The organism is Pseudomonas sp. LAMO17WK12:I10, assembly GCF_900215185.1.
Classification (GTDB): domain Bacteria; phylum Pseudomonadota; class Gammaproteobacteria; order Pseudomonadales; family Pseudomonadaceae; genus Aquipseudomonas; species Aquipseudomonas chlororaphis.
Map to the genome: position 1 here is coordinate 112290 of NZ_OBDX01000012.1, position 54220 is coordinate 166509.

The following is a 54220-nucleotide window of genomic DNA, read 5'->3' on the forward strand; positions in this document are numbered from 1 at the left end:
GGGCCATCCCCCCTAAAATACCCGCCATTCCCCGATTCACACCCCGCATCGCCCGAGGCACCTTTTACATGTCCGCAACCGCAACCCCCGCCAGCCTCGCGCCGGATCATCACGCCCAGTTTCTCGAATTGCTGGAAACCAGCCTGGCGCAGAACGCCTTTATCAAACTGGTGCTGGCCAAGCATGTGGGGGCCGAGGCGGATTTGCAGCGGCTAATCATCAAGCAGCTGACGGTCAAGGAGCAGCCGTGCCTGTCCTTCGTCTACCGCTACAAGACCCGCGACATCACCAAGAATTTCCCCCTCGATGAAGGCGTGGCGCTGATCGCCGGGCTGCTGCCGGCGTCGTTCAAGAACGCGCACTTGCTGTCGCTCACCGATGAAGTGCAGCTCGAATACAGCAAGAAGGGCAAGAGTTCGCTGTTCAAGGGCAAGGCCCAGCAGCAGCGCGAAGTGCCGTCCGCCGAGCACAACCGCGAGAAGAATCGCTACCTGGAGCTGAGCCGGCCGTTCCTCACCGACCTGGGGGTGACCAACAAGCAGCACGAACTGATCCCGGCGATGTCGCGCAAGTGGAAGCAGATCAACAAGTTCATCGAGGTCTTCAGCCATGCGCTGAGTTCGTCGCCGATCGACCTGCAACAGCCGGTGCGGGTGGCGGACTTCGGCTCCGGCAAGGGCTACCTGACCTTCGCCATCCACGACTACCTGTGCAACACCTTGCAGGCGCAAGGGCAGGTGACCGGCGTGGAGCTGCGCGAAGACATGGTAACCCTGTGCAACGCCGCGGCGGCGCGCCTGGACCATCAGGGCCTGGAGTTCAAATGCGGCGACGTGCGCAGCGTGGCGCCGAGCGAGCTGGACGTGATGATCGCCCTGCATGCCTGCGATATCGCCACCGACTACGCGATCCATACCGGCATTCGTTCCGGCGCGGCGATCATCATGTGCTCGCCGTGCTGCCACAAGCAGATCCGCCCGCAGATGCAGAGCCCGGCGCTGCTCAAGCCGATGCTGCAATACGGCCTGCACCTGGGCCAGCAGGCGGAGATGGTCACCGACAGCCTGCGCGCGCTGTTCCTCGAAGCCTGCGGCTACGAGACCAAGGTCTTTGAGTTCATCTCCCTGGAACACACCAACAAGAACAAGATGATCCTCGCGGTCAAGCGCGCCGAGCCCCAGGACCCAACCCAACTGCTGGCGAAGATCGGCGAGCTCAAGGCGTTCTACCACATCAGCGAGCACTGCCTGGAAACCCTGCTGCGGGCTGACGGCTACCTGGGCTGATCACGCTCCTGTAGCCGCTGCCGCAGGCTGCGAACGACGGCGCAGCCGGCGCAAGGGCGGCCCCCACCCCATCGCGCAGATGCACCGCGGTGCCTGGTTTTGCGGCCCCTGCGGTGCCGATCGCAGCCTGCGGCAGCTTCTGTAGGAGCGAAGCTCGCTCGCGATGAACGATGACACGATGTACGGATACGTTGCAGGCGTAGTACCGGGTTATTACCCGGCCCCGCGGATAGGGACTACCTTGAATACTCCTGTTTTCCCTTGAAGAGGAGTCATCTCCATGGCCGCGAAAAAAATCCTCATGCTGGTCGGCGATTACGTCGAGGACTACGAAGTGATGGTGCCGTTCCAGGCGCTGCTGATGGTTGGCCACACCGTGCATGTGGTGTGCCCGGACAAAAAGGCCGGGCAGACCGTGCGCACCGCGATCCACGACTTCGAAGGCGACCAGACCTACAGCGAAAAACCGGGCCATCAGTTCGCCCTGAATTTTGACTTCGCCAAGGTCGAGGCCGCCGATTACGACGCGCTGCTGATCCCCGGCGGTCGCGCCCCGGAATACCTGCGGTTGAACGAAAAAGTCCTGCAACTGGTGCAAGCCTTCGACCAGGCCGGCAAGCCGATCGCCGCCGTCTGCCACGGCGCTCAGCTGCTGGCCGCGGCGGGCATTCTCGAAGGCCGCGAGTGCAGCGCCTACCCGGCCTGTGCCCCGGAAGTGCGCCTGGCCGGCGGTACCTACATCGATATTCCCGTGACGGACAGCCACGTCCAAGGCAATCTGGCGACGGCCCCGGCCTGGCCGGCGCACCCCAGCTGGCTGGCTGGTTTCCTCGGCCTGCTGGGCACCAAAATCACGCTGTAAACGGATAACTTGCCGGCGCTGCTTTTCTGTCAGGAAGCAGCGCCATCGTCCTACCTCCAACCGAGGAGCGCCCAGCATGTGCGAGCTCTACGTCAAAGCCGACCCGATCCTCTACGAGTCCCGCTCGCGCTCGCTGCGCATCTGCGGGGTGGTCACCACCCTGCGCCTGGAAAACCAGTTCTGGGACATCCTCAGCGAAATCGCCGAGGTCGATGGCATGACCACCAACCAGCTGATCGCCAAGCTCTACGAAGAGGTGATGGACTACCGCGGCGAAGTGGTGAATTTCGCCTCGTTCCTGCGGGTCAGCTGCACCCGCTACCTGAGCCAGCGCCGCAGCGCCACGCCGGAACTCAGCGTGGTGCGCAGCGCCACCCAATAACCCCCGCACCCTGTAGCCTGTAGCCGCTGCCGAGCCTGCGAGGCTGCGATCGCCCGCGTAGCGGGCGTCAAACCAGACAACACCCTACCCGTAGGAGCGAAGCTTGCTCGCGATGTCCCGGACAGCGCCACATGGGCCACTGAGCAGGCGGCATCGTTCCAGACATACCGCGTCGCCAGGTTTTACGGGGCTGCGCCCCGATCGCAGCCTCGCAGGCTCGGCAGCGGCTACAGGATTCGTTTCATATCAGGAGGTCGGGCGGGTGCCGTCGAGCAGGGCGTCCACCACTGCGCGGGCCATTTCCACCGAATGCACCATGGACCAGATCAGCCCGCGCTCGATACCGCTGGCGCGTTCGGTGATTTCATCGGACACCTCTTCGGCACATTTGAGCAGCAGGGACACGTGCATCAGTGCGTCTTCGGCATTGACGCCGGGCTGCACGGCGAACAGCGGATGGCCCTGGCCGTCGCGCAGGCCGAAGGGGCGGCGGCGAGTGCCTTGCAAGGTGGCGATCAGGCTGGCGTTGGCGCGATCCAGTTCCGGGTCGCGCAGTTTACGAGGAGATTGCAGGGGTGGATCGGGGACGAGCTTTTTCATGTGTGTCACTCACTCAGTAGTTCCTAGGACTGCCAAGCTCACTTCCACATGAGGGGTGGCAGTTGTGCGTGGGTGTGGAAGACCGGGACTGAGTAACCCGGCACACCCGAAGGTGTCCCGCGCACAACCGCCATAAAAGGCGCCGTCGACGAAAATACGTCGACGCCTGCTTACGAGCGCTCATGCTTACTCAGGACCGAACTTCCACATCCGGGCCGCTGATTTTGCAGCGACCCAGGCAGACTGCCTGATCGGTTTGAGGGGTACAAGGCGCTCAAAGGCGTTGAGGATTTTCTAGGAAATACCTTACAAAACAAAGCGAAACTTCTTCTCCGCCCAGCACCTCTCCCTGACCAATACCTGTAGCCGCTGCCGAGCCTGCGAGGCTGCGATAGGTCCGCAGGACCTCAGACGGTCGCAAGATCGCCGCGCCCCTTCGGGTCGATCGCAGCCTCGCAGGCTCGGCAGCGGCTACAGGGGTTACAGGGGTTACAGGGGTAGCGCCCCCGGCTCAGAAGAACCGGGTCACGCTGATCTTGGCGTTACGCCCCAGGCTTGAGGCGTTTTCGCCGCTCAGGGGCGGGCGGTAATCGCGGTTGAACATGTTGTCCAGGGTGAAGTTGACTTCCGTGCCCTTGAGGTACGGCTGCTGCGGTTTCCAGTTGGCGAACAGGCCCTGCACGTTGTAGCGGTCGTTCTCGTACTGGTCCCAGTAGGAGTCGCCCAAGGCGCTGGCCGGGCCGCTCGGGTAGACGTCGCTCGGCACGCGGTCGGTCTGGCGTACCCACTGGCCCTGCCAACCCACTTGCGCATCCCACTGCGGGATTTTCACCCCCAGGGTGGCGACCCACTTGCGCGGCGGAATGTCCCGCGCCCAGACATTCGGCCCCCAGGGGTTGGTGTAGGCGCCTTCATGCTTGCCGGTGATCCAGGAGTAGGACAGCGAGCCGAACAGGTAGGTCGAATCGTAGAAGCTCTCGACCTCGAAACCCTTGATGGTCAGGTCGCCGATATTGCGGTAGACCCCGATCGTCGGCTGGTTGCACACCTGGCCAATGCTCTTGCCGCCGCTCAGTTGCTCGGGGCAGCCGATCCCCAGGTTCTTCATGATTTCGTCTTTGATCTGGTTGCGGAACACCGTGGTGCGGATTTGCAGGCTATCGGCATCGCTGAACACATTGGCGAAGCTGGTGATATTACCGGCGCGCAACGCGGTGATGCGCTCCGGATCGAGGTCGCGGCTGGTGGCCGAGCGGGTGGTGCCCGGCGCCTGGACTTCGTACTGCTCGTCGATCACTGGCGCGCGCCAGGTCTTGCTGTAGTCGGCGAACAGGGCGAATTGCGGGGTGACCGTCCAGAACGCCGACAGCCGTGGCGACCAGCCGGTGTAGGTCTTGTCGCCATAGTCGTGGCCGACCACCGGGTCGGGGCTGTTGTAGATCGGCGCGTCGTTTTTCTGCCCACGGTTGCGCACATGGTCGTAGCGCAGGGATGGGGTCAGGGTGAAGTCGCCCAGGGTGATGGCGTCCTGGATATAGAAGGCGTTGTTATCGACCTTGCCATGGGGCATGAAGCCCGGTTGGTAATGCCCGTTGTTGTACTTGGGCACCTCATAGGTCTTGCCCGGCATCCACATGTCCACCTCGCGGGTGTGCTTGCGGATCTGGATGCCATGAGTCAGGGCATGTTCCAGCGGGCCGGTGTTGAAGCGGCTGGTGTTTTTCAGCGAGAGGATCCTGTCCTCGTAACCCACGGTGATCTTGCGGCCACCGGAGGCGGGCTGGGTGTAGGCGTTCGGGCCACGCTCGTCGGTCTGGTTGGTCTTGGAATCGGAGTACTTGGCCTCGAAGTCGATCCACGGGTTGTCCAGCGGTGTGTACTGGTACTTGGCCTGTCAGGTGGTGTCGATGGTATTGCGCTGGGCCAGGAAGCGCCGGGTGGCGCCGTCGTAGCCGTACTTGTCGATATCGTTCTGGGTCGGCGGCGTCGGGTAGCTCTTGGCCGAGAAGGGCGCCCAGATATCGCTGTTGGAACGCATATAGCTGAAGCCCAGGCGGTGTTCGTCGGTCAGCTGCATGTTCAGCTTGAACAGCTCGCCGTCCAGGTCCTGGGCGGTGTTGGGCAGGCGCTTGGGGTTGATCGGGTAGGCGTTGCGCGGGTCCGGCTGGACGCTGGCCAGTTTCATGTCGTCGCCGTCGCGCTTGGTCCAGTAGGCCAGGGCATCGAAACGCCGGTCCTCGGTGCGCCCGTACACCGCGCCGGTGTAGGCCTGCTCATGGCTGTTGCTGCTGTAGCCGTACTTGAGCATGGCGCCGCTGTCGCGGCCTTCCTGCAGCAGGTCGGGGGCGTCCTTGGTCTCCATGTGCACGGTGCCGCCGAAACCGCCGTTGCCGGTCTCGGGCGAGTGCGGACCCTTTTCCACTTCGATGCGCTTGATCAGTTCCGGCTCGATGAAGATCGAGCCCTGCTGGTAGCGTTCGAAGCCGCTCTTGGTCGCGCCGTCGACGCTCATCGGCACGTCTTCGGCGTCGCCCAGGCCCCAGATGTTGATGGTCTGGCCGCCGGGCTTGAGCGAGCCGCCGAGGCTGACGCCGGGCAGGGTGGCGATCAGGCTGGGAATGTTGGTGGCCTGGTGGCGATCGATCTCGGCCTGGTTCAGGGTCGAGCGGCCGACCGTGGCGGAGTCCACTTCCAGGCCGCTGCCGATCACGCTCATGGCCCCCAGCTGCAGCGCCGAACTGCGGGTGCTGCTGTTTTCCGCGGGGCGCACCACGTAGGTCTGGTCGACCTTGACCAGGCTGAACTCGCTGCCGCCCAGCAGTTGCCGGATCGCCGCCTCGGGGCTGAAATCGCCCTTCAGCGCCGGGGCCTTCACGTTGCGCAGCAACTCTTCGTCGAACAGCAACTGGATCTTCGCCTGCTGCGCCACCTGGCTCAGCGAGGCCGCCAGCGGTTGGGCGGGCAGGGCAAAGTTGAACGATTCGACTTGAGCCTGGGCCTGGGCCTGCAGGCTGAACGCCAGGCAGGTGGCGAGCAGGGTCGGACGCGAACAGATGAGCTGCAAGTGATAAGGCGCGCGAAACATGAAATCCCCCGGAGCGGCGACAAAGGCCAGAAAAGGTGTGCGTAAAACAACGCAGACCGGAGGAAGACGCGTCAGCAAAATAAAACCTCATATGCGAATGCAAAATATTCGCATATGGGTTTCAGCGTCGGGCTTCGATACGCACGCGGCCGTCGGCCAGGGCCACGGTTTTCACCGGGATCAGCGCCGGCAGGGCCTTGATCAGGGCGTCCGGATCCCGCACATCGAGGTTGCCCGAGACCTTGAAGTTGCCCAGCGCGCCATCGGCCAGCAACACCGGCTGGCGGCGATAGAGGTTCAGCTCGTCCACCAGGCTGGCCAGGTCGCGATTGCGAAAGGCCAGGTGGCCGCCGCGCCAGTCGGCGACCTCAGCGACGTTCACCGCCTGTTCCCGCAGGGTGCCGCTGGCGTAGTCATAGATGCCGCGCTGGCGGGCGCCGAGCAGCAGCGAATCGGGCTTCTGCGTATCGGGAACGAACGCCACCTGGCCATGGGCGACGCTGACCACCAGTTGTTTCTCGCCGCGTCGCACATCGAAGCCAGTGCCGACCACCCGCACCCGGGCGTTGCCTGCATGCACCCACAGCGGCCGTTCCTTGTCGGCGGCGACTTCCAGGTACAGCTGGCCCTGGTCCAGGTAGAGGTTGCGCTGCTGCGCGGTGAAGTCGATGCGCAGGCGAGTGTTGGCGTTGACGTACAGGGTGCTGCCATCGGGCAGGTTGAAGCTGCGCATGCCCGTGCTCTGGGCGGCGATCTGTTGCGAATGGATCGCCGGCGGGGCGCCCAGCTCGATGGCCAGCAGCGCGCAGACCAACGCGGCGGCGACCGCCAGGGCCGGGCGCCAGCGCGGCTTTTTGCGCACTGGCAGCGGCGTCGGTCGGTTCAGTGGTTCGAGTTCGGCCAGGTCGGCCCACAAGTGTTCGAACTCGGCGTAGGCCCGGGCATGGGCCGGTTCGCTGGACCAGGTCTTGAAAGCGTCGCGGGTGGCCTGGCTGTGATCGTCGCGATTGCGAGTGAACCAGCCGGCCGCCTGGGCATCGATGCTGTCGATCGGGTGCTCGTGCTCATGTTGAGGGTCGCGGGGGCGGGTCATTGGGCTTGCTCCTTGCCGTGTTCCTGTTCCAGGCGCTGCTTGCAGTGCAGCAGGGCAAAGGCGATGTGTTTTTCCACCATGCTCAGGGAGATGCCCATGCGTTCGGCGATCTGCGCCTGGCTCAGGCCTTCGAAGCGGTGCAGCATAAGGGCTTCGCGGCGGCGCGGCGAGAGTTCGGCGAGCACGCTCTTCAAGCGCTCCAGGCGTTGCAGGCGCTGGGCCGCGGGCAGTGGCTCGTGATGTTCATCGGCCAGTGGCTCGGGTTCTACTGCATGCGGTTCGTGGTGCACCTTGTGCCTGACCTTCTGCCGGCGCCAGTGATCGCGCAGCAGGTTGCGCGCCATCTGGAACAGAAAGGCGCGGGGTTGTTCGACCTTGGCCCGGTCACGGTAGTCGAGCCATTGGGTGAAGACGTCCTGGGTCATGTCCGCCGCATCGCTGGCGTTGTCCGTGCGTTTACGCAGGTAATGCAGGATGTCTGCATAGAACCCGCGGACGGGGTCCGCCGAGGTGGGGTCGGGCTTGAAGCGAGACATGAAAATCCTTCGCAAGGGCTGCCGGGCAGAAAGGTCGCGAATGATATCGAGAATTATTACTATTTGTCTGCATGAGTTTCGCGTCATGAACCGGATGCGGTTTTTCCTGTCTGATGCTGCGTGCCTCAGCAACACACCCCAAAACGCTGGTAAACCGGCAAAGACAGGCTTTAATCCGAAGTGCATTCGCATCTTTGGACACTCAGGAGCAGGACCATGGCTGGATGGTATGAATTAAGCAAAAGCAGTGACGGGCAGTTCCGCTTCGTTCTCAAGGCTGGCAATGCTGAAACCATTTTGACGAGTGAGTTGTACGCTTCCCGCGGCGCCGCCGAAAACGGCATCGCTTCGGTGCAGACCAACAGTCCCAACGAGGCCCGCTACGCCAAGGAAGTCTCCAAGGACGGCAAACCTTATTTCAACCTCAAGGCCGCGAACCACCAGATCATCGGCAATAGCCAGCGCTATTCGTCCGAGGCGGCGCGCGACGCGGGCATTGCCAGCGTGCAGACCAACGGTCCGAGCACGACCATCAAAGACAAGACCGCCTGACGTTCTGCATTGAAACAAAAAAGCCCGACAGGACAACCTGTCGGGCTTTTTGTTGGGCGCTGTCCCGTGCTGTAGGGGGGGAGGCGGGACGTTTAGCGCACTGCGTTCAACATGGCCTGCAACTGATTGCGCCCGGCTTCACCCAGCGGGAACACCGGCAGGCGCGGGTCGCCGACCTGCAGACCGGTCATGTTCAACCCGGCCTTGATGGTGGTCGGCAGGCCGCCCTTGAGGATGAAGTCGAGCACCGGCAACTGGCGGTAGAACAATTCGCGCGCGCGCTCCAGGTCGTTGTCCAGCACCGCCTGGTACAGGTCCAGGTTGAGCTGCGGGATCAGGTTCGCCGCGGCGGTGCACCAGCCCTTGGCGCCGGCGGCGAAGGCTTCCAGGGCCAGCGGGTTGCAACCGTTGTAGAACGGCACCTGGCCTTCGCCCAGCAGTTGCAGCTTGTGCATGCGCTGGATGTCGCCGGTGCTCTCCTTGACCATGGTCACGTTTTCCACCGCATGGAAGATCCGCAGGATCAGCTCCACCGACATGTCGGTGCCGCTGGTGGCCGGGTTGTTGTAGAGCATGATCGGCACGCCGACGCTGTCGCCGATGGCGCGGTAGTGGGCGAGGATCTCGGCTTCGCTGAGCTTCCAGTAGGACGTCGGCAGGACCATCACCGCATCGGCGCCCTTGGCCTCGGCAAACCGCGCGCGGCGCACGGCCTTGGCGGTGGTCAGGTCGGACACGCTGACGATGGTCGGCACGCGCCTGGCGATGTGGCGGATGCTGAATTCGGCGACCTGGTCCCACTCGGCGTCGCTCAGGTAAGCGCCTTCGCCAGTGCTGCCCAGGGGCGCGATGGCCTGCACGCCGCTGTCGATCAGGCGATCGATGGAACGGCCGAGGGTGTCCAGGTCCAGTTGCTCACCGTTGGCGGTGAACGGGGTGATGGTGTAGCCGATGATGCCGTGAATGTTGGCGTTCGACATGGCGACGCTCCTTTAATGAATGAGGGGATTTCAGTTCAGGCAATCGGCGTGTTGCTTGAGGTTCTGCCGAGCGTAGTAGTTGAAGGCGGCGGCGTGACGCTTGGGCTTGGAGATCCAGTCATGGGCCTCGCGGCCGAGCTCCGGCAGGATCGGCTTGATGGTGCCGGCGGCCATGGCCAGCAACTGCAGCTTGGCGGCGCGCTCGATCAGTTGGGCGATCACGCAGGCTTCTTCGATGCTGGCGCCGGTGGACAGCTGGCCGTGGTGCGAGAGCAGGATGGCGCGCTTGTCGCCCAGGGCCGCGGAGATGATCTCGCCTTCTTCGTTACCCACCGGCACGCCCGGCCAGGCCTCGAGAAAGGCGCAGTCGTCGTACAGCGGGCACAGGTCCATGTGGGAAACTTCCAGCGGCACTTCGATCATCGACAACGCGGCGACGTGGGTCGGGTGGGTGTGGATGATGCAATTCACGTCGGGGCGGGCGCGGTACACCCAACTGTGGAAACGGTTGGCCGGGTTGGGCATGCCGTGGCCTTCGAGCACTTCCAGGTCTTCGTTGACCAGCAGCAGGTTGCCCGCGGTGATCTCGTCGAAACCCAGGCCCAGTTGCTGGGTGTAGTAAGTGCCCGGCTGCGGGCCACGGGCGGTGATCTGCCCGGCAAGACCGGAGTCGTGACCGTTCTCGAACAGGATGCGGCAGGTCAGGGCCAGCTTTTGCCGGTCGGTCCACGTATTATCCGCCAGGGTGTTTTGCATCTGGGTCAGGGCTTGCCTGACCAGTTGCTCTTTGGGTAGTGCTAATGTCTTGGCCATGTCGGTGTCCTTGGGTCGTTGCAATGGACGTCGGATTTGCCAGCTCCCGCTGCTCGCAAGGTCGTTGGGTGAAAGCAAATGACACTAAAGAGGCTATATGACACTTTGTGTCATTGGCAAGGACAAATCGTCGCCTCCTTGATGGGTTAACCGTTCTACATGTCTATCCGTTTGAAATTATTGAGAAAAAAACTTGGCGTGACGCTGGAGGCCCTGGCCGAGAAATCCGGCATGACCAAGAGTTACCTGTCGAAAGTCGAGCGCGGCCTGAACACGCCCTCGATCGCCGCGGCGTTGAAACTGGCCAGGGCGTTGAACGTGAACGTCGAGGAGCTGTTCGCCGAAGACAAGGTCAGCCTGGACAGCTACAGCCTGGTGCGCAGCGACGAACGCCAGTCGTTGGCGGCCAACGACCAGGCGCCGGGTTATGCGGTGCTGGCGCATCAGGTCAGCGAGCGCAGCCTGCTGCCGTTCATCATCTACCCGCCCAGCGAGTTCACCGACAAGAGCTTCAAGGAACACCTGGGGGAGGAGTTCCTGTTTGTCCACGAAGGGCAGGTGGAAGTGGATTTCATGAACGAGCGGGTGATCCTCAACCGGGGCGACGCGCTGCACTTCAACGCGCAGAAACCCCACCGCCTGCGCTCGGTGGGCGAGGTGCAGGCGCAGTTGCTGGTGGTGGTGCACAGCGGCGAGGAGTGATGTGCTTGTAGCCGCTGCCGCAGGCTGCGATCGACCCCGAAGGGGGCGCAAGGCCTTGAGATCGCTGAAGGCCTTCGGCCTTATCGCAGCCTGCGGCAGCGGCTACAGGTCAGAGTAGACATCACGGCCGCGGGCCGATCTTTCAGCGTTCGACCGGCACCGACAGCGCAGGATCGCCCAGCGCATGGCTCTTCGAATCGAAGAAGCGCAGCGTCACTTCCATCCCCGCGAACAGCTTGGCGTAGCGCCGCTTCTGGTTCTGGATGAAGGCCTTGCTGCGCGGCTGGATCGAGATCGCCAGGGTCCGCACTTTGGACTGGCGGATGGCACTCACCAGGTGGCTGTCCTGGGAGCCGAGGTCGTGGCCGAAGATGCACAGCGCGTCGCTGTGATTCAGCAACTGCTGGTAGCAGAACGACAGGTAGTCGCTGCCGCGAATGGTCTTGAGCTTGTCCGCCACCGGGCCTTCGCTGACGAACAGCGGCACATCGTCGAGGGTCTTGAGGGTGTTGTTGATGGCGAAGTTGCCCAGCAGCGTGCCCTCGGTGGAACCCAGCTTGCGCGCGGTGCCGTCCTGGTTGCGCACCAGGTGCAGGCCACCGTGCAGGTACAGCACGCGGGTCTGTTCGCTGGTGGTCTGGCTGATGTCGAAGCTCGGGTCGGCGCCCTGGAACAGGTCGTCGATGCCCTGGGCATCGTGCTGGATCGCCCAGTAGTTGAGCAGGTCGTAGTTGCTGGTGAACACCGTGCGGTAGCGGCGCAGTTCCTGGTTGATCTGCGACAGCGTCGCCGGCCGCACCAGGCGCCACGGAATGTGCACCGCGTGCACGGTATTGATCAGCGCTTCCTTGATCGCGTAGTAGCGATTGCGCGGCGCCGCGGAGCTGACGGCCAGGGCTTTGTTGACCCGGCTGGTGGTCTTCAGCGCCCCCAGCACCTGCTCGAAACTGCGGGTCTGCAGGGCGTCGAACACGCTCAGTTCGGAGGGGCTCAGGGGCTTTTCCTCGACAGTACGGGCGTTCTCGAACAGCGAGTCGTAGGCGAAGTCTTCCCACACCGCGCGGCTGGCGCCGTTGCCGATCAGCAGGCCGGCGATCGGCGTGCTGGCGCGCAAGGCGTTCCAGTCTTCAAGGTCGGCATCAAATTCCTGGAAATCCATCATCGCGGTTCGTCGTCTCAAGGCAGAAGGTGTACAGGGCGCCGACTTTATCACGACCGACCCTTGAGCCAGATCAACAACGCGCGTGACCGATGGGTCGATCCTGTGCGCATTTGTCGGATCGGCACGGCTGATCCAATCCCAGCCTGGAGGACGCGCCATGAGCAGCACTTTTTTCATTCCCGCCGTGAACATCATGGGTATCGACTGTCTCGACGAGGCCATGGTCGCGATCCGCAACTACGGTTTTCGCAAGGCGCTGATCGTCACCGACGCCGGCCTGGCCAAGGCCGGGGTGGCCGGGATGATTGCCGAGAAGCTGGCGATGCAGGACATCGATTCGGTGATCTTCGACGGCGCCAAGCCCAACCCGAGCATCGGCAACGTCGAGAAGGGCCTGGCGCAATTGCAGCAGAGCGGCTGCGACTTCGTGGTCTCCCTTGGCGGCGGTTCGCCCCATGACTGCGCCAAGGGCATCGCCCTGTGCGCCACCAATGGCGGGCATATCAGCGACTACGAGGGCGTCGACCGCTCGGCCAAGCCGCAACTGCCGCTGATCGCGATCAACACCACCGCCGGCACCGCCAGTGAAATGACCCGTTTCTGCATCATCACCGACGAGCAGCGTCACGTGAAAATGGCCATCGTCGACCGTAACGTCACGCCGCTGCTGTCGGTCAACGACCCGGCGCTGATGGTCGCCATGCCCAAGGGCCTGACCGCTGCCACCGGCATGGACGCGCTGACCCACGCGATCGAAGCCTATGTGTCCACCGCGGCCAACCCGATCACCGATGCCTGCGCGCTGAAAGCCATGACCATGATCAGCCAGAACCTGCGCCAGGCGGTGCACGACGGCAGCGACCTGGTCGCCCGGGAAAACATGGCCTACGCCCAGTTCCTCGCCGGCATGGCCTTCAACAATGCGTCGCTGGGTTTCGTGCATGCCATGGCGCACCAATTGGGCGGTTTCTACGACTTGCCCCACGGTGTGTGCAACGCCGTGCTGCTGCCCCATGTGCAGAGTTTCAATGCCATGGTCTGCGCCGGACGCCTGACCGATGTGGCCCACGCCATGGGCGCGGACATTCGCGGTTTCAGCCCGGAGGAGGGCGCGCAGGCGGCCATCAGCGCCATTCGCAGCCTGGCCCAGGATGTCGAGATCCCCAGCGGCTTGCGCGACCTGGGCGCCAAGCTGACGGACATTCCGGTCCTGGCCGCCAACGCCCTGAAAGACGCCTGCGGCCTGACCAACCCACGCACCGCCGACCAGCGCCAGATCGAGGAAATCTTCCGCAACGCGTTCTGATACCTACAGATGTTCTACCGCGCGCTCGGGCCCTTGCTATCCTGGGTGCGCCAGCGCTGGTCCCAATGCACGAGCTATTAGCGGTCGTCTTGCCAACCGGCCACTGGCAGGAAAACGGACCTTCCTCTTACAAGGACTTTGCATGCTCACCGGCTTCAACCATCTGACCCTCGCCGTGACCGACCTGAATCGCAGCCTGGGGTTTTACCGCGACCTGCTGGGCCTGCGCCTGGACGCCAGCTGGGACAGCGGCGCCTATCTGTCGCTGCCGGGCCTGTGGTTGTGCCTGTCGCTGGACCCGTCGCGCCGCTCGGCCGAAGTGCCGGACTACACCCATTACGCCTTCAGCATCGAGTCCGGGCATTTCCTGGCGTTCGTCCAGCGCCTGCGGGCTGCTGGCGTGCGGGAGTGGCGCGACAACCGCAGCGAAGGCGCCTCGTTCTATTTCCTCGACCCCGACGGCCACCCGCTGGAAGCCCATGTCGGCGATCTGGCCTCGCGCTTGCGCGCCTGCCGGCAGCAGCCCTATGCCGGGATGACGATCTTTACCGACGAATGACCGCCCGCCGCCGCTTCAAGACGGCTGGTTGTCGTTATGGCGACCCTGGTGGGGTGGTGCGGGGGCGCACAAGCCGGCAGAATCCTGCGATCAAAACCGCGCCACCTTCGGCGCTTCGGAGTGAGGCATGACTTCTTCGCTGTTACTGGCCGTTCTCGCCTCGGGCTTTATCTATGGCATTACTCCCGGGCCGGGCGTGCTGGCGGTCTTCGGTATCGGCGCGGCGCGCGGGCGGCGGGCCGGGGCCGGCTTTCTCTGCGGGCATCTGCTGGGCGACGTGATCTGGTGCAGCACCGCGCTGATCGCCATCGTCGGCGCGCGGGAGATCGGCAGCACGGCCTTCGATGTGCTCGGCGTGCTCAGCGGCCTGTATCTGTTCTGGCTCGGCCTGCGGGCGATCCGCAGCCAGCGCAGCAACGGGCAGGAACCCCAGGGCCCGGCGCGCCAGCCGTTCTGGCACGGCATCCTGTTCGGCCTGACCAACCCCAAGGCGTACCCGGTGGCCGTGGCGACCTTTACCGCGCTGCTGTCCAGCCGTGCCGAGCTGCTCAACTGGTCGATGCTGCCCTGGCTGATCTTCCTCAGTTTCCTCGGCGGCATCGGCGCATACGCTATTCTGATTGGCATCGTCGGTGCGCGGCGGGTGCGGACCCTGTATCAGCGCCACGAACTGGCGATCACCCGGCTTTGCGGCGTGATGTTCATCGGGTTTGCCATCAACGCCTTGCTGCATGCCGTTCCGGGATTGCTGGCGAACAAGGCATAAAGGCTGTCCGCAAGGTTGCGACAGCCACGGACCCGCAGCGGCCCTGCGCCGCTGCCAGAACCAGGGATTGATACTCGGCGCTTTATCTTCACAGGCAGTGTCGTTCCCTGATGGCAACCAACAACTCCGCGCCCCTGGCCAGTTTCATCGACCTTCTGCTGGACGCCGTCTGTGCGGTGGATGTGGAAGGCCGTTTCGTCTTCGTCAGCGCCGCCTGCGAGCGGATTTTCGGTTACACGCCGGACGAACTGGTCGGCCGGCGCATGATCGAGCTGGTGCACCCCGCGGACCGCCTGCGCACGCTGCAGGCCGCCGAGCGGATCATGGCTGGCGAATCCATGCCCAACTTTGAGAACCGTTACCTGCGCAAGGACGGGCAGGTCGCGCATATCCTCTGGTCGGCGCGCTGGTCCGAGGTCGACCAGCTGCGCATCGCCGTGGCCCGCGACATCACCGAGCGCAAGCAGGCCGAGTCGCGGCAGGCGGCGCTGTATGCGATTTCCGAAGCGGCCCATGCCACCGAGGACCTGCTGGCGTTGTTCCGGCGCGTGCACCGGATCATCGGTGAATGGCTGCCGGCGCTGAATTTCTCCGTGGCGCTGTACGACGAGCAATGCCAGGCGCTGAGCTTTCCCTATCACGTCGACGACCGCGAGCGCTGTCCGGAGCAGCCGGGCACGCTGACCGGCAGCCTGTGCGCCGAGGTGATCCGCAGTGGCCAGCCGTTGCTGCTGACTCCCGGCAATTATGGGCCGCTGTCACCGCTGTCGGATGCCGCCGACCCGTACTCGCCCTGCTGGCTCGGGGTGCCACTCAATTCGCAGAAAGGCACCATCGGCGCGCTGATCGTCAAGAGCGCGCCGGGCGACGAGCAATACACCGAGCAGGACAAGGAACTGCTGCAATACGTCTGCGCCCAGCTCGCCACCGCCATCGAGCGCAAGCAGCTGCATGCGCGCCTGCAGTACATGGCCCAGTACGACCAGCTGACCCAGTTGCCCAACCGCGAATTGCTCCGTGAGCGCCTGCGCAGTGCCCTGGCCCGTGCCCGTCGCGAGTCCGGGCGCATGGCCTTGCTCTACGTCGATCTGGACCGGTTCAAGCAGGTCAACGACACACTTGGCCACGCCGTCGGCGACATGCTGTTGCAGGCGGTGGCCAACCGCCTCAAGGCCTGCGTGCGCGAGAGCGACACCGTGGCGCGGATCGGTGGCGATGAGTTCGTGGTGCTGCTCGGCTGTATCCAGCATGCGGAAGATGCCGGCATCGTCGCCGGAAAGATTCGCCGGGCGCTCGACGAGCCGCTGCGCCTGGATGGCCATCAACTGAGCATTCTGCCGAGCATCGGCATCGGCCTGTTCCCCGAACACGGCCATGACGAAAAGCAGCTGTTCAAGCACGCCGACGAGGCGATGTACGCGGCCAAGCGCGCCCAGCGGAGCCCGTCCCGGGCCTGAAAGAAGCGGCCGATCAGGCCGTTTTTTTGCCAACCGTTCGTCGTGGCCGATGCAACTTTTTCAAACCTTCGATGGCCTGAAAACTCTCACTCTGTGCAGGCGCCGTGCGCCGTCAACTGATCAAAGGAGGCCGACACCATGAGCTTCATGGCCACCCATCTGTCCCGCACCTGCCTCGCGCTGCTGCTCGGCCTGAGTGCCAGCGCGGCGTTCGCCCAGTCCCCCGCGGAGTTTATCGATGAGGCTTCGGCCAAGGGCATGGCAGACATCGAGGCCAGTCGCCTGGCCCACCAGAAGACCTCTTCCAAGGCGGTCAAGGACTACACCATCGTGGTCATCAACGACCGCACCACCGCCAACCAGCACCTGGCGAAAATCGCCAGGAAACTCGACCTGCCCGTAGCGCCCCGGGAAGAAGTGATCAGCAAGGCCAAGGCGCTGATCCCCGAGGTTCCGGAAGGCGAAGCCTTCGATGCCGCCTATGCCGAGAGCCAGGTCAAGGCCACCGAAGAAGCCATCGAGCAGATCCAGCAACAGGCCCAAATCACCGAGGTCCCCGAACTCAAGGCCTTCGCCGAAGAGACCTTGCCGAAACTGCAGAATCACCTGCAAATGGCCAAGGCCCTCAAGGCTGGCCGGCCCCTGGATCAGTTGGATGGTTGAGCGGCGGTGTGCCGCCTCAGATATTGACCAGCCAGCGAGCCTGGCGACTGCCGCGCCAGTTGAAGCTGCTCAGTGCCAGCAAGAGTAAGAGTATCGAGTAGATGGCGTAGGTCCCGAGCCTGTCGTAGGCCCAGCCCGCCAGCAAAATGCCCACGAGCCCGGCAAAGCGGCTGATGAAGTCTATCGAGCCATACCAGCTACCAATGATTTCCTTGGGCACGGTGAGCTGGATGGCACTGGCCGTGGTACGGAAATACAGTGTGGTACCGAACTGGAATACGAACATGCCGATGCCCGCGAGCCAGATATTGCCGCGCAGGCATAACGTGATGCAGACCCCCGAGATCATGATCAGGTGCGACAGCAATATCGTGCTCGGCACCCGGGAGGCCTGGCCACTGGCGCGCAAGGCGAGTCCGCCGGCTATGGCACCTGCCGCTCCAACGGAGAACAGGTAGCCGGTCTGCACTTCGGAAAACCCATGAAAGCCCCGAAGCAGGGGGACCCACAGGAGCGCCAGCACGCTGACCACCAGCAGGCAGGTGGCATAAGAGGCGAGGAAATACCGCCACCGTGGAGCGCGCAATAGATCGATGGTGGCTCTCGAAGCGCCGGTGACACTTTCCTGGAAACGTTGGACAAACGAGGTGCTGGCAATATCGAGGGGCGAGGTTTGCCCATTCAAGGTACTCAGGCTGATCGTCAAGGCGAGCGCGGCCAGCATGAAGGCAATGGAGGCCAGCAGTGAGATCGACAAGCCGACGTTGAAAATGACCAGGGCCCCGATGACCGGCCCCAGGGTCCTGGCGACGCCATTGAAGGTGGCGAGCAGGCCGTTGATTCTGGGGATGTCGCCAGCAGTGAAAAGGAACGGGATCAAGGCAAACAGGATCAGCCGTGAATACTGATGGATCAGGTCGACGAAGAAGGCAAAGAACCACACCCATTCCACGGAGCGGTCGTAGACCCGAAGCACAAGAACGGCCAGGGCAAACACCGCGATGTTTACCAGTTGCGTGGCAATGAACAGTTTCCATTTGTTGAAACGATCGATAAAACCCGCGCCTAGCAAGGTCACCAGTATTTCAGCGCTATAGCCGATGGCGTAGGTGGTGGTAACGGCCAGCGTCGTTCCGCTGATGGAGTAGGCAAGGTTGGCGAATACCAGGTCGTAGATGGCTTCGGAAAGTATGAGTAATACCCCCAGGGCCACAAAGGACCAGACTGACCGCGCCGTTGAATTGAAAGAGGTGTGCACAGAAATTTAATCCGTTAAATTTTTTATATGCCCGGTATCACGCAGCCTGGGCTTTGATATTGGCAGGCAAGAACGATTGGAGTTCTTCTATGCTGTTGAACTCCTGTTTGGCCGTAAGGCTATCCAGCGCAACAATTTCCATGGCTTGTATCTTGCCCAGGAGTGTACGCAGTGCTCCAGGTTCTTGCAGATAAGGAGACAGGGCTTTCTCGAACGCGGCAAGAGCCAGAGACTCTTCTGCGTTTTGAGCCGAGCCAACCAGGTCAGCCAGCTCTTCTTTCCAGGATACTGCTTCTTGAGTTGCTTTCATGTGAATCTCCATGATGTCAGTAAGTTTGCAACTTGGGTGCACACCCCAAAAACTAAGTTACTTTCAGTGTCTGCTGCTCGAACTTGGCCATCTTGTACAGCAGGATGTCCGGGCAACGCATATCAGGTAGTTTGATATTTGGATAAGGCTGGTCGACAGCGAATGGAATCAAGTCCTGGCCGAACATGGGAATGTCCGAGCGCGGCTCGTTCTGACTGACGAAGACTTCATGTTCACAACGAACCAATGTCGGTTTGCTGCAATTGAACGTGTAGGCAATACCTTGCTCAATATGAATGCTGGTGCGTGGGTCACAAATGACCTGGAGAGATTTGTGCTGGCCGTAAGTGGCGGAGTCATGCCTGAGATCAATTAGGCTCAAGTCAATTTGCAGTTCCTGATTATTGAGGAAGGTATAGGTCTTTTTCGTTCTGGCGTGCCAGTAATACTGGTGAGGAGTGCCCGGAACGGATGCTGGAAGCACCAGGACGTCGGCCACGCAGGAGGCGGTATTGGGCACCAGCGTATAGGACCTGGCGCCAGTCAGGGCATAGCGGTTGCGTTTTATCCGTACGCCGCAGAACTCCTCGTCCGTAAGCCGTTCAGCGACGCTGTGGGCATCGTCCGACCAGGTCTTGGGCTCGAACGTCACATACTGTTCGGTACCGCGGATGGTTACCGGATATCGGGCCAGATAGGACTTGGGGTTCTCCAGCAAAGACTGGGAAATCTTCGAAAGAAAACGATGGGCTTCATCGGGCAAGCGATATCGGTTGGCCTTGATTATTGGAAACTTTGCAAGTTCCGTAGTGCGCGGAACTGAAACAAGATCGTTGTCCAGGTTCCATGCTGTATTGTCTTGATCCGAGTGCCAGATTGGTTCGTCCCGGGTGACAATGTATTCCAGGTTATCGAAGGTATGAGCCACGCCTCGTGGAATGACCAAGTGTCGATGCAGGCTTGGCGAGAATCTGAGTTGGATAATTTTATGGAAGCTAGGGCTGCCTTCTCGGCAATCGACAAAATAACCTTCTATTTTCTTGCCGTTGTCCCCCATGAATGTCAGGCGATCGTCCTGGCCGACATGTATGCCATAGGTGGAATAACTGAAGTTTGGTTCATGAGTGACGAAGTCCGATATGAGCGGACCTTTGCTGGACATTAGTTTTCGACTGAACCAGCCATTTCCAGCATAGGTATTACTGACAGAGTTCTTTTCGAACCTGAGGCCTGGGATTAAAAAGTCGGCCTGATGAGTGTCGTTGTCAATTTCCTCGAACATAGATCCCTCTTTCGACAGAAAAACGTATCTGCACCAGCGTCTGTCCTGACGTCTTCGGTGTTGTTTATGTGAACGGCTGTGGTGCTGAAAAGTGCTTGTCCGGTGAAAGCTTGTCAATAACTTTTTTTGTGAGGTTTATGAGTTTTCTGGTCGCCATCTTATGGTGCGCAACGGCACAAAAATAGTGCGAATCATAAAAATCATATGGAACATTAAGTTATAGAGCTGAATGTTTCAGATCTAGTATATGTTCCTTTTGTTAAGTGCTTAGATCGAACCAAAGTGGGTCGCTCAAGAGAATGGACCGATGAGAGGAATAAACTTCTTTTTCTCAGACAATGTTTGGTTTCCATCCCAGCGTATTCCTTCATCCGATAAGACTTCAGCCCGCGGGGCGTTCTGCCGGAACTGCCGTGGGCCGAGGCCGGTCAGCACCTTGAACTGGCGGCCGGCAGGTCGAGGGAGATGCCCTTGGCGCAGCACGCGCCGGTCCTGTGCGGTAAGTCCTTGATCCCCGAGGTACCGGAACTCAAGGCCTTCGCCGAAGAGACCCTGCCGAAACTGCAAAACCACCTGCAAATGGCCAAGGCCCTCAAGGCTGGCCGGCCCCTGGATCAGTTGGACGGTTGAGTGCCGTCCCGCCGCCGATGCGCCTTCAGGCCTGGCCTGAAGGCGCGTCGCATCCGGTGTCGCCGTCTCTCCCTGGCATTTTCAGCATCGATTTCAGCTGGGTTTCTGCTGTTGCTCCGGCGGTAGCTCATCCAGCTTCAAGGGTTCGCCCTCGCCGATTTCCCTGTATTCCTGGCGCAGTTTCTCCAACTGCTCGAGATCCAGCCCATCCAGGCTCAGCAACGCATTGTGCGCATCCTTGGTGGCGCGCAGCAGTTCGTCGATCTTCAAGTGCAGGATGTCGTTATCGCGGTTCTGGGTGTTCTGGATCAGGAACACCATCAGGAAGGTGATGATGGTGGTAGAGGTATTGATGACCAGCTGCCAGGTATCGTTGAAACCAAAGACCGGCCCGCTCATGCCCCAGATCGCAATCAATGCCAGCGCGATCAGAAAGGTCACCGGACTGCCGGCCCACAGCGACAGCTTCTGCGAGAATTTGGCGAATTTCATTGTCGTTTCCCCTGTGCGGCGGCATCTGAAATTCAGACAGCGGCGGCAGGGGGAAAATTCTTTTTCTCTTCAGTCGACCTGGCTCGCTGCCTGCTGTCTGACGTTGCCCCGGTATAGATCCGCCAAAGGGGCTGCTAGGCGATATAAAAAACACTCATCAAGAACGCTTGAGCGGGATCTCGGATTAGCCTTGGGAGCCGCTGATTTCGCGCTGGAACGCCGCTTGTGCCCGGGCGCAGGTGAGGATGCGGTAGCGCGTGCTGCGTGAGACGTTTTGGTCGCGAAAGCGCTGGTACACCGGCTGGAAGACGGTGCGATCCAGGTTGGGGTGCTCCGCGTTCAGGTAGGCCTCGCAAAGCCGGTCGTAATCCTGCTGCGAGATGAAGCGCCGGAACCAGAAGCGGTAGAAGTAACCCAGCAGGAAACCCAGGCTGAAGTCGCGGTCGAGTACCGAGTGGGCGCAGCACTCGAAGTCGATCAGGCGCAGGTGGCCATCGGCGGCGACCAGAATGTTTTTCGGGTGGGGGTCCATGTGCACGAAGTCGTCGTCAAGCATCTGGCCGAACAGCCGGAAGATCGCCGGTAACAGGGTTTCAGCCTGCTCGGGATGGGCCAGCAGGCGGTCGTCGACGCTGCAATGATCTGCCCAGAAACCCAGCAGCAAGTACTCTTCGCGCAGGAACGGAAAACGCCCCTTGTAGCCAAACGCCGAGACCTGGGGCGAGAGGGCGGATTTGCCCGACACCACCGACAGGTTGATGAATTCATTGGTCAGGTCGTGCAGGCCGAAGCTGCGCTTGAGCCCGAGGAAGTTCTGCAGCTGCTTTTTCCAGTGAGTCAGGCGGTTGCGCTTGAGCACCCATTGGCGCTCACCTTCGAGCAGGAACACGCCCCGGGTGTCTTCCGGAATATCCAGCGTGGGATATTGCTCGGGCTTGGCCAGAAAACGCCGTAGCAGCGGGTCCAGTTCGTGCCGGTGGGATGGATCGAAGTGGAAGGTCACGCCATCGATCTGCTGCCGATGCAGCGTTCGGGTGAAGCTCCTGAGGTGAAGCATGCAGGGTTCCTGGCCTTGGATGGCGAACGAAGGGTGGCGCTGTGAGCCTGCGCTGAAACGCGAGCCGAAAGGGCGCGCATCATAATTCATCGCAAGTCCTGGCGTTCACGAAATTCATCCGGGTGCCTTCTGTGCCCTTGCGAGGGAAAAGGACCTCTGGCCGGCCACAGCCTGTTTTGGCCGGGGTTGGACCGAGTAGGCCGGTAGGCGGGGTCAAAGCGCGGCATTCTGCCGGAACTGCCGCAGGCCAGGATTTCGGACGACCAGTAGTCGTTGTCCACTTTCTGATAGCTGGGCACCGAAGGGTTGCTGGGGTTGGTAACCGCCATTCAGGCGGTGGCCTTGCGTGGAGTGGGGGGGCGTTGCCCTGGCCACTGATGAACTTGTAGAACACTACCGCGGTTTCGAAGCTCTGCGACAGGCTGGTTTCGCGCCGGCGGATCCGGTTGCTCTATCGACGAACACACACCTTCACACTCTAAAACAGAATTTTTCTGGAGGGCCCGGGTGCTCGGGGTTACCGTGGATTGAAGAGCGCGACACCGGGGGCGCGAGCAGACTTAGGAGTGAGCACGATGTCCAGCGTTACGCAGTCCCGTACGGTCGCTCTCTATCATCAGGCAGAGGACCTTTTTTTCTCGGCCATTTCACAAGAAAACTGGCACTTTAACGATAGTCTTGCGGCGTACTGCACGGGTGTCGTCGCCAGCAGTCTGAACCTGCTGTTCGTCAAGCGAACAGGGCCGGACCTGGCCGTGGGGGTGCTTGCAGGCATCGGGTTTCTTGAACGCGCGGGGCTGCCTTTTTGTGTGGTTGTGCACGATGACCTGGTGGCGCAGGTCCGCGACCTGCTGCTGGAGCAGCACTTGTTGGAAGGCGATAGAACCACGTCGATGTGGGTCGATCTGAGCGTCCATGAATTGCCACCGGATGTGGCGGTGAGCTTCGACATTCGTCGTACCGATGAGCAGCTCGAGGATTGGGCTGATCCCGTGGAAAGTGCCTTCGAGTCGGGTGATGCGGGAGCGGGGCAATACCTGGCCCGGCATCGGGTGGCGCTGCAAAACGGCCAGCCGTTGATGCATTTCACCCTGTATGAGCAGTCGCTGCCCGTCAGTTCGCTGACCCTGTCGTTGGGGCCGGCGGTGGCGCGTCTGGATGATATCGGCACCCGGCCCGAATACCAGGGCCGGGGCTATGCCAGCGCACTGATTCGACACGCGCTGGCGTATGCGAAAAAACAGGGGGTGAGCCTGTGTGTGCTGGAGGCCTCCCAGGAGGGGCTGTCGATCTACCGGAAGGCGGGGTTCGACACTTTGTTCGGGTACACGACCTTTTACCGCGAATGAGCAGGTGGTGGGCAAACACTTCGCTCAATGCGCGGCGTTCTGCCGGAACTGCCGTGGGCTGACGCCGGTCAGCGCCTTGAACTGGCGGCTGAAGGCGCTGTGGTCGGTGTAGCCGCATTGCAGGGCGACGTCGGTGATCGGCAGTTCGCCGAGCAGCAGGCGCGAGGCGTGTTCCAGGCGCACCTTGTGGATCATCTGCCGTGGGGTGAGGTGGAAGATGCGTTTGCAGTAGCGCTCCAGCTGGGCGATCGACAGGTCGGCGATATGGGTCAGGTCGTCGAGGCGGATGGCTTCGTTGTAGTGCTCGCGGATATGCCGGTCCACCGCGGCCAGGCGTTCGTAGGCCGGGTGCGCGTCGCGGGCGGCCTGCAGGTCGAGGGAGATGCCGGCCATGCCGATGATCCGCCCGTCGCGCCCGTGCAGCGGCAGCTTGTGGGTCAGGCACCAGCCGGGTTCGCGGCTGCCGTACAGGTGCAGTTCCAGCTGGCCCTTGATGGTGACGCCCTGGCGCAGCACGCGTTGGTCCTGCTCGGTATAGACCGGGCCGAGCACGGCGGGAAACACCTCGGCCGAGGTCTTGCCCAGCAGCGGCGCGACGTTCTTGAAGCCGCAGCGCTGGGCCAGGGTCAGGTTGGCGGTGAGGTAGCGGGCTTGCAGGTCTTTGATGAAAAACACCGCGTTGGGCAGGGTGTCGAGCAGCGGGATCACCAGGGCCATGCTGCCCAGCAGGCCGTGAATATCCTCGGGCGCCTGGCTGGCGATGGCTTCGGGCAGGCGGTGCAGCTGAGCGGTATCGATCATCAAGGGCTGCTCTTGTTGTGGGACGAGGCGCTCCCCGCGACTTTGGGTCTACGGGCTCATCCTTGAATGCCGCGGCGTCGTTGGCATGCGGCCCGCGGCAACGGTCTGCGCTTCACTTCGCGCCGGGTGTCGGCGATTCCATCAGCAAGGTTTCGATCCGCGCCGGCACCAGGGGCGCTCGTGGCGTCGGCGCGGCCCAGCCGAACAGGGCCTGTGCCGCCGTGGCGCAGACTCGCCCCTGGCAGGCGCCCATGCCGCAGCGACTGTGCAGTTTGGCCTCGCTCCAGCTCGCTTCGCCAGCTACCTCGGCGTAGGGCACATCCTCGCAGCGGCACAGCAGCGTATCAGCTCGCGCCAGGCGCAGAAGCGCCGGTTGCAGGGCGAAGGTTTCACTCACTCGCTCGGCGAACGCCTGCCAATGGGCCCGGCGCTGGATCAGCGCGATGGCCTCCCGGGTCTGCCCGCTGGCGGCCAGCCCGGCGATCTCGCCTTCGACCCTCGCCAGTTCGCTGCCGCCGACCCCGGTGCATTCGCCGGCCGCGTAGACCCGGGCGAGGCTGGTGGCCTGGTAGCGATCCACCGCGATGGCGTTGGCCTGCAGCTGGCAGCCGAGATGGCTGGCCAGGGTGGTGTTGGGCACCAGCCCGAAACCGCAGGCGAGACGTTCGCAGGGTATTTCCCGAACCTGCTCGCCCTGCTGGATACGCACCGCTTGCAGGCGATCTTCGCCCAGGGCCTCGAGCACATGGGCATTCCAGCGATAGGCCGCAGTGGCCAGCCCGGCGGCCTGGCCGAGCTTGGCCGGCCAGCGCCAGAGCCCGGCGGCGAATGTCGCCAGCGCGGCCAGCGGGGCCTGCTCCAGGACCGCCTGCACCCGGGCACCGGCCTGGCGCGCGGTGGCGGCGCTGGCCAGCAGCAATGGCCCGCTGCCGGCGATGACCACGCGCTCGCCGGCCAGCGTCAGGCCGTTTTTCAGCAGCGCTTGCAAGGCCCCGGCGCCCGTCACTCCGGGCAAGGTCCAGCCGGGGAAGGGCAGCAGCAGTTCGCGGGCGCCGCAGCACAGGATCAGGCTCTGATAGCGGAGCAGCAAAGCCTGCTCGGCATTTTCCAGCAGCAGGGCATTGGCGCCGGCGCCGGCCACCACCCGGGTGCCTGGCAGGTAACGCAACCGAGGATGCTCCAGCACCTGCAAGGCGTCGCGGGCGATGCCGGCGAGCGTGACGCCCGGCCCGTTGCGCCAGATCTGGCCGCCGGGGCGCGGGTTGTCGTCGAGCAGGACGATCGAGAGATCGCCGCGGCTCGCTGCCCGGGCCGCCGCGAGGCCGGCCGGGCCACTGCCGACGATAAGGATGTCGCAGCTCAGGCGCTGTTGACTCATGGCGTGCGCTCCACGTGCATGCCTTCGCGGCACAAGGTCTGGCAGGCCAGCTGGCGCCGGCCGTCGATGGTCATGCGGCATTCCTGGCAGATGCCCATGCCGCAGAAGGGCGCCCGGGGCTGGCCGCTGCAGGAGGTTCGGGTACGTGGGTCGCCGCTGGCGGCGACGGCGGCGGCGACGCTCAGGCCATCGCCCACGGTCAGCGCCTGACGGTCCAGGTAAATGATCATGGGGCAGTTCCAGTCAGGGAGGCGTTCAGCTCGGTGAAGCGTGCGGGGCGATAGGCCTGGGCGTCGATATCCGGTCGTTCGCCGAGCAGCAGTTGGGTCAGCAGCCGGCCGCTGCCGGGGGCGGTGGTGACGCCCAGGCCTTCATGCCCGACCGTCAGCCACAGGCCTGTGTGGCGTGGGTGTTGGCCAAGGATCGGCAGGCCGTCCGGGGTGGCGGCGCGAAAGCCGGTCCAGGCGCGGATGCCGTTCAATTGTGCGAGCCCCGGCAGATAGGCCACGGCCCGTTGCAGCATTGGGGTCAGTACTTCGGGCTCGATGGCCGGGTCGAGGCTGTCGAACTGCCGGGACGAGCCGATCAGCAATTGCCCGGTCGGCCGTGGCTGCACATTGAACGCCACCGAGGTGCCGTTGCTGGCGTGGGCGCTGGCGGCGTAGCCCAGTTCCACCAGTTGGTGGGATACCTGCCGGGGGTAACGATCGGTGATCAGCAGATGGCCTTTCTTCGGCCGCAGCGGCAACTCCGGCAGCAGGTTCTGCGCCGCCAGACCGTTGGCCAGCACCACGTACTCAGCACGCAGCACACGGCCGTCATCCAGCTCCACACGGTGGTCGGCGATGGCGCTGACCGTGGCCCGCTCGCAGCTGATCCCCGATGTGTTGTGCAACAGCCAGTGGGCGGTGGCCGGGGCGTAGAGAATGCCGTCGCCGGGGATCTTCAGGGCGCCGCCAAGCCCTTTGCGCAACAGGGGTTCGAGTGCAGCCAGGGTCGCGCTGTCGAGCAATTCGCCCGCCACTCCGTGCTGGGCCAGGTTGATTTGCTTGGCCCGGGCCAGGTCCATTTCCGCAGCGTCCGCGGCCAGCCACAGGGTGCCGCAATTGCGGTAGGCGCAGGCGGCCGGCAGGTGCACGCGCAGCTGGTTCCACAGGCCGATGGAGTAGTGACTCAGGGCCAGTTCGGCGCGGTTGTCGTCCATCGCCACCAGGTGGCCCATGCCCGCGCCGGTGGCGCCGCCGCTGGCGTTGTCGAGCACCCGTACCCGCAGGCCGCGGCGGGCCATTTCATGGGCGCAGGCGGCCCCGACTATGCCGCCGCCAATCACCAGGACGTCGGCTTCGGCCGGCTGGCTCACGAGACGATGCCCCAGCCGAAAGGGTCGCTGTCTTCGATCAGCAAGGTGGCTTCGGCGCTGATATGGGCGGTGCCGCGAAGGGTCGGGATGACCTGCTCGCCCGCCTGTTCGTAGTGGGCGCTGAACTGGCTGCCGATCACGCTGGCCTGGCGCCAGGTCGCCCCGGGCGCGAGTTTGCCGTCGGCGGCCAGGCAGGCCAGCTTGGCGCTGGTGCCGGTGCCGCAGGGGGAGCGGTCGTAAGCCTTGCCGGGGCACAGCACGAAGTTGCGGCTGTCGGCCTGCGGGTCGTCGGCGAACAGTTCGATATGGTCGATCACACCACCGTCGGCGCCGCTGATGCCGGCGGCCTCCAGGGCTTCGCGCACGGCCCAGGTGTAGTGGGTCAGGGCTTCGACGTTATCCAGGGCGATACGCTGGCCATGCTCGCTGATCAGGAAGAACCAGTTGCCGCCCCAGGCGATATCGCCACGGACGGTGCCGTGGCCGGGCAGTTGCAGTTCGACGCCGCTGCGGTATCGGTAGGCCGGCACGTTGCGCACGCTGACCGAGAGGTCGTCGTGCAGGGTGGCGCTGACGGTGCCCACCGGGGTTTCGATGCGGTGCACGCCGGGTTCGATGCGCCCCAGGTGATACAGCGAACGCACCAGGCCGATGGTGCCGTGGCCGCACATGCCCAGGTAACCGCTGTTGTTGAAGAAGATCACCCCGGCACAGGCATCGGCCGCCTGGGGTTTGCACAGCAGGGCCCCCACCAGCACGTCGCTGCCCCGCGGTTCCAGCACGCAAGCCGTGCGCCAGCGATCGTGGCGCTCTTGCAGGACGGCCAGCCGCTGGGCCATCGAACCGCCGCCCAGGTCGGGAAAGCCGTCGACAACCAGGCGAGTCGGCTCGCCCCCCGTATGTGAATCGATGACGGTTATTTTTTTCATGGCAGCACCTGACGGAAAAGGCCTACAGATTGGCTCGGGAAAGGGCTGCATCGCTTGTGGGTTTTCTCTGCGGCGGATGACGAAATCGGCACAGTGGGGTTTTCCGTCAACCCTGTAGCCGCTGCCGCAGGCTGCGCACGGACGCACAGCGTCCGCCAGATCGGACGGCGCGGTGTGACAGAAAGACCGGGGATACAGGTTCTGCGTCTGCTGCGCAGCCGATCGCAGCCTGCGGCAGCGGCTACAGGGGGCATGGTTCTGCGGGAAAAAGCGCAGGAAAGGTATGTGGGCGATTGGGCAAATGTGCCGATTTCGTCTTGCTTGAGCGGGAAAAACCTCAAGCTGCGAAGCGGTGAAAGGCGGAATCTGTTTTTCGTTTCCAACGCCTGTCGGCCCCGACCGACTCAACCTACAAGGACAAGACCATGAGCCGTAAAGCCATCCACTGGAGCGGTGTGTTCCCTGCCGTCAGCACCCAGTTCAAAGCCGACTTTTCCCTGGACCTGGACGCCACCCACAGCGTCATGCGCAACCTGGTGGCCGACGGTGTGTCGGGCCTGGTGGTGTGCGGCACCGTGGGCGAAAACACCTCGCTGAGCACCGCGGAAAAACTCTCGGTGATCGAGGTCGCCAAGGACGCCGCCGGCGGCCGCGTACCGGTGATCGCCGGGATCGCCGAGTTCACCACCGAGTTCGCCCGCAACACCGTGCGCGAAGCGGCCAAGGTCGAGGTCGACGGGGTGATGGTCATGCCGGCCCTGGTGTATTCGGCCAAGTCCCATGAAACCGCCGCGCACTTTCGCGCCATCGCCACCGGCACCGACTTGCCGGTGATGGTCTACAACAACCCGCCGATCTATAAAAACGACGTCACCCCGGACGTGCTGATCGCCCTGCAGGACTGCGAAAACATCGTCTGCTTCAAGGACTCCTCCGGCGACACCCGGCGCTTCATCGATCTGCGCAATGCCGTGGGCGACCGCTTCGTGCTGTTCGCCGGCCTGGATGACGTGGTGGTGGAAAGCATCGCCGTCGGCGCCGAAGGCTGGGTCTCCGGGATGTCCAACGCCTTCCCGAAAGAGGGCGAGACGCTGTTCCGCCTGGCCAGGGAAAAACGCTTCGAGGAAGCCCTGGCGCTGTATCGCTGGTTCATGCCGCTGCTGCACCTGGATGCGCGTCCGGACCTGGTGCAGTGCATCAAGCTTTGCGAGGAACTGGTCGGTCGCGGCTCCTCGGTCACCCGCCCACCGCGCCTGGCCCTGCAGGGCGAGACCCTGGCCGAGGTCAAGGCGATAGTCGCCAAGGCCCTGGCCGAGCGTCCGCAGTTGCCGGACGTCGGTCTGTAAACCCGCCGACAGGCCGCCCCCGCGCAGTGGCTCGCGGGGCGGCCTGGTCCACGAGAAGAACCATCAGGCACTCGCGCAGTGCCGTGTTTCACCCCGTCGGCCGCCTGCCCGCAGGAGGCCGGCGCGACATTCGATCTGCCTACTCCAATAACTCAATAAGAAGGCGCGCCTATGTCAGGCCAAGGCAAATTCAAGAAACAGCTCTCTCTGGTTGACCTCACCTTCATCGGCCTGGGGGCGATCTTCGGTTCCGGCTGGTTGTTCGCCGCCAGCCATGTCTCAGCCATCGCCGGGCCGGCGGGGATCTTCTCCTGGCTGCTCGGCGGTTTCGCCGTCCTGCTGCTGGGCATCGTCTATTGCGAACTGGGCGCGGCCCTGCCGCGAGCCGGCGGGGTGGTGCGTTATCCGGTGTTCTCCCACGGGCCGCTGCTGGGCTACCTGATGGGCTTTATCACCCTGATCGCGTTTTCCAGCCTGGTGGCCATTGAAGTGGTGGCGGCGCGGCAATACGCGGCGGCTTGGTTTCCGGGGCTGACCCATGCCGGCAACAGCAACCCGACCCTTCTCGGCTGGCTGGTGCAGTTCGCCCTGTTGTGCCTGTTCTTCTGGCTCAACTACTCCAGCGTCAAGACCTTCGCCAAGTCCAACAACCTCATCAGCCTGTTCAAGTTCGTCGTGCCGCTGCTGGTCATCGGCGTGCTGTTCACTTTCTTCAAAGCGGAGAATTTCCACGTCCAGGGCTTTGCTCCCTTTGGGCTGTCCGGCATCGAAATGGCGGTCTCCGCCGGCGGCATCATCTTCGCCTACCTGGGCCTGACGCCGATCATTTCGGTGGCCAGCGAAGTGCGCAATCCACAGCGCACCATTCCCATCGCGCTGATCCTTTCGGTCCTGCTCTCGACCCTGATCTACGGCCTGCTGCAACTGGCGTTCCTCGGCAGCATTCCCACCGATATGCTGGCCAACGGCTGGAGCAGCATCAGCAAGCAATTCTCCCTGCCGTACCGCGACATCGCCCTGACCCTGGGCGTCGGCTGGCTGGCCTACCTGGTGGTGGCGGACGCGGTGATTTCCCCCAGCGGCTGCGGCAACATCTACATGAACGCTACGCCACGGGTGGTGTACGGCTGGGCGAAGACCGGGACCTTCTTCAAGATCTTCACCCGCATCGACGAGCAGTCCGGCATCCCGCGCCCGGCGCTGTGGCTGACCTTCGGCCTGTCGGTGTTCTGGACCTTGCCGTTCCCGTCCTGGGAAGCGCTGATCAATGTGGTGTCGGCGGCCCTGGTGCTGAGTTACGCGATCGCCCCGATCAGCGTGGCGGCGCTGCGCAAGAGTGCGCCGGACCTGCCGCGGCCGTTCCGGGTCAGCGGCTTCGGCCTGTTGGGGCCGGTGTCCTTCGTCATCGCCGCGCTGATCGTCTACTGGTCCGGCTGGAGCACGGTGTCCTGGCTGCTGGGCCTGCAGATCCTGATGTTCGTCATCTACCTGGGCTGCAAACGCCTGGTGCCCACCGACCACCTGAGCCTGACCGAACAGGTGTGCTCGTCCCTGTGGCTGATCGCCTTTTATGCCCTGACCATGGTCATTTCCTACCTGGGCAGCTTCGGTGGGATCGGCGTGCTCACTCATCCCTACGACACCCTGGTCGTCACCCTCATGGCCCTGTGCATCTACTACTGGGGCGCCAACACCGGGGTGCCAGGTAGCAAGCTGTTGTTGGAAGGGGCAGACGAATGAGCACGACCCAGGCATCCATTCAGCTCACGCCATTTACTCAGAGAGGTAACCCATGCCTGTAACAGGACAACTGCTGATCGGCCAAGCCCGCGTGCGGGGTGGCCACGGCGAAGTACAGGCGCTGGCCGCCGCCACTGGCGAGGCCCTGGCGCCGGGTTTTGGCGGCGCCGGCCCGGACGACCTGGAGCGCGCCTGCGCCCTGGCCGAGGCGGCGTTCGACCGCTACCGGGAAACCGGCCTGGAGCAACGGGCGGCGTTCCTGGAGAGCATCGCCGGCAACATCCTCGCCCTCGGTGATGAGCTGATCGAGCGCTGCATGAGCGAGACCGGCTTGCCCCGTGCCCGCCTGGAAGGCGAGCGCGGGCGCACCGTAGGCCAACTGCGTTTGTTCGCGGCGGTGGTGCGTGACGGCAGCTTCCTGGAGGCACGCATCGACCCGGCCCAGCCGGAGCGCCAACCCTTGCCCAAGGTGGATTTGCGCCTGCGCCAGATCGCCATCGGGCCGGTGGCGGTGTTCGGCGCCTCGAACTTTCCCCTGGCGTTTTCCGTGGCCGGCGGCGACACCGCCTCGGCGCTGGCCGCCGGTTGCCCGGTGGTGGTCAAGGCGCATTCGGCGCACCCCGGCACCTCGGAACTGGTAGGCCAGGCAATCCAGCAGGCAGTGCATAGCCACGGGTTGCCGGAAGGGGTGTTCTCGCTGCTGTTCGATTCCGGTCGCAGCATCGGCCAGGGGCTGGTGGCGGACAGGCGGATCAAGGCCGTGGGCTTTACCGGTTCGCGCAGCGGCGGCGTGGCGCTGATGAAGATTGCCGCGGTCCGCGAGGAACCGATCCCGGTCTATGCCGAGATGAGTTCGATCAACCCGGTGCTGCTGCTGGCCAATGCGCTGGCCGAGCGCGGCGAAGCCATCGCCCAGGCCTTTGTCGGTTCCCTGACCCTGGGCGCCGGGCAGTTCTGCACCAACCCGGGGTTGATCCTCGCCGTCGACAGCCCGGCGTTGCGCGCATTCGAAGCCGCGGCGGCTGCTGCGCTCAAGCTGGCGCCGGCGCAGACCATGCTGACGCCAGGCATCCACGCCAGCTACTGCCAGGGTGTCGAGCGGCTGCTGCGGCATGCCGAGGTGGAGTCCTTGGGGCAGGGCGCCGATGGCCAGCGTTATCAGGCCCGTGCCGCGCTGTTCAGCACGTCGGCCGAGGCCTTTATGGCCCGCGCTGCGCTGCGCGAAGAAGTCTTCGGTCCGGCCTCGTTGATCGTGCGTTGCAGCGATGCCGCGCAGATGAAAGCGCTGCTGGCGACCCTGGAAGGCCAACTGACCATCGCCCTGCACCTGAGCGACAACGACCATCCGCAAGCCCGGGAGTTGTTGCCGTTGCTGGAAAGAAAAGCCGGCCGCCTGTTGGTCAACGGTTTTGGCACCGGGGTCGAAGTCGGCCACGCCATGGTCCATGGCGGGCCGTTCCCCGCCACCTCGGACACGCGCACCACTTCGGTGGGCAGCCTGGCGATCCAGCGGTTCCTGCGCCCGGTGTCGTACCAGAACTGGCCACCAGCACTGCTGCCGCAGGCTTTGCGCAACGACAACCCCTGGCAGGTTCCACAGCGTCTCAATGGCGAGCGCCCGTTGTAGCCGCTGCTGCAGGCTGCGATCAGGCCGCAGGCCTGCAGCGTTCTCACTCTCAACTCCATGGGGCCGGGTTTCCCGGCCCCCACGGTTTTTATCGGAGCACAAGCCCCATGTCCGATCTCGTCACTCTTTCCCTCGCCGAAGTCCATGACCTGTCCCTCAAGGTGCTGACCCGCCACGGCCTGTCCGATGCCCATGCCCGGGCCATTGCCGAGGTCATCACCCAGGGCCAGCGCGACGAGTGCCATTCCCACGGGGTGTACCGCTTGCTGGGGTGTGTGCGCTCCGTGCGCGAGGGCCAGGTCGATCCGCTGGCCGAGCCGAGCCTGCGGCCTATCTCTGCGGGCGTGCTGGAAGTGGATGCGCACTACGGTTATTCCCTGCTGGCGTTCCAGACCGGCTTGCCATTGCTGGCGGAAAAGGCCCGCAGCCAGGGGCTGGCGGCCATGGCGATCAAGCGTTGTTTTCACTTCTCCGCTCTGTGGCCGGAGGTCGAGGCCATCGCCGCCGAGGGACTGGTGGGCATCGCCATGAATCCCAGCCACAGCTGGGTGGCGCCGGCCGGCGGCAGCAAGCCGGTGTTTGGCACCAACCCCCTGGCGTTCGCCTGGCCACGGCCAGGGGGCCAGCCGTTCGTGTTCGACTTCGCCACCAGCGCCATCGCCCGCGGCGATATCGAACTGCACGCGCGCCAAGGCAAGGCCATCCCCGAACACTGGGCTATCGATTCCCAGGGCCAACCAACCACAGATGCCAGGGCAGCCCTGCAAGGCGCCATGCAAACCTTCGGCGGGCACAAGGGTTCAGCCCTGGCGGCGATGATCGAACTGCTGGCCGGCGCGCTGATCGGCGACCTCACCAGCGCCGAGTCCATGGCCTTCGACGCCGGCGTCGGCGCCGCGCCTTGCCATGGCGAGCTGATCCTGGCGTTCGATCCGCAGGTGTTTCTGGGGCCGGACTACGAGAAAGGTCTGGAACGCGCCGAAGGACTGTTCGCAGCCATCACGGGGCAGGGCGCGCGGCTGCCGTCGCAGCGGCGTTTCGAAGCCAGGGCCCGCAGCACGCAACACGGCGTAAAGATCCCCCGCGCGTTGTTCAACGATATCCAGGCGCTGTTGGCGCAGTAACCGCGATCTGTAGGAGCGAGCTTGCTCGCGATAGCGTCGGTGGCCTCCAAGACGAGGTAACTGCTTGGACGCAGTGGCGCCTGTGACGACTTTATCGCGAGCAAGCTTCGCTCCTATAGGTATCTGCGTGTCAGGGGGACGTTCTGCTACGGATATCCAGCGATTCCGACGCCAGCCTGCTACTTTCACTGCGGCGTTTTTTACCCTCGGCGAATACGGATATCCAGTTGATGAACCTTCACTTCGAAACCCCCAACCTGTTGCTGCGCCCGCGTACCCTCGAACACTTCGAGGCGTGCATCGCCATGGACCTCGATCCGCACGTCACCCGTTACCTTCCCGGCCCCTGGGACGGTGGCGAGGAGCACCGCGATTTCGTGCGTTCGCGTATGGAGCGCGATTTTGGTGAGCACTGCGGCTATTGGGCGATCTTTGCCAAGTCCGCGCCGGAGGAGTTTCTCGGCTGGGTGTCGTTCATTCCCTACGATGCTGTCGGCCCGGAATTGGAAATGGGCTGGCGCCTGGTGCGCCGGGCGTGGGGCAGGGGTGTTGCGTCCGAGGCGGCGGGGCGCATTGTCGAGCACGCTTTTCTCGGGGCTGGAGTCGAGCGCATCGTCGCCGATGCCCATGCCTTGAACGAGGCCTCGCTGGGGGTGGCGCGCAAGCTGGGTTTTCGTTTTGTGCGCGATGGCGAGTTCGAGGGCCTGCCGAGCAAGTTTTTCGAGATGACCCGGGCGGATTTCGACGCCCGAGGACGTTGATCCGCTGCCGCTGAATGGCCGTTTGTCGCCACCTTGCTGCCGCTATCTGCCTGCTGCTATCAGGTTCAGCTAGCAGACAGTTTCGAGCTGTTAAAACACGTCTTACGCCTGGCAGGAGCCGGGTAGTTACAGGGGGCGTTGTCAGTAAGTTCACGCGTCGGCGTCAAGCGCCGGGGAGGCAGCATGTTGTTACGTTACACGGCTCTGGTGGCGGTGGTCGTAGTGGCCTCCGGGTGTGTGCAGGAACGGGTGGTGCATGAGCGGCGGGTGGTCGAACGCGCGGCGCCGGTGGAATACGTCGAGGTGGTTGCACCACAACCACCGCCGGTGCGGGTCATCGAAGTCGAGCCTATGCATCGCCCGGGTTATGTCTGGTCCCGGGCTTACTGGCACTGGGATGGCCGGCAGTATGTGGCGGTCCATGGTCACTGGGAGGCGTTGCGTCCCGGGTACCATTATGTGCACCCGTTCTGGGAGCGTCGCGGCGATGGCTGGCACCTGCATGCAGGTGGCTGGGCCAGTTGAACGAAGGCGAACCGGCACACAGGCAAACCTATGAAAACGACCCGAACGGGTCGTTTTTTTTTTGCGCTCGCGGAACGCTGCATGGCTTGGCGTCAGGAGCGCCACCAGCCTTCGGGCAGTTCGACTTCTCGTTGCGCCTGCGCCAGGGCCGCGCGCAGCCCCGGTTTATCCAGCGGGATGCAGTAGGCCGGTTTGGCCCGTTCGAAACGCCAGCTGTCCGCCAGGCCGCCGCCATCGACCGTGTCGAAACCCAGCTCGTCGAGCAATTGCACGACCTGCGCCTTGGCCTGCGGATCGTCGCCGGCAATCGGCAGGGCGCGGCGATCAGGGACGCCACTGGGGCGGGCGTCGGTCAGCAGGTCCTGGGCGAGGATGGCATTGAACACCTTCACCACCCTGGCGCCTTCGAGGTGCTCGGCGAGCAATTGGCTGGTGGTGGTTTCGAAGCGGTCCAGGGCCTCGATATGACCGTCGCGGGACGGGTAATAGTTATTGGCGTCCAGCACCGTCTTGCCGGCCAGCAGGGCCGCGGGGAGGCTGCGGTAATGGGCCAGCGGGATGGCCACCAGCACCAGCTCGCCGAATTGCACGGCCTCTTCGACGCTGCCGATGCGGCTGCCGCGAATGCCGCTGGCCACGCTGCTCATGGTCTGTGGGCCGCGGGAGTTGCTGAGCATCACCTCATGCCCCGCCGCCAGGGCCAGTTGCGCCACGGCGCGCCCGATAAAACCTGCTCCGATAATGCCGATACGCATGTCCATTCTCCGTTGAAAGGGTCGAGCGGCTATGATGATTCGACACTAGATGGTGATAAATAAGTGTCTGGTATTTGGTCTTGTTACTGGGAGTGTTGAATGATGGATCGTCTGACCAGCATGGAGGCCTTTGTCGCGGCCGCCGAAAGCGGTTCCTATGCTCGTGCGGCGACCCGCCTGGGGCTGTCGCCGCAGATGGTCGCCAAGCATGTGGCGGCGCTGGAGCAGCGGCTGGGCGCGCGCCTGCTCAACCGCACCACGCGCCGGCAGAGCCTGACCGAGCTGGGCAGTGCCTACCTCGAGCGCTGCAAGCACATTCTCGGCGAGGCCCAGGCCGCCGATTCCCTGGCGCAGATCATGAACGCCACGCCCCGGGGCAAGTTGCGTATCAGCGCGCCGGTGACCTTCGGTTCCTACAGCCTCATGCCGTTCGTGACGGCGTTTTTGCGCGAGCATCCGCAGGTGGAAATCGACCTGCACCTCACCGATCGCTACATCGACCTGGTGGAGGAGGGCTACGAGGCAGCGTTTCGTATCGGACCACTGGCCGATTCCAGCCTCACCGCCAGGCCGCTGGCGCCCTATCGGCTGATCGCCTGCGCGGCACCTGCCTACCTCGCGGCCCGGGGCACGCCACGGGTACCGGCCGATCTCGAACAGCATGAGTGCCTGGGGTACGCCTACTGGTCGCGGCCGGCGGACAACCAATGGCAGTTCCGCCGCGATGGCCAGGTGCAGGAGGTTCAGGTGCGCAGCCGCTTGCACGTCAACGAGAGCAAGGCCTTGCTGTCGGCGGCCGTGGATGGCTTCGGCATCGTCCTGGGGCCGGCGGATTTTCTCGAACCGGCGCGGGCCGCGGGGGAGTTGGTGCAGTTGCTACCCGGCTATGAGGCGCCGAGTCGCGCCATGCATCTGCTGTACCGGCCGGACCGGCAGATGACCGCCAAGCTGCGGCACTTCATCGATGCGGCTATCGCTCGTTTTGGCGCCTGAGATCAGCGCCAAAAACCGTCGAAGCGCTCTAGCTCGAAGGTCTTGAGAACCAAACTTTTTTGTAACCAATACCGTTCGTCCGACGGATGGGTTTGGCAAGCGCCTGCCCGTCAGTCATTCTGGTGGCTGGGATGTCCTAATGCCACTATCGCTTTCATCCCCGTCGCGCCGCCCTCCAGCCTTCCTGCGAATAGGTTGTTTATTGTGATGATCGCGTTATCCCGGCCCGAGGTTGTGTATGCCCGATAAGGCGATCGCCGAGGAGCGGCGCCTGGCCGCCCTGCATGCCCTGGAGTTGCTGGACACCGCCAGTTGCGAGAATTTCGACCGGATCTGCCGCATGGCGGCCGAGTACTTCAAGGTGCCTACCGCCTTGATCAGCCTGGTGGACCGTGATCGTCAGTGGTTCAAGTCGCGGGTGGGTTTCGATGAGCCGCAGACTCCCATAAGCCAGTCGTTCTGCGCCTTCACGGTGCAAGGCCGCGAAGTGCTGGAGGTGCGCAACGCGGCGCTCGATCCGCGTTTCCAGGACAACCCGCTGGTGACCCGCGAGCAGGGTATCCGCTTTTACGCCGGGGCGCCGCTGTTGACCGCGTCCGGTTATGCCATCGGCAGCCTGTGCATCATCGACAAGGTCGAGCAGCAGTTGAGCATCGTCGAACGCCAGCAGTTGCGGGACATGGCGGCGATGGTCATGGAGCAGGTCGAGCAGCGCCAGCGCCAGCGTCGTCGCGACCCGGTCAGCGGCCTGGCCAATCGCGAGCAGTTCCAGAGCGACCTGCGTGACCTGGTCGAGCACCACATCGGCGAACAGCGCGTGCTGGTGCTGATCGATGCCTTGGACATGAAGGTGGCCCACGAACTGACCCTGGCCCTGGGGCTGGCACCTTTCGAGACCATCATCCGTTTTCTCGCGCTGCGTTTGCAGGAGTACCTGGGGCGGCATGTGCGGGTCTATCACGTGTCGGTCAAGCGCTTCGGTTTCCTGCTGCCGGCGCCGGCCGAGGGGCTCGATAGACTGCTCGATGCGCTGGTCAGTCGCCTGCGTCGCCAGCCGCCCGGGCTGGGGTTTCCCATGATTCCCACGGTCTGCGCCGGAACTGTGGAGTTCGAGATCGATATCCAGTCGGTGGACGATGCCTTGCGCAAGGCCATGTTCGCCCTGGAGCTGGCCATGGCCGGGCGCAGTTTCTGGGCGCATTACGATGCCGGGCGCGATCATGCCCAGCGCCGCGCGTTCAACCTGGCGTCGGACCTCAACGACGCCTTGCGCAGTGGCCAGATCTACCTGATGTTCCAGCCACGCTTCGCCCTGCCCGACGGAGCCCAGGTCAGTGCCGAAGCCTTGTTGCGCTGGGAACATCCGTGGCTGGGGCCGATCTCGCCCGCCGAGTTCATTCCGGTGATGGAGCGCAACGGCCTGATTCATCAGGTGACCCGCTGGGTCATCGATACGGTGTTGAGCAAGTTGCGCACCTGGGGCCTGCCCGAGAGCTGCAAGCTGTCGATCAATCTGTCGCCCAAGGATTTCGAGGACCAGGATATCGCCGAGCTGATCCGCCGCGCCTGTGAGCTGCATGGCATTGACCCACGGCGGCTCGAAGTGGAGATCACCGAGGGCGAGTGGCTGCGTTCCAACCCGAATGTCCTGGCGCAATTGACGCGCATTCGCGACCTGGGCATGGACGTGGCCATCGATGATTTCGGCACTGGCTACAGCAACTTCGCCTACCTGCACCAGATCCCGGCCAACGTGGTGAAACTCGACAAGTCGATGATCACCGACCTTGAGCGCAACACCCAGCACCAGAAGATCACCCGCTCGATCATCAGCCTGGCCCGTGAGCTGGGTTATCGCACCGTGGCCGAGGGCATCGAGAGTTTCAAATGCCTGCAGATGCTCTACACGTTCGGTTGCGATGAAGCCCAGGGTTATTTCCTCGCCAGGCCGATGCTGCAGGAGCGCTTCCTGGCCTGGAGCGGGGCGAATCGGTTCCCGTTGCAGCTTTGTGTCTAGGGCAGGCCTGCCGCTCGCCGGCGAGGCTGTGCCTTAGCGGGCCTGGCCGAGGGTCTTGGCCATGGCTTCGCCCGCCAGGGCATGGACTTTGCGGGTCGGGTGCCATTCATCCCAATAGAAATATTCGTCTGGATGGGCGCACGCTGGCTTCACCTCGGGATAGGTCGGCTGGCACGGTCGGTCGAGCTGGGCCAGGCCATGCTCGGCAGGCCGGCGGCGCAGCTGATCGCTGAAGGCGATATGGTCGAAGTAGGTGATTTGTACATTGAGCTTTTTGCTCTCGGCCACCAGCAGCGACGGCAGTTGCCGTTCAAGTATCCGTTGATAGCGCAGCGCCTGTTCGCTCTGCCCGCTGGCCACCACCGCCGGGGCATGGCGCAGGTCGGTGCTGCCGACCACCAGGAAATGCCTGGCGCCGGCCTTGGCCAGGCGACTGACGGCATTCTGGATATGGGCGCTGCTGCTGGCGGCCAGTTGGTCGATCGGTTCCTTGTGGCCGAAGTCGGCATGCTCGAAAAAGTCGTTGGCGCTGATGAAGATGAAGTACAGCGCGCCAGGGTCGGCCTGGCCTTTGGCGTTGGCCAGGTAGTCGTCGATCTGCCCGCTCACTCCTGTGTCGCGGTACGCGGTCATCCAGGCGTAGTAATTGTTCTGCCCGCTTTTCGCGCCGCCAACGGCGTGATCGGTGAGGGGCAACCGCAGGCTTTTGGCAAGCACTTCCACGGCGGTCGGGCCGTTGCTCCAGCGGCCTTGCCAATACAGCTCGCCGGGCAGTTGCTGGGCGTCCTTGAACTGGTGGGCGAGCATGTCCCGGGTCAAGCGGTCGCTGGCGCCGTTATCGGAATAGCTGTCGCCGAAGGCGTAGAGACGATCGAACGAAGGGCCGGCCAGGCAGTTGCCGGCGGCCAACGAAAGTGCGAGCAAGGGAGCGAGCAGGATCTGGCGCATGGGCGGTCTCTACGGTGAAAGTCGAGGGCTCATCGTAGAAGTTTCGAGTGTTGCCGATGCGCCGGATGCGACCTGGGCTTAGCCGTACTCGTCCGCGCGTGCCTGTGAGCGACCTGTACGACTAAATTCCACCCGGCCGGTCCAGCGTTGAGCGGCCACCAACAACCTTATTGGCCGCTCACGTTCTTCGGTCAGGGCGGCGTGTTCAGTCTTGCTGCAATACCTTCAGTGCAGCCGAAGCGAGAAAACCCGAGCGGCTCTTGGCTTCCGGGTGATGCAGCACGTATTCGTCGATGCGGTTCAGCAAGTAGCCGGGCAGGGTGATGTTGAGCTTCTGCGCCTTGCCCAGGTACTTGGTGACATCGATGTCGATCAGCGCCCAGGTGCAGCCTGCGTACCGGGGGTTGGCCGCGTGCAGGGTGACCTTGTTGGCGTGCGGGATGGGGGCACCGTCTTCAGCGAGAATCTCGAAGTGCCCTTCGATGGCTTCGCGGGCCATGGCCATGGCGTCGTCGAGGTCGTCGCCGGCCGAGAAACAGCCAGGAATATCGGGGACTTCCACCCCCCAGGCGTGTTCGTCATCGCCCATTGAAATTGCAATCGGGTAAAGCATGTGCGGAACCTCCAGGGCGCGGTGAATCGCCTTCACATGAGCAGCGCCTGTTTCAGAATACTGATGGCGGTTTTTCTCAGCAGGTCCTTTTTGGGATGGGGAACGGTCACCAGCCCCGGTTTATGGGGATGCTTGAAATGGTGGTGACTGCCCCTGACCCTGACCAGATACCAACCGTCTGCGACGATTTGGCCGATCAAATACCGACTGTCCACATCACCTCCTTGTGATGTTTGGTGGTTACTATACCTACCAAAAAAATGTGTTCAATACCTGGCCCGCCCGACGGTCGTTGGCAGGGGGAACTCCGCAGGCTGAAGTGTAGAAAGAGCGAGTTTGGAACGCGGCGGATAAGAGCGCTGGCTGTGTTGCAGGATCCTTCTCGAACCGCGATATCTGCCGAAGTACTGGCCAAGCTGATTTCGTTGAGGGTCGACAGGAATACAGATGAGCGGGCCTGGTCAGCATCTTTGAAGATGAGCGAACCCGGTCGAGGCGCTGGAGGACAGCACGGGGCTATTCGGGGCTATTGCCATTTCCGTGCTCGTTCATCGTGGCCGCAGGTTGATAAAGCGCCCATAAAAAAACCGGTCAATCGAGGACCGGTTTTTTTGTTTCTGCATCCCTCGTCGGCAGGGCCTGACGCTGGACTCGAATGAAGTGGAGCGGGTGAAGGGAATCGAACCCTCGTTATCAGCTTGGGAAGCTGGAGTAATGCCATTATACGACACCCGCTCGGAGCGGCTGACTTTGTACCAGAAGTGCGCGCGGATTTGAAGTTTTTCTTTGCCGGATCTGTGTTTGCGAAGCGGCGGGAGATGCACGCAGGCACGCTTCTACGCCGTCATCGCGGCGACGGGGCGAAGACCGGCTTGCGGTCTATCGCGGGCAAGCTCGCTTCTGGGGCAGGGGACGAGTTGCTCGCGATGACGCCACTTCAGATAGCCAGGGCATGGTGGTCCTGCAGGTAGTGATAGCGCGGACGACTGGTGTGCTGGGTCGGTTTGAGGAACCCCATCAGCGCGTTACGGCTGTCCCGGCAGGCGGCCTTGTGTTCCATGTCGAGGAAGTGCCCGGCGGCCTGGATGGTGCTGAACGTCGAGTGCCGGACATGGTTGCCGAACAGCCGGGCGTCATTGGCGGCGGTGTATTCGTCCCATTCACCGTTCATGAACAGCATCGGTACCTCGATGTTCTTCGCCGCTTTCAGGTAGCACTGGCGGTCGCTGTTGAGGATATGGCTGATGTGGAAATGCATCTGCCCGTATTCATGCTCGGCCAGGGTGCTGACATGGCGATAGTTGAAACGCTTGAACAGTGACGGCAGGTGCTTGCCGATGGTCTCGTTGACCAGGTGCCCGACACGGCCGCCGTCCCGGCTGCCGAGGTAATCGACACCGCGTTCGAGGTAGTCGCGCATCGGCTCGTTGATCACCGGCGAGAACGAGCTGATCACCGCCTTTTCAATGCGCCGCGGGCGTTGTGCCAGGGCGAGCAGCGTCGGCGCGCCACCCCAGGAAAACGACATCACGTGCTCGGCGGCGAAGTGGTCGATCAGCTCCAGCAGGATCAGCCCCTCGACTTCCTTGGTGAGCATTTTCTCGTGTTTGTTGTGGGCTTTCGAACGACCGGCGTAGGGCTGGTCGTAGAGCACTACATTGAATTGCGGATACAGGTTCTTCACGGTCTGCGCAAAAGACGCAGTGGTGGCCATTGAGCCGTTGACCAGAATGATGGTCTTTTCTGCGGCATCTGCGCGATAGAACTCCGTGTAAACCCGATACTGACCTTGTATATCCAGCACAGCGATTTCTGGCCTCATGTCATAAGACTCCTGGCAAGCGGGTATGCGCGCAACCGAGGGTGCACGAGATTTGTGACAGGTAGGCATACGCCTGGAATTTTTTAGCCCATGTCGATCCGTAACAGATGGTCGACGGGTGTTGTTATAAGCGGGCAATTTGCCGTAATGCGGGGTGAGCACAGGCGGCTCGGACGGCAAAGGATTTCTTAGAAGTATGTTCGTGACTCATCGGTCACATTTCGGCCGACGGACTGATTCAAGCAGGGAGAACGCCGTCTCGCAAGTGCCGTTGGTAAATTGTTCGACAACTTCGGCTGAATGGTCATCGCATCGTCGATGGCTTACAGCGGCTACGGAAATTGTAGACGCTCAGACCAGGCGGATTTCTTCATCGGTCAGCGGCCGGTACCCTCCGGGCACCAGTTTTTCGTCGAGGGCCAGCGGTCCCATGCGTTCGCGGTGCAGGCGCAAGACCTTGTTGTCGAAATGGCCGAACATGCGTTTGACCTGGTGGTAGCGGCCTTCGACGATGCTCAGCCGCGCGCACCGGGGGCCGAGGATCTGCAGCTCGGCGGGCAGGGTGGTGAGGTCCTCGAAAGCGAAGTACAGGCCCCGGGCGAAGGTCTCGGCGTACTCCGGGCCTATGTCCTGTTCGGTCTCGACGTAGTAGCGCTTCGGCAGTTTGGTCTGCGGCTGGGTCAGGCGCCGCGACCAGCTGCCGTCGTTGGTGAGGATCAGCAAACCGGTGGTGTTGTAGTCCAGGCGCCCGGCGATGTGCAGCTCGTGCTTGTCCGGTTCGTCCAGCAGGTCGAGCACGGTGCGGTGTTCGGGATCGCGGGTGGCGCTGACGCAGCCCATGGGTTTGTGCAGCATGAAATAACGCGGCGGCTTGCCGGCCTGCAGCACTTCGTCGTCGAGCTCGACCCGGCTGAACTCGCGCACCTCGGCATGGGGATCTCTGACCACCTGGCCGTCGATACGGATGCGCTTTGCCACCAGCAGCAGGCGCACCTGCTGGCGGTTGAAGCGGGGCAGGTTGCTGAGGAAGCGATCAACGCGCATGGCTATCGGCAGGCTGGCAAAAGGCTGCGCATCTTACGGGATCGGCCGGGCGGCCGCTTGCAGTTGCGCGTCGACCCGGGCACAGCGCGGGCACAGGCAGGCGCGATCGCGCAGCTCCGGCGGCAGGGCTTCGAGCACCGCCGGGTCGATGCTCACGCTGTAGCACCAGCAGGCCTGGTCGGCGGTACGCGGGTCGGCCAGGCTGCAGTCGTTGCGGGCGCCGCAGGCTGGGCAGAGGCTGGGGCTGTTCAGGGTCGGTTCATTCATAACGGGAGTGAGGCATTTCCACGCAGGTTCGGTTTCGGCCAGTCTGCTTGGCACGGTACATCGCGTGGTCGGCGCGTGACAGCAGGCTGTGCAGGGTATCGTCCGCCTGGAGTGTGGTCACGCCGATGCTGACGGTCAGCCGCATATTCTTGCCCTCGTAGGTATAGCGCTGTTGCTCGATCAGCAGGCGGATCTTCTCGGCGATCTTCAGCGCCGTGGCGCTGTCGGTGTCCTTGAGCAGCACGATGAACTCTTCGCCGCCCCAACGGCAAACGATATCGGACTGGCGCAGACAGCTTGCCAGGTGCCGGGCGAAGCCGCTCAACACCTGGTCGCCGGCAAGGTGGCCGTAGGTGTCGTTGAGGCGTTTGAAGTGGTCCAGGTCGAGCAGCAGGGCGGTCAGCGGCTTGGGCTCGCGCTGGGCTTCGAGCATGGCCTGGGCAGCCAGCAGGTCGAAGCCGCGGCGGTTGGGCAGGCCGGTGAGGCTGTCGAGGGTGGCCTGGGCTTCGATCTTGCGCTGGAAACGTCTGACCACGCCGTTGAGCAGGGTCAGCACGATCAGGGTGATCGCCAGGCAGATCAGCAGGTTGAGGTACAGCGAGCGGCGGATATCGCCCAGGGCGCTGTCCTCGCGCTTGTCGACGAACAGGTACCAGTTCAGCTCGGGAATGAAACGCACATTGAGGAAGTGCCGCTGGTCTGGGGCGCTGTATTCGTAGTTGCCGCTGTGGGGCTTGGGCAGCCTGGCCTGCAGGTCGTGCAGGTTTTCCAGTTCGAACAGCGACTGGCCGGCCCGAGCGCCCTGCGGGCCGCCTTCGGCCCCGGTGAGGACGATCCGGCCCTGGGTATCGACGAAATACACGCTGCGCTGATAACGCTGCTGGTAGCGGTCGATCAGCTTGATCACCGCATCGACCTTCAGGCCGACACCCGCGGCGCCGATGAAATTGTCCTGGTAGTCGTAGACCTTGTAGTTGATGAAAAACGTCAGGTTGTTCTGGTTGGCCTGGTCCGGATCGACGTTGATTTCATACGGGGTGGCCATGTCGCGGACCCGGAAATACCAGGCGTCGCGGGGGGTATCAGGAGCGATTTTCTTCAGCACGCCCTTGGCGTGGTAGTAGGTCAGGCTGCTGTTGGAGACGAAGAACGCGGTGTAGGCGCCGTAGTGGGTCATCACCTCGTTGAGATAGCGGGTCATCTGCTCGGGATCGCGTTCGCCACCCATCACCCAGTCGCGCATGAAGGTATCGCGGGACATCATCGAAGAGATCAGGATCGGTCGTACCAGGTCTTTCTGGATCTCCGAATACACGGTGTCGGAGGTCAGCGGCAGCTCGGTGTTGACGATGTTGTCGCGGATCGAGGTTCGCAAGGCGTAATAGCTGAGTAAGGAGGTGACCATAAAACCGCCGCCCAGCAGCGCGATGAGCGTGATGATCAACCAGCGTTGCGAATACAGCGGGGAGCTAAGCGGCATGGACGACTCCGTGGCCGTGACCCGATGCAAGCATTCTAGTGGCCGCGCCGACGGGTAGCTGCGCCATTTGATCGCTCGCCAGCAATGGCATACAGCCCGCGAAAACCGGCCGTTTTCGGATCCAAAATCCTTGCCTGGCGACTTGTATCAAGGTGTAACCAAAATCGCACCAGACCCGGTTTTCGCGGTCAGATATTTCGTCAGCCAGAACATCCTTGGCTGCCGCCGGCCAGCGTCGCTGGCATGGCCCATCAGCGGTCCAGGAGGCCGCCATGTATCGTCGAATTCTTCTCACTGCGTTCCTGGGTTTGGCTCTTTCTGCCTGCGTTCCCTATTACGACTACGACGGAGGTTCCACTTACTACCGCTCTGAGGTCTATACGACGCCGGCGCCGGTCTACTACGGCGGTTCCTATTATTCTTCCGGCCGCGGCTATTACGCGCCGCGTTATTACCAACCAGCGCCGCGGTACTACCAGCCCCGGTATTACCAGCCGGCACCGCGTTACTACCAGTCGGCGCCGCGGGCTGTTTATCGCGCCTACCCGAACCGTGGCTGGGATGGCCACCGCCAGGGCTGGAACAACGACTATCGGCATGACGGCCGCCGCGACCATGACGGCCGGCGGGGCGGTCGAGACTGGAGCGATCGTGGTCGCGACGATCACCGCCGTGATCGCCATCACAACCGTTGATCTGCCCACAACCAACAAGCGGCGCCTGGAGCGCCGCTTTTTTCATGGCCGGCTTTTTTAGAAGTCCGACAGATCCGCCAAGGGGTGACGGCCTTCCCAGGCCTTGTGGAAATGCGCCTCGACCACGGCGTCGGGGATGCTGTTGATGTCCGGCCAGTGCCAGCGGGGTTTGTGATCCTTGTCGATCAGGCGCGCCCGCACCCCTTCGCTGAATTCGGGATGCCGGCAGCAGTTCAGGCTCAGGGTGTATTCCATCTGGAACACCTGGGCCAGGGACAGGTGCCGGGCCTGCTGGATCTGCTCCCAGACCAGGCAGGCGGTCAACGGGCAGCCTTCGCTGAGGGTTTTCGCCGCCCGCGCCAGCAGGGCATCGGAGTGATTGTGCAACTGGCTGATGGCTCGCCAGGCACAGCGTACATCGCTGACGTCCAGCCACTCGTCGATCTGCTGGCGCCGTGGTAGCCACTGGGCTGCGGGCATTTGTTCGACGGCCTCCTGTTGCAGGGCCTTGAGCAGACTGTTGAGCTGCATCGGCGTCTGTTCCTGCCAGTTGAGCTGTAGCAGCCCGTTGATCAGCGCTTCTTGCTGGTCGTCCCGCAGGAAGCGGTCGGCCAGGTCCAGGTCGATGGCGTCGCGGCCGTTCATATGCGCGCCGGTCAGGCCGAGGAACAGCCCGAGCTTGCCCGGCAGGCGCGAGAGAAACCAACTGGCGCCGACATCCGGGTACAGGCCGATGCTGATTTCCGGCATCGCCAGGCGGCTGCTTGGCGTGACGATGCGGATGCTGGCGCCCTGCAGCAAGCCCATGCCGCCACCGAGCACATAGCCGTGGCCCCAGCAGATCAGCGGTTTCGGGTAGGTATGCAGGCGGTAGTCGAGACGGTATTCCGCGGCGAAGAACTGCGCGGCCAGCGGCGGTACTTCGCCGGGGTGGGCCAGGCAGGCCTGGACCAGGCTGCGTACTTCGCCGCCGGCGCAGAAGGCCTTGGCGCCGTTGCCGCGCAACAGCACACAGACCACTTGCGGGTCCTTGGCCCAGGATTCCAGGCGGTCGCTCAACAGATGGATCATGGGCAGGGACAAGGCGTTGAGGGAGTGTTCGGCATCCAGGCTGGCAATTGCGATGCGCGCGCCGTCGGTGCCGGTGAGTTCTTCGAAGTGCAGATTCATCGTGACCTCGATCGGGAATTTGAGCGTTCAGTATGATCGCTATAGGCGAAAGTGGCGGTTCTGCGTCAGATCAATTGACAAGCGTGGTGGGCTTTCCTAGGGTGCGCCCATTGATTTTTCCGGGTGCAACCATGACCGATGACGACCGTATCAAACTCGAACCCAGCTGGAAGCAGGCGCTGCGTGCCGAATTCGACCAGCCTTACATGGCGGAGTTGCGCGAGTTCCTGCGTCAGGAACATGCCGCTGGCAAGGAGATCTACCCGCCGGGCCCGCTGATCTTCAATGCGCTGAATTCCACGCCACTGGACAAGGTCAAGGTGGTGATCCTCGGCCAGGATCCTTACCACGGCCCCGGCCAGGCCCACGGCCTATGCTTCTCGGTGCAGCCGGGCGTGCCGGCGCCGCCGTCCCTGGTGAATATCTATAAAGAGCTCAAGCGCGACCTGAACATCGACATGCCCAACCACGGCTACCTGCAGAGCTGGGCCGACCAGGGTGTGTTGATGCTCAACACCACCATGACCGTGCAACGGGCCAACGCCGCTTCCCACGCGGGCAGGGGTTGGCAGCATTTCACCGACCGGATCATCGAAGTGGTGAGCGAGCACCAGCCGCACCTGGTGTTCCTGCTGTGGGGTTCCCACGCCCAGGGCAAGCAGAAGCTGATCGATGCCACCAAGCACCTGGTGCTGACTTCGGTGCATCCGTCGCCCCTGTCGGCGTACCGTGGCTTTATCGGTTGCGGGCATTTCAGCCGGACCAACAAGTACCTCGAGCAGAATGGCGAGACGCCGATCGAGTGGCGGTTGCCTCCGGTTTGATGGTGGGGAAGGCAGCCATCGCGGGCAAGCCTCGCTACAGAGCTCAACGCAAAACCCTGTAGCCGCTGCCGCAGGCTGCGATAGGTCCGAAGGACCTCGGCGACGCTGAACATCGCGCCCCCTTCGGGGTCGATCACAGCCTGCGGCAGCGGCTACAGGGGACCGGCTTCAGTCCGGTTTCTTGTCCCAATGCCGGAACAGCGGCTCGGCCAGAAACAGCACGAACAGCAAGCGCATCACCTGCATCGCCGTCACCAGCGGCACCGACAGTTGCAGGGTCTCGGCCGTCAGGCTCATTTCCGCGATGCCGCCGGGCATCATGCCCAACGTCAGCGAACGCAAATCCAGATGAGTCAAGGCGCTCAGGGCCACGGCCGCGAGGCTGGCAATCAGCATGGTCAGCGCCGTGCCGACCAGGGTGCGGCCCATGAACGAGGGCGCGCGGCGGAAGAACTGGCGATTGAAGTGACAGCCCAGGCCGCTGCCGATCAGCCATTGGCCGATCTGGCTGCCGCCGTCCGGCAGGCCGATATGCAGGTCCCAGCCGATACTGACCGCGGCGCTGACCAGCAGCGGCCCGAACAACCAGGGGTTGGGCTGGCGCAGGCGTTGCCAGAGCCAGGCGAGCAGGGCGCCCGCCGGAAACAATACGGCCAGCCAGCGCCAATCGACGCTGGCCGGATGCAGTTGGGGCACGCCTTCACCGAGCAGGTACTTGAAGGCCGCCGGTACACACAAGACCACCACCAGCACCCGCAGGCTCTGCCCGGCCGCCACGCGGCTGAGCACCGCGCCGTTGCGCGCGCCGAGGTTGACCATCTCGCCGGAGCCGCCCGGCATGCTGGAGAAGAAGGCGGTGGCCCGGTCCTCACCGGTGCGCCGCAGCAGCCAGACCCCGACCACGCTGGACAGGCTGGTGACCAGGGCACCGAAGAAGATCAGGCCGAAATGGCTCATGACCTGCTCCATCACCACCGGGGTGAAGTGCAGGCCGATGCCGATGCCCACTACCCATTGCCCGCATTTGCGGCCGCCGGGAATTTCCCCCAGTTGCCAGGGCGTCAGGCAGCGCACCAGGATGATCGCCAGCAGCGAGCCGACCATCCACGGCAGCGGCCAGCCGATCTGGCTGGCGAGGTAACCGCCGGCCAGACCGACCAGGGGCGTACCCCACCACTGTTTGAAGCTGGCCTCAGACATCGGCCACGGCGCGTTGCAGGGCCGAACGCTTGCGCCAGATGCGGATCATCGGCATCAGCAGCATGATCACAGTCAGCACCCAGACGCCGACGGTGATCGGGCTGGACCAGAGGATTTCCATCGCGCCGTTGGAGATCGACAGCGCGCGACGCAGGTTCTGCTCCATCAGCCCGCCGAGGATAAAGCCCAGCAGCACCGGTGACAGCGGGAAGTCCAGCTTGCGCAGGATGTAGCCGAAGATGCCGATGCCGACCATCAGGAACAGGTCGAAGGTGGTGGCGTGCACCGCGTAGACGCCGATCCCGGTGATGATTGCGATCACCGGCACCAGGGCCCAGTTCGGCACGGCGAGGATGCGGGTAAAGACGCGGATCATCGGGATGTTGAGGACCACCAGCATGATGTTGGCGATGAACAACGAGGCGATCAGGCCCCAGACGATGTCCGGTTGCTGCTGGAACAGCAGCGGGCCCGGGGTGATGTTGTACAGCGACAGGGCGCCGATCATCACCGCGGTGGTGCCCGAGCCCGGGACGCCGAGGGTCAGCATCGGTACCAGGGCGCCGCAGGCCGAGGCGCCGATCGCGGTTTCCGGTGCCGCCAGGCCGCGCTTGTCGCCCTGGCCGAACTTGCCGCTGGCGCCGGCGATGCGTTTTTCGGTCATGTAGGCCACGGCGCTGGCCAGGGTCGCGCCGGCACCCGGCAAGACGCCCATGATGAAGCCCAGCAGGCCGCAACGGATGTTCACCACGAACACCGACGCCGCTTCCTTGAAGTTGAACATCATGCGTCCGGTGGCTTTCACCGCTTCCTGGCCGCGATGGGTTTTTTCCAGCAGCAACAGGATCTCGCTGATGGAGAACAGGCCCAGTACCAGCACCACGAACTGGATGCCGTCGGTGAGGTGGATGTTATCGCCGGTGAAACGGTACACGCCGCTGTTGGCGTCGATGCCGACCGACGACAGGAACAGCCCGATCAGCGCGGCGATAAAGGTCTTGATCGGACGATCGCCGGCCATGCCGCCGAGGCAGACAATGGCGAACACCATCAGCACGAAATACTCCGCCGGGCCGAAGGCGATCGCCCATTTCGCCAGCAGCGGGGCGAACATCACCATGCCGCAGGTGGCGATGAAGGCGCCGATGAACGAGCTCCAGGCCGACAGCGACAGAGCCACGCCGGCCAGGCCCTGGCGTGCCATCGGGTAGCCGTCGAGGGTGGTCATCACGGTGGAGGCTTCGCCCGGGATGTTCAGCAGGATCGAACTGATCCGGCCACCGTATTCGCAACCCAGGTACACCGCCGCCAGCAGGATCAGCGCCGACTCCGGTGGCAGGCCGAGGGCGAAGGCGATCGGGATCAGCAGTGCTACGCCGTTGATCGGACCCAGGCCCGGGAGCAGGCCGACCACGGTGCCGATCAGGGTCCCGGTCAGGGCGGTGACCAGGTTGTAGGGGCTCAGCGCGACGCCGAAACCCTGGCCCAAATAGCCAAGCGTATCCATATCAGTTCTCCAGAACGTCGAGCAGGCCCAGGGGCAGTGGCACGTCCATCACCCGGTCGAAAAGCACATACAGACCGATGGCCATCAGCGTGGTGACCACGGCGCTGGGCACCCAGCGGCCGCCGTACAGGCGCGCCATCGGAATGCCGATCAGGATGCTGCTGAGAATGAAACCCAGGGGTTCGAACAGACCGGCGAAGATCAGCAGCAGGACCACACAGATGCTGATCTTAGTCAGGGTTTCACGGTCCAGTGGCGGCTCGTCTTCGCTGTGCTTGATCGGCGCCGGGCGAAACACCATGTACAGCAGCGCCAGGCCCATCAGGCCGAGCATCAGCAGGGGAAAGGCGCGCGGGCCGACCGGTTCGTAGGAAAAAGCGGCCTGGTAGGGCCAGGCCATCAGTGCCAGGCCCAGGCAGACCAAGAGCAGCAGCGAGGCGAAAAGGCGTTGTAAGAGCATGGGAAACTCCTGGGCCCCGCCCCCGCGAAAGGGGCAGGGCCGCTAGACAGGGGCGATTACTGGATCAGGCCGAACTCTTTGGCCAGGGTCTTGTAGTCGGCCACCTGTTTCTTCACGTAGGCGTCCAGTTCCGGCCCGGTCATGGCGAACGGGAAGAGCTCGCGCTGGTCGCGCAGCTTGGCGAACTCTTCGGAAGCCAGCAGCTTGTCGAAGGCGTCTTTCCACCAGGCGTAGTCTTCGTCGCTGACCTTCGGCCCGAGGTAGAAGCCGCGCACCACTGGCCAGACGATGTCGTAGCCCTGCTCCTTGGCGGTCGGGATGTCTTTCATTTCCGGCTCGTCCAGGCGCTTGTCGGAGAACACCGCGAGCAGGCGCATGTCGCCGCTTTGGATGTGCGGCATGGAGTCGGAAATGTCAGTGCTGCCGACCTGGATGTGCCCGCCCAGCAGCGCGGTGGCGATTTCGCCGCCGCCTTCCAGGGCCACGTAGCGCAGGTCGCGCGGGTTGATCCCGGCGGCCTTGGCGATCAGCGCGGTCTGCATCCAGTCCTGGCTGCCGACGGTGCCGCCGGAGCCGATCACCACCGAGCTCGGGTCTTTCTTCAGCGCCTTGACCAGGTCGTCGAGGGTCTTGTACGGCGAGTCGCTCTTCACCGCGATGGCGCCATAGCTGGTGCCGACCGCGGCCAGCCAGCGCACCGCGCTTTCATCGAAACGGCCGAACTTGCCCTGGGCCAGGTTCAGTAGCGAACCGCTGGACCAGGCCACCAGCGTGCCGGCGTCGGCGGGACGCTGGGCCACCACCGCGTTGTAGGCCACCGCGCCGACACCGCCGGGCATGTAGGTCACGCGCATCGGCTTGGTCAGCAGCTTTTCGTTGACCAGCGCGCTCTGCGCCAGTTTGCAGGTCAGGTCGAAACCGCCGCCGGGGGAGGCCGGGGCGATGCATTCCGGGCGTTTGGGTTCGGCGCTGGCGGCGAGCAGTTGACCGGCGAACAGTATACAGCCGGCGGCGAGGGCCAATTTACGCAGTGATGGGTTCATGCTTGTCTCCACAGGAGTTGTTGTTGTGTGTTGCATGCCAGGGGCCTTGGCAGGCGTGGCGCCTGCCCAAGGTCGGTCGATTACCAGAGCGCCAGGCTGTAGCTCACCAGCAGGCGCACTTCATCCGCATCGCGGGCCGAATAGTTGGAGCGGTAGGTGGCGTTGCGCAGGCGCACCGCGACGTCCTTGAAGGTGCCGCTTTGCACCACGTACTTGATCTCGGTGTTGCGTTCCCATTCCTTGCCGGTATCGCCGTTTTTCAGGGCGATGTTGTCGCCGCTCAGGTAGCGGGTCATGAAGGTCAGGCCAGGGATGCCGAGCTTGCCGAAGTCGTAATCGTAGCGGGCTTGCCAGGAGCGCTCTTCGGCGCCGGCGAAGTCGTTGATCTGCACGAAGTTGACCAGGTACGGGTCGGCCCCGTCGAGGTAGGGGAAGGCGCTGTCGCCGGACATGTGCTGGTAGCCGGCGCTGAGTTTATGCCCGTTCAGGGCATAGCTCACCAGGCCGTTGAGGGATTTGTTGTCGATCTTGCCGCCGCGGGCCTGGCCCTGGTCGTCACTGACGGCGAAGCGCAGGTCCGTGGCGAAGGTGCCCGGGCCCATCGGCTGCGAGGCAAGGAGGCCGAAGAAGTGCTGGTTGTAGACCTCGGCGAGCTGGGCGAAATGGTAGCTGCCGGTGATCTTGTCGGTGAACTTGTAGTCCAGGCCGCCGAAGTCGAAGTGCTTGCCGGCGACGGTGCCGACGAAGCGGCTGTTCTTGTTGTTGAGGGCGATGTCCTCGAAATCGGTGCTGTCGCGATCCTTGGCTTTCTCCAGGCGGCCGCCGGTGAAGGTCAGGTTCTTGATTTCCCTGGAGGTCAGCAGGCCGCCCTCGAAGGTCTGCGGCAGGATGCGCCCGTCGTTGGGCTTGATGGTCGGCAGTTCCGGGATCAGGCTGCCGATCTTCAATTCGGTGGCGGAGATTTTCACTTTGCCGGTCAGGCCGACCTTGGAGTACTCGTCGGCGGCGCGCCCGTCGTCGTGGGTCGGCAGCAGGCCGGTGCCGGTGCGGTCGGGGCTGGAGTCGAGCTTGATGCCGAGCATGCCCAGCGCGTCGACGCCGAAGCCTACGGTGCCGTCGGTGTAGCCCGATTGCAGATTGAGCATGAAGCCCTGGGCCCATTCGTCGCGCTTGGATTGCTGGGCACTGGTGCCGCTGCGGAAATCGCGATTGAAGTACATGTTGCGGGTTTCGAGGGTGGCGCTGCTGTCTTCGAAGAAGGCGGCCTGGCTGATCGGTGAGAAACCGGCAAGGGCGGCGGCGCTGGCGAGGGCGGTGTGGCTGAGATGGGAAAAACGAACAGGCTGGCAGGCCTGAGGCTGCATGGACAGCATCGTGTTGTACTCCGTTATTGTTCTTATTGGCGAAAACGCTTCGAGGCGTTTTTCGGGAGGCCACCGGGGGTAGCCACGGAAGTCGAAACAATCCGTGACAGGACTCTAAAGGGCCAACCTTTCGCTAACCTTTCAGCAGACTTTCACGGTTTTCGGGCTTCACAGCAGCGGTCTCGGCTGTAAACTCCGCGGCAATAAAAAGTGCCGTCGATCCCCTGAACGAGGTAGGAAATCCATGCGCGTGCTTCTCGTCGAAGACCACCTGCAGCTGGCTGAAAGTGTCGCCCAGGCGCTCAAGAGCACGGGTTTGACCGTGGATGTGCTGCACGACGGAGTCGCCGCGGACCTGGCCCTGGGCAGCGAGGATTACGCCATGGCGATCCTCGATGTGGGCCTGCCGCGTCTGGATGGTTTCGAAGTGCTGGCGCGCCTGCGTGCCCGGGGCAAGAACCTGCCGGTGCTGATGCTGACCGCGCGCAGCGATGTCAAGGACCGGGTCCACGGCCTCAACCTGGGGGCGGACGACTACCTGGCCAAGCCCTTCGAACTGACCGAGCTGGAAGCACGGGTCAAGGCCCTACTGCGGCGCAGCGTGCTCGGCGGTGAGCGGGTGCAGCGCTGCGGGGTGCTGGCCTACGACCTCGATACCCGGCGCTTTACCCTGGGTGAAGAACTGCTGACGTTGACCTCTCGTGAGCAGGCGGTGCTCGAGGCGCTGATCGCCCGGCCGGGGCGGGTCATGAGCAAGGAGCAATTGGCTTCCCAGGTGTTCGGCCTGGATGAAGAGGCCAGCCCGGATGCCATCGAAATCTATGTCCATCGCTTGCGCAAGAAACTCGACGGCCAGCCGGTGGCCATCGTCACCTTCCGCGGGCTTGGCTACCTGTTGGAAAGCCGCGATGCATAGGCCCAGCAGCCTGCGCTGGCGCCTGCTGTGGAACCTGGCGCTGCTGCTGGTGGTGCTGATGCTGGCCAGCGGCCTGAGTGCCTACTGGAACGGCCGCGAGGCGGCGGATACGGCTTACGATCGGACTTTGCTGGCCTCGGCCCGGACCATCGCCGCTGGCCTGTCCCAGCGTGACGGTGGCCTGAGCGCCAATGTGCCCTATGTCGCCCTCGATACCTTCGCCTATGACAGTGCCGGGCGGATCTATTACCAGGTCAACGATATCCATCAGAAGCTGATTTCCGGTTATGAAAACCTGCCCGGTCCGCCGCCGGGCACGCCGCGCACCG

General features: G+C 63.4%; 53 protein-coding genes, 1 tRNA gene and 3 pseudogenes (1 of these 57 running past the window's edge). 24 read left to right on the top strand and 33 right to left on the bottom strand.

What is annotated here, in order from left to right; translation table 11 throughout:
* The first annotated feature begins 68 nt into the window (after window positions 1-68).
* The 3 genes from CRO75_RS15110 to CRO75_RS15120 all read left to right on the top strand — a co-directional run bounded on the left by CRO75_RS15110 (window position 69) and on the right by CRO75_RS15120 (window position 2530).
* A complete protein-coding gene (locus tag CRO75_RS15110) occupies window positions 69-1286 on the top strand; it encodes an SAM-dependent methyltransferase (RefSeq protein WP_007927434.1) in 1218 nt (405 codons plus the stop codon).
* Between the two features lie 280 nt (window positions 1287-1566).
* Window positions 1567-2148: a DJ-1/PfpI family protein gene (locus CRO75_RS15115; RefSeq protein WP_097136504.1), complete on the top strand. Its 582-nt coding sequence runs from the start codon at window positions 1567-1569 to the stop codon at window positions 2146-2148.
* Between the two features lie 76 nt (window positions 2149-2224).
* Window positions 2225-2530, top strand: a complete 306-nt coding sequence (locus CRO75_RS15120) for a ribbon-helix-helix domain-containing protein (protein WP_097136505.1) — start codon at window positions 2225-2227, stop codon at window positions 2528-2530.
* Window positions 2531-2776: 246 nt separating this feature from the next.
* Here the strand turns inward: CRO75_RS15120 and CRO75_RS15125 are convergent, their stop codons facing one another.
* The 4 genes and pseudogenes from CRO75_RS15125 to CRO75_RS15140 all read right to left on the bottom strand — a co-directional run bounded on the left by CRO75_RS15125 (window position 2777) and on the right by CRO75_RS15140 (window position 7844).
* Entirely contained in the window at window positions 2777-3130 is a 354-nt protein-coding gene (locus CRO75_RS15125) for a DUF3077 domain-containing protein (protein ID WP_007927423.1), read from the bottom strand.
* Window positions 3131-3641: 511 nt separating this feature from the next.
* Window positions 3642-6215 (bottom strand): annotated as a pseudogene (locus tag CRO75_RS15130) (TonB-dependent hemoglobin/transferrin/lactoferrin family receptor).
* Window positions 6216-6336: 121 nt separating this feature from the next.
* Window positions 6337-7308, bottom strand: coding sequence for a FecR domain-containing protein (locus CRO75_RS15135; RefSeq protein WP_097136507.1), 972 nt, complete (start codon window positions 7306-7308; stop codon window positions 6337-6339).
* On the bottom strand, window positions 7305-7844 hold the full coding sequence (locus CRO75_RS15140) for an RNA polymerase sigma factor (protein WP_097136509.1): 540 nt from the start codon (window positions 7842-7844) through the stop codon (window positions 7305-7307). The genes CRO75_RS15135 and CRO75_RS15140 overlap by 4 nt, the downstream gene beginning before the upstream one ends.
* A gap of 216 nt (window positions 7845-8060) precedes the next feature.
* Between CRO75_RS15140 and CRO75_RS15145 the strand changes: the two genes are divergently transcribed.
* Window positions 8061-8396, top strand: coding sequence for a YegP family protein (locus CRO75_RS15145; RefSeq protein ID WP_062823436.1), 336 nt, complete (start codon window positions 8061-8063; stop codon window positions 8394-8396).
* Window positions 8397-8488: 92 nt separating this feature from the next.
* Here CRO75_RS15145 and CRO75_RS15150 read toward each other — a convergent pair whose 3' ends face one another.
* Window positions 8489-9376, bottom strand: a complete 888-nt coding sequence (locus CRO75_RS15150; RefSeq protein ID WP_097136510.1) for a dihydrodipicolinate synthase family protein — start codon at window positions 9374-9376, stop codon at window positions 8489-8491.
* Between the two features lie 30 nt (window positions 9377-9406).
* Window positions 9407-10189: an aldolase gene (locus CRO75_RS15155; RefSeq protein WP_097136512.1), complete on the bottom strand. Its 783-nt coding sequence runs from the start codon at window positions 10187-10189 to the stop codon at window positions 9407-9409.
* Between the two features lie 159 nt (window positions 10190-10348).
* Here CRO75_RS15155 and CRO75_RS15160 point away from each other — a divergent pair, with 159 nt between their 5' ends.
* Window positions 10349-10891 carry an XRE family transcriptional regulator gene (locus CRO75_RS15160; RefSeq protein ID WP_009042535.1) on the top strand — a complete coding sequence of 181 codons (543 nt, stop codon included), beginning with the start codon at window positions 10349-10351 and terminating at the stop codon, window positions 10889-10891.
* A 142-nt stretch (window positions 10892-11033) separates the two neighbouring features.
* Here the strand turns inward: CRO75_RS15160 and CRO75_RS15165 are convergent, their stop codons facing one another.
* Window positions 11034-12053 carry a DUF4917 family protein gene (locus CRO75_RS15165; RefSeq protein WP_097136514.1) on the bottom strand — a complete coding sequence of 340 codons (1020 nt, stop codon included), beginning with the start codon at window positions 12051-12053 and terminating at the stop codon, window positions 11034-11036.
* A gap of 157 nt (window positions 12054-12210) precedes the next feature.
* On the opposite strand from CRO75_RS15165, the gene yiaY reads away from it, so the two are divergent.
* The 5 genes from yiaY to CRO75_RS15190 all read left to right on the top strand — a co-directional run bounded on the left by yiaY (window position 12211) and on the right by CRO75_RS15190 (window position 16804).
* Window positions 12211-13359: an L-threonine dehydrogenase gene (yiaY, locus tag CRO75_RS15170; RefSeq protein WP_097136516.1), complete on the top strand. Its 1149-nt coding sequence runs from the start codon at window positions 12211-12213 to the stop codon at window positions 13357-13359.
* A 142-nt stretch (window positions 13360-13501) separates the two neighbouring features.
* Window positions 13502-13918: a fosfomycin resistance glutathione transferase gene (fos, locus tag CRO75_RS15175; protein WP_097136518.1), complete on the top strand. Its 417-nt coding sequence runs from the start codon at window positions 13502-13504 to the stop codon at window positions 13916-13918.
* Between the two features lie 127 nt (window positions 13919-14045).
* Window positions 14046-14684: a LysE family translocator gene (locus CRO75_RS15180; RefSeq protein ID WP_009042539.1), complete on the top strand. Its 639-nt coding sequence runs from the start codon at window positions 14046-14048 to the stop codon at window positions 14682-14684.
* 110 nt (window positions 14685-14794) lie between these two features.
* On the top strand, window positions 14795-16141 hold the full coding sequence (locus CRO75_RS15185) for a sensor domain-containing diguanylate cyclase (protein ID WP_085530041.1): 1347 nt from the start codon (window positions 14795-14797) through the stop codon (window positions 16139-16141).
* A 138-nt stretch (window positions 16142-16279) separates the two neighbouring features.
* Entirely contained in the window at window positions 16280-16804 is a 525-nt protein-coding gene (locus CRO75_RS15190) for a DUF4142 domain-containing protein (protein ID WP_009042541.1), read from the top strand.
* A gap of 16 nt (window positions 16805-16820) precedes the next feature.
* On the opposite strand, the gene CRO75_RS15195 is transcribed toward CRO75_RS15190, so the two are convergent.
* The 3 genes from CRO75_RS15195 to CRO75_RS15205 are packed head-to-tail and all read right to left on the bottom strand — an operon-like array spanning window position 16821 to window position 19654.
* Window positions 16821-18062, bottom strand: coding sequence for an MFS transporter (locus tag CRO75_RS15195; protein ID WP_239990588.1), 1242 nt, complete (start codon window positions 18060-18062; stop codon window positions 16821-16823).
* Window positions 18063-18099: 37 nt separating this feature from the next.
* Window positions 18100-18372, bottom strand: a complete 273-nt coding sequence (locus CRO75_RS15200; RefSeq protein ID WP_097136522.1) for a hypothetical protein — start codon at window positions 18370-18372, stop codon at window positions 18100-18102.
* Between the two features lie 52 nt (window positions 18373-18424).
* On the bottom strand, window positions 18425-19654 hold the full coding sequence (locus CRO75_RS15205; protein WP_097136524.1) for a dTDP-4-dehydrorhamnose 3,5-epimerase family protein: 1230 nt from the start codon (window positions 19652-19654) through the stop codon (window positions 18425-18427).
* 516 nt (window positions 19655-20170) lie between these two features.
* Here CRO75_RS15205 and CRO75_RS15210 point away from each other — a divergent pair.
* Window positions 20171-20284: pseudogene (locus CRO75_RS15210) on the top strand (DUF4142 domain-containing protein); the annotation flags it as partial.
* A 93-nt stretch (window positions 20285-20377) separates the two neighbouring features.
* Here the strand turns inward: CRO75_RS15210 and CRO75_RS15215 are convergent.
* The 3 genes and pseudogenes from CRO75_RS15215 to CRO75_RS33210 form a co-directional block, all read right to left on the bottom strand.
* Window positions 20378-20776, bottom strand: a complete 399-nt coding sequence (locus CRO75_RS15215; RefSeq protein ID WP_097136526.1) for a low affinity iron permease family protein — start codon at window positions 20774-20776, stop codon at window positions 20378-20380.
* A gap of 184 nt (window positions 20777-20960) precedes the next feature.
* The gene (locus tag CRO75_RS15220) at window positions 20961-21833 is read right to left on the bottom strand and encodes an AarF/UbiB family protein (RefSeq protein ID WP_085530497.1); all 873 of its coding nucleotides are present in this window, start codon (window positions 21831-21833) and stop codon (window positions 20961-20963) included.
* Window positions 21834-22072: 239 nt separating this feature from the next.
* Window positions 22073-22281 (bottom strand): annotated as a pseudogene (locus tag CRO75_RS33210) (AidA/PixA family protein); the annotation flags it as partial.
* 127 nt (window positions 22282-22408) lie between these two features.
* On the opposite strand from CRO75_RS33210, the gene CRO75_RS15230 reads away from it, so the two are divergent.
* Complete coding sequence (locus CRO75_RS15230) at window positions 22409-23182, top strand: GNAT family N-acetyltransferase (RefSeq protein ID WP_085530043.1); 774 nt, start codon at window positions 22409-22411, stop codon at window positions 23180-23182.
* Between the two features lie 24 nt (window positions 23183-23206).
* Here the strand turns inward: CRO75_RS15230 and CRO75_RS15235 are convergent, their stop codons facing one another.
* From CRO75_RS15235 to CRO75_RS15255, 5 genes are all read right to left on the bottom strand, one after another.
* Window positions 23207-23983 (bottom strand): AraC family transcriptional regulator, encoded by a 777-nt coding sequence (locus CRO75_RS15235; protein ID WP_097136528.1) that lies wholly within the window; start codon window positions 23981-23983, stop codon window positions 23207-23209.
* A gap of 112 nt (window positions 23984-24095) precedes the next feature.
* The gene (locus tag CRO75_RS15240) at window positions 24096-25361 is read right to left on the bottom strand and encodes an FAD/NAD(P)-binding oxidoreductase (RefSeq protein WP_097136530.1); all 1266 of its coding nucleotides are present in this window, start codon (window positions 25359-25361) and stop codon (window positions 24096-24098) included.
* Complete coding sequence (locus tag CRO75_RS15245) at window positions 25358-25591, bottom strand: 2Fe-2S iron-sulfur cluster-binding protein (protein ID WP_097136532.1); 234 nt, start codon at window positions 25589-25591, stop codon at window positions 25358-25360. Before CRO75_RS15245 ends, CRO75_RS15240 begins: the two co-directional genes overlap by 4 nt.
* Window positions 25588-26721, bottom strand: a complete 1134-nt coding sequence (locus tag CRO75_RS15250) for an FAD-dependent oxidoreductase (RefSeq protein WP_097136534.1) — start codon at window positions 26719-26721, stop codon at window positions 25588-25590. Before CRO75_RS15250 ends, CRO75_RS15245 begins: the two co-directional genes overlap by 4 nt.
* Window positions 26718-27650 carry a 4-hydroxyproline epimerase gene (locus CRO75_RS15255; RefSeq protein ID WP_097136536.1) on the bottom strand — a complete coding sequence of 311 codons (933 nt, stop codon included), beginning with the start codon at window positions 27648-27650 and terminating at the stop codon, window positions 26718-26720. The genes CRO75_RS15250 and CRO75_RS15255 overlap by 4 nt, the downstream gene beginning before the upstream one ends.
* A 425-nt stretch (window positions 27651-28075) precedes the next feature.
* On the opposite strand from CRO75_RS15255, the gene CRO75_RS15260 reads away from it, so the two are divergent.
* The 6 genes from CRO75_RS15260 to CRO75_RS15285 all read left to right on the top strand — a co-directional run bounded on the left by CRO75_RS15260 (window position 28076) and on the right by CRO75_RS15285 (window position 34773).
* Window positions 28076-28996 (top strand): dihydrodipicolinate synthase family protein, encoded by a 921-nt coding sequence (locus CRO75_RS15260; protein WP_097136538.1) that lies wholly within the window; start codon window positions 28076-28078, stop codon window positions 28994-28996.
* 171 nt (window positions 28997-29167) lie between these two features.
* Entirely contained in the window at window positions 29168-30736 is a 1569-nt protein-coding gene (locus CRO75_RS15265) for an APC family permease (protein WP_097136540.1), read from the top strand.
* 52 nt (window positions 30737-30788) lie between these two features.
* Entirely contained in the window at window positions 30789-32363 is a 1575-nt protein-coding gene (locus CRO75_RS15270) for an aldehyde dehydrogenase (NADP(+)) (RefSeq protein ID WP_097136542.1), read from the top strand.
* Window positions 32364-32470: 107 nt separating this feature from the next.
* Window positions 32471-33487 carry an Ldh family oxidoreductase gene (locus CRO75_RS15275; RefSeq protein WP_097136544.1) on the top strand — a complete coding sequence of 339 codons (1017 nt, stop codon included), beginning with the start codon at window positions 32471-32473 and terminating at the stop codon, window positions 33485-33487.
* 230 nt (window positions 33488-33717) lie between these two features.
* Window positions 33718-34248, top strand: coding sequence for a GNAT family N-acetyltransferase (locus CRO75_RS15280; protein ID WP_097136546.1), 531 nt, complete (start codon window positions 33718-33720; stop codon window positions 34246-34248).
* A 183-nt stretch (window positions 34249-34431) separates the two neighbouring features.
* Entirely contained in the window at window positions 34432-34773 is a 342-nt protein-coding gene (locus CRO75_RS15285; RefSeq protein WP_009042559.1) for a YXWGXW repeat-containing protein, read from the top strand.
* A gap of 92 nt (window positions 34774-34865) precedes the next feature.
* Here CRO75_RS15285 and CRO75_RS15290 read toward each other — a convergent pair whose 3' ends face one another.
* Window positions 34866-35528, bottom strand: coding sequence for an NAD(P)-binding domain-containing protein (locus CRO75_RS15290; protein WP_097136548.1), 663 nt, complete (start codon window positions 35526-35528; stop codon window positions 34866-34868).
* A 102-nt stretch (window positions 35529-35630) separates the two neighbouring features.
* On the opposite strand from CRO75_RS15290, the gene CRO75_RS15295 reads away from it, so the two are divergent.
* Together CRO75_RS15295 and CRO75_RS15300 are read left to right on the top strand one after the other, a co-directional pair.
* Window positions 35631-36521, top strand: coding sequence for a LysR family transcriptional regulator (locus tag CRO75_RS15295; protein WP_097136580.1), 891 nt, complete (start codon window positions 35631-35633; stop codon window positions 36519-36521).
* A gap of 238 nt (window positions 36522-36759) precedes the next feature.
* Entirely contained in the window at window positions 36760-38538 is a 1779-nt protein-coding gene (locus CRO75_RS15300) for a sensor domain-containing phosphodiesterase (protein WP_097136550.1), read from the top strand.
* A 33-nt stretch (window positions 38539-38571) separates the two neighbouring features.
* Here CRO75_RS15300 and CRO75_RS15305 read toward each other — a convergent pair whose 3' ends face one another.
* The 8 genes from CRO75_RS15305 to CRO75_RS15340 form a co-directional block, all read right to left on the bottom strand.
* Complete coding sequence (locus tag CRO75_RS15305; RefSeq protein ID WP_097136552.1) at window positions 38572-39486, bottom strand: SGNH/GDSL hydrolase family protein; 915 nt, start codon at window positions 39484-39486, stop codon at window positions 38572-38574.
* Window positions 39487-39691: 205 nt separating this feature from the next.
* Window positions 39692-40099 carry a type II toxin-antitoxin system HicB family antitoxin gene (locus CRO75_RS15310; RefSeq protein WP_009042564.1) on the bottom strand — a complete coding sequence of 136 codons (408 nt, stop codon included), beginning with the start codon at window positions 40097-40099 and terminating at the stop codon, window positions 39692-39694.
* A 32-nt stretch (window positions 40100-40131) separates the two neighbouring features.
* Window positions 40132-40314 carry a type II toxin-antitoxin system HicA family toxin gene (locus tag CRO75_RS15315; RefSeq protein WP_053259927.1) on the bottom strand — a complete coding sequence of 61 codons (183 nt, stop codon included), beginning with the start codon at window positions 40312-40314 and terminating at the stop codon, window positions 40132-40134.
* A 446-nt stretch (window positions 40315-40760) separates the two neighbouring features.
* Window positions 40761-40834 (bottom strand) — tRNA-Gly (locus CRO75_RS15320).
* A gap of 202 nt (window positions 40835-41036) precedes the next feature.
* Window positions 41037-41921, bottom strand: coding sequence for an alpha/beta hydrolase (locus tag CRO75_RS15325; RefSeq protein WP_062823359.1), 885 nt, complete (start codon window positions 41919-41921; stop codon window positions 41037-41039).
* A 351-nt stretch (window positions 41922-42272) separates the two neighbouring features.
* Entirely contained in the window at window positions 42273-42965 is a 693-nt protein-coding gene (locus CRO75_RS15330; protein ID WP_097136554.1) for a 16S rRNA pseudouridine(516) synthase, read from the bottom strand.
* 33 nt (window positions 42966-42998) lie between these two features.
* Window positions 42999-43217, bottom strand: a complete 219-nt coding sequence (locus tag CRO75_RS15335) for a cysteine-rich CWC family protein (protein WP_274517825.1) — start codon at window positions 43215-43217, stop codon at window positions 42999-43001.
* A gap of 7 nt (window positions 43218-43224) precedes the next feature.
* Window positions 43225-44712, bottom strand: coding sequence for a sensor domain-containing diguanylate cyclase (locus CRO75_RS15340; RefSeq protein WP_097136556.1), 1488 nt, complete (start codon window positions 44710-44712; stop codon window positions 43225-43227).
* Between the two features lie 272 nt (window positions 44713-44984).
* Here CRO75_RS15340 and CRO75_RS15345 point away from each other — a divergent pair, with 272 nt between their 5' ends.
* The gene (locus tag CRO75_RS15345; protein ID WP_097136559.1) at window positions 44985-45407 is read left to right on the top strand and encodes a hypothetical protein; all 423 of its coding nucleotides are present in this window, start codon (window positions 44985-44987) and stop codon (window positions 45405-45407) included.
* Window positions 45408-45464: 57 nt separating this feature from the next.
* Here CRO75_RS15345 and CRO75_RS15350 read toward each other — a convergent pair whose 3' ends face one another.
* Entirely contained in the window at window positions 45465-46577 is a 1113-nt protein-coding gene (locus CRO75_RS15350) for an enoyl-CoA hydratase/isomerase family protein (RefSeq protein ID WP_097136560.1), read from the bottom strand.
* A 131-nt stretch (window positions 46578-46708) separates the two neighbouring features.
* Here CRO75_RS15350 and ung point away from each other — a divergent pair, with 131 nt between their 5' ends.
* The gene (gene ung, locus CRO75_RS15355) at window positions 46709-47401 is read left to right on the top strand and encodes a uracil-DNA glycosylase (protein ID WP_009042574.1); all 693 of its coding nucleotides are present in this window, start codon (window positions 46709-46711) and stop codon (window positions 47399-47401) included.
* Window positions 47402-47569: 168 nt separating this feature from the next.
* Here ung and CRO75_RS15360 read toward each other — a convergent pair whose 3' ends face one another.
* The 5 genes from CRO75_RS15360 to CRO75_RS15380 form a co-directional block, all read right to left on the bottom strand.
* The gene (locus tag CRO75_RS15360; RefSeq protein ID WP_097136562.1) at window positions 47570-48601 is read right to left on the bottom strand and encodes an AbrB family transcriptional regulator; all 1032 of its coding nucleotides are present in this window, start codon (window positions 48599-48601) and stop codon (window positions 47570-47572) included.
* Complete coding sequence (locus CRO75_RS15365) at window positions 48594-50108, bottom strand: tripartite tricarboxylate transporter permease (RefSeq protein WP_009042576.1); 1515 nt, start codon at window positions 50106-50108, stop codon at window positions 48594-48596. Before CRO75_RS15365 ends, CRO75_RS15360 begins: the two co-directional genes overlap by 8 nt.
* 1 nt (window position 50109) lies before the next feature.
* Window positions 50110-50568, bottom strand: a complete 459-nt coding sequence (locus tag CRO75_RS15370; protein WP_009042577.1) for a tripartite tricarboxylate transporter TctB family protein — start codon at window positions 50566-50568, stop codon at window positions 50110-50112.
* Window positions 50569-50624: 56 nt separating this feature from the next.
* Entirely contained in the window at window positions 50625-51611 is a 987-nt protein-coding gene (locus tag CRO75_RS15375) for a tripartite tricarboxylate transporter substrate binding protein (protein ID WP_097136564.1), read from the bottom strand.
* Between the two features lie 80 nt (window positions 51612-51691).
* Window positions 51692-52984 carry an OprD family porin gene (locus tag CRO75_RS15380; RefSeq protein ID WP_097136565.1) on the bottom strand — a complete coding sequence of 431 codons (1293 nt, stop codon included), beginning with the start codon at window positions 52982-52984 and terminating at the stop codon, window positions 51692-51694.
* A gap of 235 nt (window positions 52985-53219) precedes the next feature.
* On the opposite strand from CRO75_RS15380, the gene CRO75_RS15385 reads away from it, so the two are divergent.
* Both CRO75_RS15385 and CRO75_RS15390 read left to right on the top strand, forming a co-directional pair.
* Window positions 53220-53891: a response regulator gene (locus tag CRO75_RS15385; protein WP_009042580.1), complete on the top strand. Its 672-nt coding sequence runs from the start codon at window positions 53220-53222 to the stop codon at window positions 53889-53891.
* On the top strand, window positions 53884-54220 hold the start of the coding sequence (locus tag CRO75_RS15390; protein WP_009042581.1) for a sensor histidine kinase. The gene runs 1049 nt beyond the window's last position; only the first 337 of its 1386 coding nucleotides appear in the window; its start codon is at window positions 53884-53886; the stop codon falls past the right edge of the window. The genes CRO75_RS15385 and CRO75_RS15390 overlap by 8 nt, the downstream gene beginning before the upstream one ends.

Bases quoted from the DNA above. Each gene is read 5' to 3' on its own strand.
- CRO75_RS15125 (WP_007927423.1), bottom strand. From the start codon at position 3,130: ATGAAAAAGCTCGTCCCCGATCCACCCCTGCAATCTCCTCGTAAACTG.
- CRO75_RS15280 (WP_097136546.1), top strand. From the start codon at position 33,718: ATGAACCTTCACTTCGAAACCCCCAACCTGTTGCTGCGCCCGCGTACC.
- CRO75_RS15365 (WP_009042576.1), bottom strand. From the start codon at position 50,108: ATGGATACGCTTGGCTATTTGGGCCAGGGTTTCGGCGTCGCGCTGAGC.
- CRO75_RS15300 (WP_097136550.1), top strand. From the start codon at position 36,760: ATGCCCGATAAGGCGATCGCCGAGGAGCGGCGCCTGGCCGCCCTGCAT.
- CRO75_RS15240 (WP_097136530.1), bottom strand. From the start codon at position 25,361: ATGAGTCAACAGCGCCTGAGCTGCGACATCCTTATCGTCGGCAGTGGC.
- CRO75_RS15295 (WP_097136580.1), top strand. From the start codon at position 35,631: ATGGATCGTCTGACCAGCATGGAGGCCTTTGTCGCGGCCGCCGAAAGC.
- CRO75_RS15375 (WP_097136564.1), bottom strand. From the start codon at position 51,611: ATGAACCCATCACTGCGTAAATTGGCCCTCGCCGCCGGCTGTATACTG.
- ung (WP_009042574.1), top strand. From the start codon at position 46,709: ATGACCGATGACGACCGTATCAAACTCGAACCCAGCTGGAAGCAGGCG.
- CRO75_RS15270 (WP_097136542.1), top strand. From the start codon at position 30,789: ATGCCTGTAACAGGACAACTGCTGATCGGCCAAGCCCGCGTGCGGGGT.
- CRO75_RS15135 (WP_097136507.1), bottom strand. From the start codon at position 7,308: ATGACCCGCCCCCGCGACCCTCAACATGAGCACGAGCACCCGATCGAC.
- yiaY (WP_097136516.1), top strand. From the start codon at position 12,211: ATGAGCAGCACTTTTTTCATTCCCGCCGTGAACATCATGGGTATCGAC.
- CRO75_RS15110 (WP_007927434.1), top strand. From the start codon at position 69: ATGTCCGCAACCGCAACCCCCGCCAGCCTCGCGCCGGATCATCACGCC.
- CRO75_RS15325 (WP_062823359.1), bottom strand. From the start codon at position 41,921: ATGAGGCCAGAAATCGCTGTGCTGGATATACAAGGTCAGTATCGGGTT.
- CRO75_RS15185 (WP_085530041.1), top strand. From the start codon at position 14,795: ATGGCAACCAACAACTCCGCGCCCCTGGCCAGTTTCATCGACCTTCTG.
- CRO75_RS15140 (WP_097136509.1), bottom strand. From the start codon at position 7,844: ATGTCTCGCTTCAAGCCCGACCCCACCTCGGCGGACCCCGTCCGCGGG.
- CRO75_RS15235 (WP_097136528.1), bottom strand. From the start codon at position 23,983: ATGATCGATACCGCTCAGCTGCACCGCCTGCCCGAAGCCATCGCCAGC.
- CRO75_RS15265 (WP_097136540.1), top strand. From the start codon at position 29,168: ATGTCAGGCCAAGGCAAATTCAAGAAACAGCTCTCTCTGGTTGACCTC.
- CRO75_RS15180 (WP_009042539.1), top strand. From the start codon at position 14,046: ATGACTTCTTCGCTGTTACTGGCCGTTCTCGCCTCGGGCTTTATCTAT.
- CRO75_RS15345 (WP_097136559.1), top strand. From the start codon at position 44,985: ATGTATCGTCGAATTCTTCTCACTGCGTTCCTGGGTTTGGCTCTTTCT.
- CRO75_RS15290 (WP_097136548.1), bottom strand. From the start codon at position 35,528: ATGCGTATCGGCATTATCGGAGCAGGTTTTATCGGGCGCGCCGTGGCG.
- CRO75_RS15260 (WP_097136538.1), top strand. From the start codon at position 28,076: ATGAGCCGTAAAGCCATCCACTGGAGCGGTGTGTTCCCTGCCGTCAGC.
- CRO75_RS15370 (WP_009042577.1), bottom strand. From the start codon at position 50,568: ATGCTCTTACAACGCCTTTTCGCCTCGCTGCTGCTCTTGGTCTGCCTG.
- CRO75_RS15255 (WP_097136536.1), bottom strand. From the start codon at position 27,650: ATGAAAAAAATAACCGTCATCGATTCACATACGGGGGGCGAGCCGACT.
- CRO75_RS15215 (WP_097136526.1), bottom strand. From the start codon at position 20,776: ATGAAATTCGCCAAATTCTCGCAGAAGCTGTCGCTGTGGGCCGGCAGT.
- CRO75_RS15145 (WP_062823436.1), top strand. From the start codon at position 8,061: ATGGCTGGATGGTATGAATTAAGCAAAAGCAGTGACGGGCAGTTCCGC.
- CRO75_RS15220 (WP_085530497.1), bottom strand. From the start codon at position 21,833: ATGCTTCACCTCAGGAGCTTCACCCGAACGCTGCATCGGCAGCAGATC.
- fos (WP_097136518.1), top strand. From the start codon at position 13,502: ATGCTCACCGGCTTCAACCATCTGACCCTCGCCGTGACCGACCTGAAT.
- CRO75_RS15310 (WP_009042564.1), bottom strand. From the start codon at position 40,099: ATGCTTTACCCGATTGCAATTTCAATGGGCGATGACGAACACGCCTGG.
- CRO75_RS15330 (WP_097136554.1), bottom strand. From the start codon at position 42,965: ATGCGCGTTGATCGCTTCCTCAGCAACCTGCCCCGCTTCAACCGCCAG.
- CRO75_RS15350 (WP_097136560.1), bottom strand. From the start codon at position 46,577: ATGAATCTGCACTTCGAAGAACTCACCGGCACCGACGGCGCGCGCATC.
- CRO75_RS15120 (WP_097136505.1), top strand. From the start codon at position 2,225: ATGTGCGAGCTCTACGTCAAAGCCGACCCGATCCTCTACGAGTCCCGC.
- CRO75_RS15160 (WP_009042535.1), top strand. From the start codon at position 10,349: ATGTCTATCCGTTTGAAATTATTGAGAAAAAAACTTGGCGTGACGCTG.
- CRO75_RS15380 (WP_097136565.1), bottom strand. From the start codon at position 52,984: ATGCTGTCCATGCAGCCTCAGGCCTGCCAGCCTGTTCGTTTTTCCCAT.
- CRO75_RS15285 (WP_009042559.1), top strand. From the start codon at position 34,432: ATGTTGTTACGTTACACGGCTCTGGTGGCGGTGGTCGTAGTGGCCTCC.
- CRO75_RS15305 (WP_097136552.1), bottom strand. From the start codon at position 39,486: ATGCGCCAGATCCTGCTCGCTCCCTTGCTCGCACTTTCGTTGGCCGCC.
- CRO75_RS15205 (WP_097136524.1), bottom strand. From the start codon at position 19,654: ATGTTCGAGGAAATTGACAACGACACTCATCAGGCCGACTTTTTAATC.
- CRO75_RS15340 (WP_097136556.1), bottom strand. From the start codon at position 44,712: ATGCCGCTTAGCTCCCCGCTGTATTCGCAACGCTGGTTGATCATCACG.
- CRO75_RS15245 (WP_097136532.1), bottom strand. From the start codon at position 25,591: ATGATCATTTACCTGGACCGTCAGGCGCTGACCGTGGGCGATGGCCTG.
- CRO75_RS15275 (WP_097136544.1), top strand. From the start codon at position 32,471: ATGTCCGATCTCGTCACTCTTTCCCTCGCCGAAGTCCATGACCTGTCC.
- CRO75_RS15190 (WP_009042541.1), top strand. From the start codon at position 16,280: ATGAGCTTCATGGCCACCCATCTGTCCCGCACCTGCCTCGCGCTGCTG.
- CRO75_RS15230 (WP_085530043.1), top strand. From the start codon at position 22,409: ATGTCCAGCGTTACGCAGTCCCGTACGGTCGCTCTCTATCATCAGGCA.
- CRO75_RS15155 (WP_097136512.1), bottom strand. From the start codon at position 10,189: ATGGCCAAGACATTAGCACTACCCAAAGAGCAACTGGTCAGGCAAGCC.
- CRO75_RS15200 (WP_097136522.1), bottom strand. From the start codon at position 18,372: ATGAAAGCAACTCAAGAAGCAGTATCCTGGAAAGAAGAGCTGGCTGAC.
- CRO75_RS15115 (WP_097136504.1), top strand. From the start codon at position 1,567: ATGGCCGCGAAAAAAATCCTCATGCTGGTCGGCGATTACGTCGAGGAC.
- CRO75_RS15150 (WP_097136510.1), bottom strand. From the start codon at position 9,376: ATGTCGAACGCCAACATTCACGGCATCATCGGCTACACCATCACCCCG.
- CRO75_RS15360 (WP_097136562.1), bottom strand. From the start codon at position 48,601: ATGTCTGAGGCCAGCTTCAAACAGTGGTGGGGTACGCCCCTGGTCGGT.
- CRO75_RS15385 (WP_009042580.1), top strand. From the start codon at position 53,220: ATGCGCGTGCTTCTCGTCGAAGACCACCTGCAGCTGGCTGAAAGTGTC.
- CRO75_RS15165 (WP_097136514.1), bottom strand. From the start codon at position 12,053: ATGATGGATTTCCAGGAATTTGATGCCGACCTTGAAGACTGGAACGCC.